The organism is Hafnia psychrotolerans (assembly GCF_014639435.1).
Taxonomy (GTDB): Bacteria; Pseudomonadota; Gammaproteobacteria; order Enterobacterales; family Enterobacteriaceae; genus Ewingella; species Ewingella psychrotolerans.
Window position 1 is genome coordinate 38,777 of sequence record NZ_BMFZ01000007.1, and the last position, 57,671, is coordinate 96,447.

A 57,671-nucleotide genomic window follows, 5' to 3' on the forward strand; every position below is an offset into this window, starting at 1 on the left:
TGTGGTTTATAACCCATCAGACTGGTAAAAATTAGCCACGGTTCCCGTGCATTCTTACGATACATCTTGTCCGTTCTAGGGTAACGCTGGTTGCCTTTTCTGCCCGTCGCTCGCTTATGCACTGTATAAAAATGCCCCAGACAATCCCGACTAGCGTTACGTGCCAGCCGGCCAAAGCCCAGATAGGTTGGCTTCGTTGTTGAAGCAATATCCCGTGCCATTTGCCACTCTTCACCACCGGTTATCTGAAAATACAGGCTTCCCCTTACGCGTCCGACAAAATGCCAGCCCAGAGAACGAATATGATGGAACCAGCTGCTGCGAAATCCGCCATCTGTCACGATGATGACCTGTTTATCTTTGCCGATAGCGGCAGCCATCTGATCAAGAAAGTCGTTCTGAACGGTGGAGTTGTTCTGAAAGCGGGAGGAAATAACTTTACTCACCAGCGGGATGGCTCTGCCATCACATAGCAGGCTTGCCCGCAGCACACTGAGTTCCGCTGACGGATAACCACTCCAGTCAACTGCAATGACACAAAACGGAAGACTGTGAGTCAGGCGGGAAACCAGTTGCTGATAAATGGCAGGAATATCCTTAAACATCAAATCGTTGTTGAGATGCCTGTCGACACGCTTGATTTTGTGTTTAACGCGCGCTGTTCCGGGCAGAAATCTGCCGATACTGGTGAGGGAAAGAGAAGCGCCGCGAGTCAATGCAACGGTCATATCTAGCAGAGCGTTTTTGCGATACTGATGTATCGAGCGGAGGGACTGACTAAAGAATCTGTGGCAAACTTGAGAAGCAGGCATAGAGGGGAGACCTTACTTTTTGGTGGAACACTAAGTAGATCACAACCTTCTATGCCTGTCTTTATTTATGGGGAGCCCTCAGGCCGGAAGGCCCTTTTCTCGTACAGCATATCGATTTACTGCAATTGAGCGGCGATTAGCGGCCAACGAATATCGAAATCCTGAGTTGGGCGGTATTTAAATTCCGAACGTACAAAACGCGATAACATTCCTTCGCAGTAAGCCAATAACTGGCTTGCCAGCAAGCTTTCATCTGAGCTGTAGCCACTACCTTCGCGCATTTTCTTCTCGCGTAGCACTTGTTTCAACTGCACCTCAATGCGTTCAAACAACTGATTGATGCGCCCCTGTAAGCGATCCTGCTCAAACATTAAAGCATGTCCGGTCATGATGCGTGTCAGGCCAGGATTGCGTTCCGCAAAGCCCAGAATGAGCAGCAGGATCAAACGAAGTCTGTTTAGTGTATCCTTCTCATCCTGCAAAATTAGGTTAATTCGAGTGATTAAACTGTCTTCGATAAATTCAATCAGGCTATCGAACATCCGCGTTTTACTGGGAAAATGACGGTAAAGTGCAGCTTCAGATACCCCAACATTAGCGGCAAGCTTTGCCGTAGTGATCCTCTGGCTGCCATCGCTGGACTGGAGCATTTGCGCTAGCGCTTGCAAAATCTCCTCACGCCGGTTCCTTTTGGTAGTTTCTTTTTCTGCCATGTCTGAATAGACCCTTGCTAAAAACGGCTTAAAACATAAGAGACCACACGCTTGCCGCATGAATCATAGAGATCCTGCGGCTTATTGGTTCAATACCTTCCAATTATTTGGGGTATTACAATGTGGTCTGGTCGTGATAAGGATCTGTTCAATATCGCGGGCAACGCGGTGCCTGAACAGGTTCTTATTGGCGTCCTGAATGGCCAAAGCCACCTTCGCCACGTTCGCTGCTTTCGAAGTCTTCGACCAGATTGAATTCGGCCTGAACGACTGGCACAAAAACCATCTGAGCAATGCGCTCACCCGGTTCAATGATGAAAGTTGTTTTGCTACGGTTCCAGACGGAAATCATCAGTTGGCCCTGATAATCCGAGTCAATCAGACCCACCAGATTACCTAACACTACACCATGTTTATGACCAAGACCCGAACGAGGCAAAATAACTGCTGCCAGATTAGCATCACCGATATGAATAGCCAGACCCGTTGGTAATAGGTTGGTTTCACCAGGTTTTAATTCAACGGCCGCATCAAGACAGGCACGTAAATCAAGCCCCGCAGAACCCGGTGTGGCATAAGCCGGTAATGGGAAAGTTGAACCGATACGCGGATCGAGAATTTTAATGTCTATTTTTTTCATCATAACGGCTGACAATCTCATCGAGTAAACGTTGGCCAAGGAGAGTTTTATCACTCAGGGGTAAAACGGTCTCTCCTTCCTGCCAAAAAAGTTGCAAAGCATTGGTATCACTGTTGAAACCATGCCCCGCAATGGAAACGTCGTTGGCGCAAATTAGGTCCAGATTTTTACGAACCCGTTTTTGCCGTGCATATTCTTCCACATTCTGGGTTTCTGCGGCAAACCCTACAACATAAGGACGGTGGCTTTTCATTGCACCAACGCCGGCAACAATATCGGGGTTTTTCACCAATTTTAGTGTGATCTCATCGCCTTGTTTTTTGATTTTTTCATCTGCGATGACCTCAGCACGATAATCAGCAACCGCCGCGCAGGAGATGAAAATGTGCTGAGACATGATGCTGGATTGCACCTCGCGTTGCATGTCGAGTGCGCTCTCCACATCTACCCGAGTGACGTTGGCTGGCGTCGGTTGTGTTACCGGTCCTGCAATTAACGTGACGTGAGCGCCCCTGGCTGCGGCCGCTTTGGCGATAGAAAATCCCATTTTTCCTGAACTGTGGTTTGTGATGAACCTTACTGGATCCAGTGCTTCGCGGGTTGGGCCTGCGGTGATCATGATATTCAGGTGGGTCAGATCTTTGCACGCGGAAAAATGTTCATTCGCCATTTCGACAATCACTAAAGGGTCAAGCATGCGGCCCGGTCCGATATCGCCACAGGCTTGGCTGCCGCTATCCGGTCCCCATAGTAACGTGCCGCGTTGGGCCAGGCGGTGCAGGTTCTCCTGCGTAGCAGCAGTCCGGTACATTTGTTGGTTCATGGCGGGAACGGCGGCTATGGGCGCGGCCGTCGCCAGACAGACAGTTGTCAGCAGATCGTTGGCCATACCCGCGGCTAGGCGGGCAAGTAAATCCGCTGTTGCTGGCGCAATCAGGACCAGATCGGCCCATTTACCTAACTCAATGTGTCCCATGGCCGCTTCGGCCGCAGGGTCAAGCAGGTCATCGGACACTGGATACCCGGACACTGCCTGCAAGCTGAGCGGCGTGATAAACGATTTAGCTGCAGCCGTCATGACCACGCGCACGTCAGCGCCTCTGTCGCGCAAGCGGCGTACCAACTCAGGTGCTTTATAAGCAGCGATACCGCCGCTAACACCGAGCACAATATGTTTGCCGGAGATCCCCGTCATCATGATTGTCCGATTCCAAGCAGAAAGAAGCGACATTTTAGCATAACGCCGATTGATGACAGCATCTGGTGCCGCTTGATGGTGGATAATTAATTATTTGCGCGATGCCTCGCAAGGTAGAAAAAACGATAAATGTAGATGTAGCAGGGTGTGGCAGTATGTTGTCGCAACAAGGAGAGCGCGTGAAAAAGAATAAGGATATCTGGCAAGGAGAACTTGCTCCAAGAGAGAAATTACTGAAATTGGGTGCCGGAGCATTATCAGACACTGAGTTACTCGCTATTTTCTTACGCACGGGAGGGGTAGGTGTCAATGTGATGAAACTGGCTAAAAGCATGATCGAGCACTTTGGCTCACTGCACCATCTCATGTTGGCGGAGTTCAAAGAGGTGAATGCCATTAAAGGTCTTGGCCTGGCGAAGTATGTGCAGTTATCTGCTGTGTCAGAACTATCACGGCGGTGTCATGCCAGCCATATTTCCAGTGAAAGTGCGCTGTTAAATCCGCTAATCCTCCAACAATACCTGCAAAATATTCTCGCTTACCGTGAAAGAGAGGTGTTTTTGGTACTTTTTCTCGACAATCAACATCGCGCTATTCGCCATGAGGAGATGTTTACTGGTACCATTAGCAGCGTAGAAATTCATCCTCGCGAAATTGTTCGCGAGGCGCTGAAGGTTAATGCGGCAGCTATCATTCTGGCGCATAATCACCCGTCCGGTGTTGCTGAACCCAGCGCAATGGACATTCGGGTGACCGAACAGATAATAAAAGCCTGTCAACTGTTGGGTATTCGTGTACTTGACCATTTGGTCATAGGTCACGGAGAAACGGTCTCTTTTGCCGAGCGCGGTTGGATTTAGACTTCTTTTTTAAAGATCCTTAAGGATCTTTAGTTGTTCGGGACTTGAGCACTTACGCTACAGAGCGTATACTACGCCACCTTTGAGAATCTTGGGTTTGGCGTTAAGAGCCTATCTCAGCAGGTTTCATACCTGATGATTTGGTTTTTTACCTGACGACAGTGAGTCGGTTCTCAGTGGAGTTTGCTGAGATGGGCTCTAAAAGCCTGACGAGGCGGCCATACCCTATACGAAGCTCGAGCTGATTTGATTTTTGGAGATATAGACATGTCCCGAGTCTGCCAAGTTACTGGCAAGCGCCCGGTGAGCGGTAACAACCGTTCCCACGCAATGAACGCGACCAAACGCCGTTTTCTGCCAAACCTGCACTCACACCGTTTTTGGGTTGAGGCTGAGAAGCGCTTTGTAACTCTGCGCGTATCTGCTAAAGGTATGCGTGTTATTGATAAGAAGGGTATTGAGACGGTCTTGGCCGATCTGCGTACCCGCGGTGAGAAGTATTAAGGAACTGAATCATGGCTAAAGGTGTTCGCGAGAAGATCAAGCTGGTTTCTTCTGCTGGTACTGGTCACTTCTATACCACTACGAAGAACAAGCGCACTAAGCCGGAAAAATTGGAACTGAAGAAATTCGATCCAGTTGTCCGTCAACATGTGATCTACAAAGAAGCTAAAATTAAATAATTTTAGTGGATTAATAAAACCCGGCTTCGGCCGGGTTTTTTATTGCCTGATTTCTGAGTATCCGTATTCTTAAGTATTGTTACGGCTACGCTGTGTGCTTTTCATGATTTTCTGTAGGAGAAACTATGCCCGAATTGCCTGAGGTAGAAACCAGCCGAAGAGGTATCGAGCCTTACCTGGCCGGACATACTATTGTTCATGCCATCGTGCGTAATTCCCGCCTGCGCTGGCCGGTTTCACAAGAAATCCTTGCCCTGAGTGATCAGTTGGTGATCAGCGTTCAGCGTCGGGCGAAGTATCTGCTGGTGGAGTTAAACACTGGGTGGATAATTATTCATCTCGGGATGTCAGGCAGTTTACGGATGTTGCGAGAAGAGACCGAAGCTGGAAAACATGATCACGTCGATTTAGTCATGGAAAGCGGCTATGTGCTGCGTTATACCGATCCACGTCGGTTTGGTGCGTGGTTGTGGTGTGAGGATTTAGCGACAAGTAGTGTGCTGGCACATCTTGGCCCAGAACCGTTGAGTGAGGACTTTTCTGCCGATTATTTGTTTGAGAAATCACGCAACAAGAAATCACCGGTCAAACCCTGGTTGATGGACAACAAAATCGTGGTAGGGGTGGGAAATATCTATGCCAGTGAATCACTGTTTGTTGCCGGGATATCCCCCTCAAGACCCATCAACCAACTGACACACGACGACGTTGCACTGCTGGTCGCGACCATCAAAGCCGTACTCTTGCGCTCTATCGAGCAGGGAGGCACCACGCTGCGTGATTTCCTTCAGTCTGATGGTAAACCAGGTTACTTTGCGCAAGAGTTACAGGTTTATGGCCGAGCCGGGGAGCCTTGTCGGGTCTGCGGAACGCCGATCCTGAGTCAAAAACAGGCCCAGCGAACCACTTTCTTCTGCCCTAAGTGCCAGAGATGAGTGCGCGCAACGTTAGCCTTCGGTTATTTTTTTAAGTAATGCCTGAGTGATATTGTCTGGAAGGAAGGGTTTGATATCACCGCCGTGACGAGCCACTTCTTTCACCAGTGACGAAGAGATAAAGGACCACTCTTTTGACGGCATCATGAATACGCTTTCCAGTGTCGGCATCAAATGTCGGTTCATATTAGCCAGTTGCATCTCATATTCGAAATCTGATACTGCCCGCAATCCCCTCACCAATACTGTCGCATTATTGTTTTTAGCAAAGGTGGCCATGAGATCACTAAAGCCAATGACTTCAACGTTGTGAAGATGCGAGATGGCGACGGTGGCAAGTGCAACGCGTTCGTCTAGTGTGAACAGAGGTTTTTTACTTGGGCTGGCGGCTACAGCCAGAATCACGTGATCAAACATCAGCGCTGCGCGGGCGACTAAATCTACATGACCATTAGTCATGGGGTCGAAGGTGCCGGGATAAATCGCTTTAGTGCTCATGTTAGCTCACTTCTGCAGTTGATGACTCAGCGCCCACAGGGCGGCATATTTGTTAAAGGTATATTGCGCGTTGACCCCAGCCAGAATCAAACCTTGTTTCCCGTCCAGAAAACCTGTCCGTAGTATCCACGTTTTGAAAAAAGCACCCAGGGTATGGCTGATGATGGAGAAGAAGCTGCAATAGCGGCCTTGTTGATGGCGCTGCTTTGCCCAGGCTTCGGCGTAACTAAGTTGTTTACGCTGGAAATCAAAGAAGTTACGACAAGTAAGATGCAACAGGTCGCCTTTAAGTGGCACGATATCAGCGTTGCCAATAGCCAATGATTCATGGACCAGATCGTCGTTATAGCGGAAATGCTTCGCGCAGTATAAACGGTTTACACGATCAGGATACCAGCCACTGTGGCGCATAAACCGCCCAAGAAACAGATTAAGTCTGCCCAAGCTATATACTTGGTTTTTATCTACATTTTGCAATACTGATTCGATGGATTGGCGAAGTTCAGGTGAGACGCGCTCATCAGCATCGATCATCAAAATAACATCACCCGTCGCATAGCGCTGAGCCAGTTGGCGCTGTTTACCAAAACCTTGCCAGTCGGTATTTTGATAGAATTTCGCACCGAACTGCCGCGTGATCTCTTCTGTTGCATCGGTGCTGCCTGAATCAAGTACGATAATCTCATCTGCCCAAGAGACCGAACTCAGACAGTCGGTCAGTAGCTCTGCTTCATTCCGGACGATAAGCACGACTGAAAGGCATTTTTTATCCGTCATCACTGGCTCCGTTGCGGCAAGTAAGGTTCCAGCAAATGCAGGAGGCGCTGCAACGCCCCTTGATTCTGACGAAGAACTTCAACGGCATGGCGGCCATAATAGAGTCGGTAATCTTCGTCAGTCAGCAAGGTGGAAATTTCTTTCACTAGCGACGCGGTATCAGTGACAGTGATCAGGCCATCGGCCTGCGCAAGTTTGGCGCAAATATCTTTAAAGTTAATGGTATGGGGGCCCATCAGCACGGGAATAGCATGGGCAGCGGCCTCAAGCGGATTATGTCCCCCGCGTTCAACCAAGCTTCCGCCAACAAATGCCAGGTCGGCAATGCCATACAGCAGCATTAACTCGCCCATAGTGTCGCCGATAACAACCTGCGTCGAAGCCGAAGGGATTTCACTCGTGCTGCGTTGAATGAAGGTGAGACCGGCTTTTTGCGTTAACTCACGTGCAACAGAAAAGCGTTCCGGGTGACGCGGCACCAGAATCAGCAATAAATTAGGGTGGGTCCTCAGCAACATTTTATGAGCTTCGAGAAGCAATGTCTCTTCACCATCGTGCGTGCTGGTTGCAATCCATACCTGGCGTCGCGACGCCCACTGGCTGCGAAGGGCAATGGCTTTTGCCGCCAGCTCAGGCGTGACTGAGATATCAAATTTCAGACTACCGGTGACCGCCAGTTGGTTGCGTTTAAGACCGAGCGCAATGAAACGGGCGCCATCTTCTTCATTCTGAGCGGCGATCAACGTGATGCGTTGTAAAATTTTACGAATGAACTCACCAAGCTTTTTATACCCTTTGGCCGAGCGTTCAGACAGGCGCGCATTGGCGATCACTAAAGGAATTTTACGGTTATGTAACGCGATGATCAGATTAGGCCACAGCTCGGTTTCCATAATGATAACCAGCTTAGGGTTAACTTCATCGAGAAATCGGTTGACCGAACCGACCAGGTCATAAGGGAGATAGACATGGTGTACGTCTTTGCCGAAAGCTGACTGAACGCGTTCAGAACCCGTGGGGGTCATGGTTGTTACGGTGATGGGTAAATAAGGGTAGCGATGGCGAAGTGCACGAACCAGAGGAATTGCTGCCAATGTTTCGCCAACTGAAACGGAGTGCAGCATGATTCCGCCTGGAACGACCTTGCCTTTACAGAAGCCATAGCGCTCTGCCCAGCGTTTACGATAGGCTGGTGACTTTCGGCTACGCAAAAGTAAACGGATCCAGATGAGAGGCTGGATAAGGTAAACTAATACCTGATATAAACGCAGTAACATGCTTTAAAATTCATTTATATGGGGTATCAGGAATAGTATCATAGCTAAGGGTGAAAGGCGCTAACCTTGCGCGATTTCGACGTTCGATAAGGGCATAATGATGATATCGTCAACGGGAATAGAATGAAAAACATACTGATTATTCGGCGGGATAATATTGGTGATTTAGTTTGTACTACGCCATTGATTGAAGGTGTGAAAAAAGCCTATCCGATGGCAAATGTTTATCTGCTTATTAATTCAGTGAGTCAGGATGTCATTAAGAATAACCCTTATATTTATCGAACGTATGTCTATAGGAAAGCTAAGCATCGCGCGAAAAATCAAACAGCACTGGGTGTCTATCTTGAGCGTGCCGCCATATTCCTCAAACTACGGTCTATTCACTTTGACGCGGTAATTTTGGCGAACCCAACGCCTTGTAAATACAGTTTGAGAATGGCTAAAATGGCCGGAGTTAAAAATATCATCGGCGCTGCTTCAGGTATTAAAGGGATCACGTCTGCTTATACTGAGGCCGATTTCTCCGGTAAGCATCAGGTCGAAAAAACCTTTAGTTACTTGAAATCAATTAGTCACGAGAATATATCCATTCCTGACGTTAACGTTTTCCCTACCAATGAAGAAATTCTGACCGCAAAACATAAGCGTGAAAAGTTATTAACTAATTGTGATTATATCTTTGGGGTGCACATTAGTAGTCGCAGCCCTAAAAGACGTTGGTCAGTAGAGAATTACGCCGAAATTATTCGCAGAATGACCGCTGAAAACCGTTGCGGAGTTTTGATTTTTTGGTCACCTCAAGGAACTCTATCACCTGATGATATTGGTGATCTGGCGCGTGCTCAACAGTTAAAAGCGTTATGTGAAAGTGATCGTGTCGCTTTATATCCTACGGGATCTGTTCGTGAGCTTATCGGTGGTTTTGAACAATGCAGCACCATACTTTGTAGTGATGGCGGGCAAATGCATCTGGCTTCGGCATTACATAAAAAATTGGTGGTATTTTTCGGTGATACCGACAAAGAGGCTTGGCATCCGTGGTCAGGGGAATACCGGATATTGCAGACCCCAACAGGGGAATGTATGGACATTACTATTGATGAAGCCTGGCAGTCCTTATCAGAAATAAAATAAATAAAAGGCGGATTAACCGCCCTTTTTATTATTTTTTCGCAAGATCTTTATACCTATTACAAATATAATCAATGCCATATATCTCCAGTAAACTCTGGTCAATATCTGGTGGGTTATTATATATTTCGACAATCTTTTGACCGAGGGATTGTGTATCGACGTCAGCAAGCCCTCTATGCATTCCGGTGTTCTTCAGTATTTCAACGGGCCCACCAGGGCAAGCGGTGCTTACCACTGGAGTCCCACAAATTAATGCCTCTACAAGCACATTACCGAAACCCTCACTGTCTGAACTTAGAATTAACTGCCTGGCATGTTTAATGTAAGGGAATGGGTTTTCTTTAAACCCTGCAAAGATCACGCGGTCGGCAATATTTAATTTTTCAGCTAAATTTTTTATTTTATTAACATAAATATCACTTCCTGTACCGATTAACACGAGCGGTACTTGTAGCTTTGTTTTTGCATAGGCTTCAAGTAGGCGATCATGTCTTTTTTGCACATGGAAACGACCTACATGAAGTAGGTATTCCTGACCAGCCATATCACAAGGTTGCTCAGCCATGGCTTTTATTTCAGCAATATTGAAAGGATTATTGATAACTTGAACATTACGTGGATTTGCCAATATGTTTTCTTGTAAATCTACGCCTACCGCCTCAGAAACAGCGACCACATTTTTCTGTTCATAGACGCTGGCCATTTTTCGCCGCTTATTCCAGCGGTTTAGCCCTTTACGATGACCTAAATAGGTTGTTGAAAGAATTCCGTGGATACAGAACCACAGGCGGTCCGAGGAATAAAGACTACTTTTCATAACAATACGATCAGTCTTATGCAGATTAGATAAGATCATATCAAAGCGGCCGCGTTCGTTCTCAATTTCTAATACCGCTTTGTCCAGTTGTTTTCCTCTACGCGAAAGTTCGGTGAGTTTGCGCCACGGGGTTCGTGAATGATCAACAACAACTTTATAGTTCAGTTTCTCAGGTATCGGGTAGTGACAGACATCGCGAAGTGAAATAAGCGTGATATCAACGCCTGATTTTTGCATACCCTGACATAGGGTGAGTACAACTTTTTCAGCCCCACCGCCAGGTAAACCATCAATAATAATTAAAATCCGCATAGTCAATCCAATATTCTTTTATAGAGGTCAATAAGCTGTTCTGAAAGACGCGCTGGTGTTTCTTTCATAATTCTTGTCCTCGCAGCAAGTGACATGCCTGAATCAAATAATGACGTTGGTAGGGCACGAATTGATTCCGCCAATGTTTTTACATCAAGGGCATCGCAGACGAAGCCATTTTCGCCTTGCACAATAAACTCGGAACCGCCGCAAGTTGTACTGGTAATCACCGGTAAACCACAGGACATCGCTTCTAAAATAACGTTTGGGAACGGGTCGTAAAGTGTCGGCAACAGTAAAGCATCGGCAGCCTGATAAAATGGCAGTGTGTGCTTTTGTACGCCGGCGAAGCGCACTCTGTCCACGCAGCCCAATGTATTCGCCAGGGCGCGATAGCGTTTTTCATCTTTGTCCTGGCCTACAACCAATAGCATACTTTCGGTCAATGCCGTCGCGCGGATAGCCGCTTCCAATCCTTTGCGTTCAAAACCTGAGCCTACAAAGATCATGCAGTGTGCAGTCTGTGGAATATGAAACTGCTGGCGAAGTTGATGACGAAGACTCTCGGCGGCGGGTAAGAATTTCTGGTTGTCGATAGCATTATAGATAACGGAGATTTTTTCTTCGGCCAGGCCAAAGTCTGCCATGATCTGTTTTTTAACCATCTGCGCATTACAAATGACAGCTTTAAGCTCAGGGGCTGCGTACATCTCCTGCTCTGCTCGCATGACATAACGATGGAAGCGATCGGCCATCAATAATTGACGGCGCCATTGTGGTAGTAAACGGCTTCGTTGCAATAGCCAATGGCGATGAACACCATCACCGGCGCGATAGATATCACATCCGGCAATGCGCTCATGGCTCTGTACAATATCGTATTTTTCTCTCTGCCATATCTGACGCGCTGCGTTTGCAAAACCCCGCTCACGACTTACTCGTCCCCATTTTATGGGATCACAGAGATGAATGTGCCAATTGGGATTGGTCTCACCTAGCCATTCGCGGGTAATGACATTTAAATCCAGATCCTCACCCTCTAATGCTTCCAGCGCACGAGCGACAAACCGTTCAGCGCCACCATCTGGGCGGTACTTTTGGCGGACTAACGCCAGTCTAAAATGCTTCATGGCAGTAATTTTCTCGCTGCATCGATAACGGGTTGAACAGGAATCGCATCCAGGTAGCGTTCAGCGGTGTGAGTGTTGATAGCGTCAGGGTCAGGTAATTTACAATAATTGCCGGCCCAGATAACCTGTCCAACGGCCTGCCACGGTGACCAAAAGATCAGCTTCGAAGGACCAAATAGCGCAACCAGCGGTGTTTTCAATGCCGCAGCCATATGCATAGGTACTGAATCAACACCGATAAATAAGGCGGCTCTATCAATCAACGAGGCTAATTGTCGCAGCGTTAACTGTCCGGCTAAAGAATGGACATGTTCCTGGGGACACAGGGCAAGTATTCGAGCGATCATCTTCAACTCGCTTTCAGCCGGACCACTGGTGAGGATGACGCAGACGCCCTCGGCCTGCAAAGCCGTAATGACCTTAGCCATTTTTTCATCAGTCCAGCATTTAAATAACCACCGGGAGGTAGGCTGAACGACAACGAAATTACCGTTGATGTTACGATCGCTAAGGAGTTGCTCTACCTTCGACTGGTCCTCCAGAGAATAGCTCATTGTCACCTGACTAACCTGCGGGGTGAGATGCAGAGGGGTGAGAATGGAGAGATTCTGTTCTACAGTATGCAGTTCGTTGTGACAGGTAACATCGACTAAATGGGTATGGCAGTTTTGCCACAGCCTATTTTTACGTTTGGGGAAATCAAAACCAATTCTGACGGGGGCTCCAGTCAGTTTTGCCACCAGAGCACTTCGCCATTGATCGGCAAGATTGATCACCAGGTCATACTTGCGCGCCATAAGGCGTCTGATCAGGATTGTTTCATGACGTATGTGGGTAACTTTCCCCTGCTTTTTCCAGGTGCGATCAATGGTAAAAACAGTGGTTAGCAAAGGGTTGCTTGCCAACATTTCCCACGTTTCAAGATACATCAACATATCTAATTCTGCGTCGGGATAGTGTTGTTTCAACGTACTGATGACCGGTGTTGTCAGCAACATGTCACCATGATGTCGCAGCTTAATGATGAGAATACGCCGGGGTGGCGCGATGGTTTTAAGGGTTGTGGCGTTTGTCATCATTCATCACTATCTGAGAAATCAAACCCTGATTCTAAAGGAGCGTAAGGGATGTGGCTATACTTCGACGCCTTTCTTGCCTTGTGCGGTGAAATACCAAAGAATAGACACCAAACGGTGTAACACGTTGTCCAATCCGTTTCCTGCCTTCATCCGGGTGATGAGCATTTGTACTATGTAAATCGGTAACTGGCAGTTGAATCTAATGAGTCTCAATCAGGCAAGCTTTATGACAAAACCCGCATTTATCATCACTATTGATACCGAAGGTGACAATCTTTGGCAGAATCACCAGCAGATCCTGACAGAAAACACGCGTTTTCTGCCACGTTTTCAGACGCTTTGTGAGAAGTATTGCTTCAAGCCGGTTTACCTGACTAATTATGAAATGGCGACGGATGCAGAATACGTTGAATTTGCTCGTGATGTGATAGCTCGTGGTGCTGGAGAGGTAGGAATGCACCTGCATGCCTGGAATAGTCCACCCATTTTGCCTTTGACCGATGACGACTGGCGGCACAAACCCTATCTGATCGAGTTTCCTGCCGATCAAATTCGAGCCAAGGTCGATCACATGACAAAGCTGCTGGAAGATGCCTTCCAGACTAAGATTCTTAGCCACAGAGCTGGGCGCTGGGCGTTTAACGAATTTTATGCCTCGTTATTATTGGAATATGGCTATCAGGTGGATTGCTCTGTCACACCTCGTGTTAACTGGCAATATTCCCCTGGTGATCCGCAGGGCCGTGGGGGCACCGACTATCGCCATTTCCCATCGCAAGCGTATTTCATCGATCCGACGAATATTGCCAACGCGGGCCATTCACCACTGCTGGAAGTGCCAATGAGTATCCAGTATAAACATTCAGGGCTGATGAATGTGCTTAAGCAAGGTTATGACAACCTGCGTGGTAAAAAGCGTTCACCGTCAGTGCATTGGTTGCGACCATCCGGCAACAATCTGGAAAAAATGAAGCTTGTGGCTGAACGTTCTTTGGCGCAAGGGAATGATTATATAGAATTTATGCTGCACTCTTCCGAGTTCATGCCTGGCGGAAGCCCGACATTTAAAACCGAGGAAGATATTGAAGGATTGTATCGGGACTTGGAACGCCTATTTAAATGGCTGAGTGAGCAAACTGTCGGTATGACACTGGCTGAATATTATCAGAAGAAAGTGGAACAACATGTCTAAAAAGTGGAAAGTAAAGTTATCCAATTGGTTCCTGCGCCGTTATGTGGCCAGACAGGGTAGATTGCTGGATAGATCGACGCTTAATAGCCAGACCCATTTTGAGAGTATCGTGATTTACTCGACGACGGCATTAGGTGACTTCATGTTTAACACACCTGCAATCCGGTCAATAAGACAGCGATATCCTGACGCATATATCACTCTGGTTGCGCACAGGAAAAATCAAGAATTGGTCGGTAATGGTACCTATTATGACCGCGTAGTTTATTGGGATAATAAAGTTAAATCGCTACCTGCGCTGATTAAATCTCTGAAAAAACACCAACCTGATCTTGCATTAATACTGCATTCACATCTACCCTACGATGTCATAAGTGCTGTAATGTCCGGTGTTAAATATATCATTAGAGATAATTACATGAATGGTATTAGCGGGCTGGAAGAGTGGCTTTCTAATTATGTATTTAACTACTACGGACACTTTGTCGAGCGAAAACTGGAGTTGGTCAGTATTTTAGGTTGCGACACTAATAATGTTGCTATGGAAATCCCCTCACCTTATGAGCCTGGTAAAAAAGACTCTGACCATATCGTCATTGGCATGCAAATAGGTGCTTCAACCGAGTCCCGCTGTTGGCCCGTTGCTCATTTTTCTAAATTGGCCGATATATTATCAGATAATCATCCCAATGTTAGAATCATATTAATTGGCGGGGGAACAGATACGGCCCGCGGCAATGAAATGCTTGCACAAATTTCTGATAAAACAAGAGCAATCATTGATAACAAGATTGGAAAAACCGATTTGCAGCAACTGATTACTGCCATAGATGGTTTTGATGTATTGGTCACCGGTGACACAGGGCCATTACATCTTGCCGTTGCGGTTAAAACAAAAACCATCAGTCTTTTCGTCACTGCGGATTCACGATCTACTGGTCCTATCCAAGACACTGAATTACATCGCATTATTCAAGTTTCTCGAATGGGGTATACTCTTCCTATGGAAGCGATTAGCCCTATGGGCGTCATTCAACCGGAGCGTATTTATTCTGAATTGGTTGCCCATCTAGGTCTGTCCAGGAACTGAGATATTTCTATTAGTAGTGAATTATCGTATTTTTAAAATCGAGTTTATTTTTGAGATGTAAGTATCTACAAGTGGGTACTTCATCTGAAAATATTTTCTTCGAGAGAGGGATGTATTTTTACATAAGCTTGCAGCTAATTTAAAAAGTTTTACCGTTGCAGGAGGGTAATAATAATAGCCATAAATTTTCTTGGTCATTTTCTTAACTTCAATAAAGCAATTTTCTATCATGGGTGAAACTAATTTAGCTATTTCAGCATCATTTTCATGTGTTTTAATGAAATAGAGCATTTTATACATGGCAAAAAGGATATCTTCGATATCTTTATTTTTAATGTTTCTCGTTATACCGGACTCATTAATTCGATAGAAATAGAGTTGCTCATCAATATGGGCGATTTTTTTCGTTTTGAAATATTGAAATGGCGTGAAAATTACGTCTTCGTATCTGCGTCCCTTCACGAACGTATCACCTTTTAATAACTCACGTCTAAATATTCGGCTCCATAAATGCCAGTTAGAGCGTTCAAAAATAGGTTTTAGACAATCAATCTCTGAACTTTTGAAATCATAAGGCGTGCAGCTGATATTCTCGCTGACTTCATCAGTTGGAGGAAACTCGCTAAACTCACGGAAATTAAAGTCAATGATATCAAACTCACCCTTGCGCAGAGAAGGTGCCAGGGTTGAGTAGTAGACAGGACTAAGAATATCATCACCGTCTAAAAAGGTTACATAGATACCGGTCGCTTTTTGCAAGCCAACGTTACGCGTTTCGGCGATACCTTGGTTAACCTGGCTGAAGAAAGAAACGCGTTCGAAATGCTGCTGGCCAAGAAAATTTTCGACCAGCATGTTCGAATTATCATCAGAACCGTCATCGATGATGATCACTTCCACTTCATCATTGATTTGTTCAAATAATGATTGTAAAGCTTCAATAATGAATTTTTCATTATTATGGAATGGAACAATGATCGACAGCAGTGGCTGTTTAGTCTTTTTTATCATACTCATACTGGCTGCCCGCAATCTTACCCTGCGTGGAGACATTTTTACCGATCAAAATGCTGAAAATAACAGCAAGCCCGAATATCCCGGTAGCTTCAGAGCTGAAGAACAGCACATCGCTTAAACCATAGACGATTATAGTCACAGTTATTGCCAGCAGTGCAGTATTTTTTTGCGTTTTTACGGCGAGTAAAAGTAGAGATAAATACAAAGCTAATAGCAGTATTCCCCCCCAAACGCCACGTAGCGAATAGGTATCAACTAACTCATTATGCATATGTACGTTAGCATAAGTCAGTACTCCAGAAAGTAGGGGATACTCAGTCACTATCGCGGTGAGTTCAGCTCCTCGCTGTTCTGCGGATTGACCAAAAATATGTTGATTACCGGTCATTATCCCGGCTTTAAACATCGAGATCCGCGAACCAACAGAGTTTTCCCTTTGAGGCTGTATCTGAGACAGTGTATTCATATCCATTTTGAATGATTCAATACGCTGTTCAATGATATTTTTCAGGAAAAATACGCTAAGTAAAATTAAGACTACTATTGAGAGACAAGAAATATATTTTTGTTTTTTTGTTATATTTTTATCAGCAAGAAACATAATGATGCTAATAACAGGGAATGCAAGGATGGCGGCGCGTGTCTGCGTATAGATTAGCGCAATATAGCTTATCGAAAAGCCTAATATGAACAGGATTATGCGATATTTCTTATTGATATGAAGCAGTGTATAAAGCATTAGCACATCAATAGCGGAAATAATGTATGCAGCCACGGTGGCGCGGTCAAAGTTCAACTCGCTACGGATATCACCTTGCTTAATACTATGATATATAACATATAAATTAACAATCACACCGAGCAGTAATAAAGCCGGTTTAACGAGGCGACTGAAATCAACACGCTCATTAAGTGCAATTAATAGCACGAAACCTGTAGCAATAAGCAATTTACCCGTAACCATAAAAGCACGGTATAGATTGATGTACTCTCCAGGCTGCTTGTAAGCCGCGACCCAAAGAACGCTACCCAGTCCAACGGCAACAAAAAGAAGTGGCGACCAAAGCAAATCCACTCTTCGGGTGTAGTATTTAAAATTAAATATTAATGCAATAAAAGCCAGATAACTGCTAACTAAGAAAACATTGCGGCCCTGACTCCAATTGAAGGAGATAGTAAAAAAACTGATTAAGCACCCGAAATAGATAAGATAGCTAAATACCGGATGGGGCGTTTCTCTTCTAAACATCAATATTCATTCCAGTTAGTTTATTAGGATGCTATATAGCGGGTTAATATTACTTCAAACTGTGCTTTAAACGAGGCGTAATCGAGCGCGTCAGTGGTTAACTTTTGGGCGCTCTCACGCATGCGCTGATAATTATCGTTCTGCATCAGTTGCTCTACCGCGTTTGCGCAATCTATATGGCAAAGCAATTTTGGTTTAACAAGCTTGTCCTGAATAGGGTCATACACATCATAAGGAAAATCGACGTGCACGCCAGTCAGTCTCTCATGTTCCTCTATACTTATTTTTGGTGTTAAGCCTATTCCGCATTCATTATTTTTTACTGCCTCTGGCTGCCCATCAACGAGAGGAAAAATCACGGGTACGCCGTAATAGAGTGATTCGGCACAGGACAAGCCGAAAGGTTCAGTCACTGGCGTGCTCATGTATATATCAGTTCGGTTGAAGAAATCGGCGACATTCTCCTGGAAACCTGTGAATGTCACATGATCAGTCAGCTGTAATTTCTTCGTCAGAGTCTCAAAATACGGTCGGTCGGGACCTTTGCCCGCGATTTCCAACTGGACTTTATGTCCGCGTCTAATCAGTTCCTGCATCATAAGCAGTGAAACGCTAATGCCCTTTAGAGTGACTAACCTTGATGCTGTGCCGATCCTGAGTGTTTCAGGTAGTACTTTCGGTCCAAGGTGAATCCCTGAGGGTGTCAGAATACGATTTGGTAATACTTCGACCAATAAAGGCAGATTGAAGCGAAGTTCCATCACCCTTTTTGAAGCCCATGAAGCCGATATCACGCCATCGAGCATGGAGAAAAAAACCAATGTTTTGCGGTTTTTCGGATAACGCCACGAACACCCGTGGTCATAATAGACCAATTTCCCGCGCGCAGGTTTTGCGGACAAAACGGGCACTAAATCCCAAACAATAATAACGTCTGCGTTGGCTTTTTCGATTTTGCGTTTCAACACAAATTTGCGCAAGAACTGAGGGTAGCGTGTTGGAAAAGCATTTAATATTCGGTTTGCGTAAGTGATTTTTTTACCAGCGAGCTTCTTCTCAATCTCACTGCCGACCTGACTATTAATGCACAGAATCTCATTGAAATTGTCGGTGTCATTATTAACATATTGCAGAAAAAGGCGTTCAACACCGCCCATTTTTTCTAAGTTGATAATATGCAGCTTTTTCATCGAAGTACCCCTTCCATTGCTGCGATGACTGAATCAGGGGAAATGCTGGCCATATTTTTATCATCAGCAGTTAATGATATTTGATTTTTCCCATAACCCCCAATCAAACCCGGGTCGGTGGGGCCGTAGAGTGTGACATTGGGACGGTCGAGGGCTGCCGTGAGATGACTCAGACCGGTATCAACGGAGATAACCGCTTTTGCGCCAGCCAAGATCTCAGCTACCTGCTGCAGGCTGAGTTTCGGCAACACGTCAACATGGTCAAAACCTTCGGCAAGCCTCAGTGCTCGCTGGTATTCATGTTCCGCGCCCCACGGTAATTTAATGATGATATCCCGATTGGCGAGCAATCCAATCAACTCGCGCCAGTGACTTTCTGGCCAGTGCTTGTTGGCGCGGGTTGTGGCATGCAGAAACACCAGATAACGGTTAGCATCAGCGGGCAGGTGAGACAGAAAGCGTGAGGCGATAGCGTAATCGCCCTGTGTTGCGGGTTTTTCGTAGCCAAGACTTTTAGCGAAAAGTTCGCGGGTACGTTCAACCGCATGCTGCATTTTGTCGATGTCATGGCGCTGATTAAAGAACCAGCTGGCGAAAGGCTCCCGCGCGCTTTTTGCATCTTGACCGTGCTTTTTGCCTTTGGCAACGCGGGTGATCAGCGCAGCACTTTTAATCAAGCCTTGTGCATCAATGACTGCGTCATAGGTGCGTAACTGTAATTCTCTTTTAAAATCACAGCGTTGTTGGCGAGTTTCAGAACCAAACCAATTTTTGCGCCAGCGGCGGATAGCTACCGGGATTACGTTGTCTACTGCCGGATGCCAACTGGGGATCTGTGCGAAATTTTCTTCCACCACCCAGTCAAACGAAATACCCGGGATGGCATTCATTGCATCGGTTAAAGCTGGAAGCGTATGCAGAACATCGCCCATTGACGATGTTTTAACGATCAATACCCGCATTACTGCTCCTTTCCTGCAGCCAAAAGTTGTAACAGTTCCTGATAAACCACTTCGGGTTGAATATCGATCAGACTTTGATGGTAGCCCTGTTCGGCATCGCCTTTGCGCACCTTATGATAGCCGCTGATGAGACGAATGACTTTGGCATGCTGGCTCAGTGGCGGTGTAAAGTCAGGGCTGCTTGGCCCGTAAAGCGCCACCAATGGCTTGTTCAATGCGGCCGCAACGTGCATTAAACCTGAATCATTACTGACCACGGCCTGACAAGCGGCAATCAGCACAACAGCCTGATCCAACGAGGTTTTACCGGCCAGATTCATACAAAATCCCTGGGCCTGCTCTGTCAAGGCCAAACGGATATCTTCACCAGCAGGGTGATCTTTTGCCGAGCCGAAAAGCACTATCTGATAACCCGCAGCGATAAGTTGCTTTGCCAGCGTGGCGTAGTGATAGTGTGGCCAGCGCTTGGCCGGGCCGAACTCAGCCCCGGGGCAGAATCCAATCAGCGGACGGTCAATGGAGAGCGCAAAAGATTCCCGCGCTGTTATGGCTTCTGCATTGGTGACCTGCAACTGTGGCCAAAGTAACGGCTGAGGTAAGTCGGCGGCGGATTTTATCTGCTGTGCTGCATAGCCCAACGCCGCATAGCGCTGAACCATCAGTGGGAACGCCTGCTTATCCAATACGCGCAAATCGTTAAGCAAGCCGTAACGCATTTCGCCGCGCCAACCCGTACGCTGAGGAATCTGAGCAAAGAAAGGTACCAGCGCCGACTTGAAAGAGTTCGGCAACACGAAGGCGCGCTGATAATGCTTGTCACGTAATGCAATGCCCAAACGGCGTCGTGCGCCAAGTTCTAGCGCACCATGGCCCAAAGGCATCGGCAACGCATGGCTGACTTCCGGCATTCTTTCAAGCAATGGCCGGCACCACGCCGGCGCCATGACATCAATCTCTGCCGCTGGCTCAATGGCCTTAATGGTCCGATACAGACTTTGCGACATCATCATATCGCCCACCCAAGAAGGGCCAATGACCAGCATTTTCATTCCGTACTCATCCTTCAGCTAACGCTTCAACTTTACTCAACGCGAATTTCATACCGTGCGGTTAAGCCACGCCATGTATTCAGCCACGCCTTCAGCCACGGTTTTGAAAGGTTTGTCATAACCCGCTGCGCGCAGGGCTGTCATGTCAGCCTGCGTAAATGACTGGTAACGGCCTTTCAATTTCTCAGGGAATGGAATGGTTTCGATATGACCTGTTTTGTGATGTTCGATCACGGCTTCAGCGACAGCCTGGAAGGATTCTGAACGGCCCGTCCCACAGTTGAAGATCCCTGACACACCGTTTTGCCAGAACCAAAGGTTTACCGCTGCTACGTCACCGACGTAGATAAAGTCTCTCTTGAAACCTTCACTTCCTGCGAACAGTTTTGGATTCTCGCCAGCATTAATCTGGTTGTTCAGATGGAATGCAACACTCGCCATGCTCCCTTTATGGCCTTCACGTGGACCATACACGTTGAAGTAACGGAAACCACAAATTTGCGACTGTGCCTGCGGCAGAATTTCACGCACGTACTGGTCAAAGAGGAATTTGGAGTAGCCATAAACGTTTAGCGGTTGTTCATATTTACGATCTTCGACAAAGCTGATGCTTTGGCTGCCGTAGGTCGCCGCTGAAGAGGCATAAAGGAAGGGGATCTCACGATCAAGACAGAAATGTAGGATGTCTTTCGAGTACTGATAGTTGTTGTCCATCATGTACTTGCCATCCCATTCAGTCGTGGATGAACAGGCACCTTCATGGAAGATAGCGTCGATTTCGCCAAGGTCATCGCCTGCTACAATGCTGGCAATAAAATCTTCTTTGTCGCAGTAATCGGCAATATCCAGATCGACCAGATTGACAAACTTGGTGCCGTCTTTCAGGTTATCAACCACTAAAATATCGCGGTATCCCATATTATTAAGCGATTTAATAATATTGCTGCCGATAAAACCGGCGCCACCAGTGACGATTATCATGGGACTCACCTTTAATCATTTAGAAAGCCACGCACCATGCGTGGCTTATACAGTTGGCAATATCATAACACTTCATAATGCGCGCCACAGTGGGAAGCTATCCGATAAGTCGCATTCTTGTGTATCAAGACCTAAGGCGTGAACTATGCTACAAAACGGAGATATTTTGACAGCTTCACTCGTTATTCATTATGCAGGTTAGTAATGTGTCCAATGAATGAGTCATTTTCAGGAGATAACGTTATGTCCGCTTCGTTTTATCGCCAGTTGGAAGAAGATCTCGATCAGGCACGTGCTGATGGTCTGTTTAAAGAAGAGCGAATCCTGACTTCCGCTCAGCAGGCTAAAATCACTGTGGCAGGAGGCAAACCGGTCATCAATTTTTGCGCTAACAATTACCTCGGTTTAGCCAACCATCCGGAACTGATCGACGCAGCTAAAGCTGGGCTGGACAGCCACGGTTTCGGTATGGCTTCGGTGCGTTTTATCTGCGGTACCCAGGATACACACAAAGAGCTGGAAAGCCGTCTGGCAGATTTCCTGTGCATGGATGATGCAATCCTTTATTCCTCCTGTTTTGACGCTAACGGTGGGCTGTTTGAGACGTTACTCGGTGCCGAAGATGCCATTATTTCTGATGCGCTCAATCATGCATCGATTATCGATGGTGTCCGTCTGTGTAAAGCCAAACGCTATCGTTACGCTAATAACAACATGGCTGAACTCGAAGCCTGTTTAGAAAAGGCCAAAGCCGAAGGCGCTCGACATATTCTTGTGGCCACCGATGGCGTATTTTCAATGGATGGTGTGATCGCCAATCTGGGTGGCATTTGCGATCTGGCAGAACGTTTCGACGCGCTGGTAATGGTAGATGATTCCCACGCCGTCGGTTTTGTTGGTGAGCACGGTCGCGGAACGCACGAATATTGCGACGTGATCGGGCGGGTAGATATCATCACTGGCACACTCGGTAAAGCGCTGGGTGGTGCATCCGGTGGCTATACTGCCGCGCGTAAAGAAGTCATTGATTGGCTGCGGCAGCGCTCCCGACCTTATTTGTTCTCCAACTCCCTCGCACCGTCTATTGTTGCCGCCTCACTGAAAGTCCTGTCGATGCTGGAAGAGGGCAGCGAATTGCGTCAGCGTCTGATGAATAACGCGAAGTTGTTCCGTGAAAAAATGACTGTCGCTGGCTTTACTTTGGCAGGTGCCGATCACGCGATTATTCCGGTGATGCTGGGCGAGGCCAAACTGGCACAGGAGTTTGCTTCGGCGCTTCAGCATGAAGGTATTTACGTCACCGGTTTCTTCTTCCCCGTGGTGCCAAAAGGTCAGGCGCGCATCCGCACCCAAATGTCTGCCGCGCACAGCGTCGAACAAATTGAACAAGCGGTGGATGCCTTCACTCGTATCGGTAAAAAGCTTGGCGTCATCGCCTGAGGAAGCCGTATGAAAGCGTTAGCAAAGTTAAAGCGTGAAGAAGGTATCTGGATGACCGATGCGCCAGTACCGGAGCTTGGCCATAATGATCTGCTGATTAAAATCCGTAAAACCGCCATTTGTGGCACCGACGTACATATCTATAACTGGGATGAATGGTCGCAAAAAACCATTCCGGTTCCGATGGTGGTTGGGCATGAATATGTCGGTGAAGTCGTCGGAATTGGCCTGGAAGTTAAAGGCTTTACCCTGAGGGATCGCGTTTCCGGTGAAGGGCATATTACCTGTGGGCACTGCCGCAACTGCCGTGGCGGGCGCACGCATCTGTGCCGTAATACTCAGGGCGTCGGGGTTAATCGCCCAGGTGCTTTTGCCGAATATCTGGTACTGCCAGCCTTTAACGCTTTCAAAATCCCAGACAATATTTCCGACGATCTGGCGGCGATTTTCGACCCGCTGGGCAATGCAGTGCATACCGCGCTCTCCTTTGATTTAGTCGGTGAAGATGTGCTGGTATGCGGCGCCGGGCCGATTGGTATTATGGCGGCCGCGATTTGCAAACACGTCGGTGCACGGCATGTGGTTATTACTGACATGAATGAGTACCGGCTGGATCTGGCGCGCAAAATGGGTGTCACCCGCGCGGTTAATGTGAAGAACGAAAGCCTGGACGAAGTGATGGCGGAACTGGAAATGACCGAAGGATTTGATGTGGGGCTGGAAATGTCCGGCGCACCGCCTGCTTTCCGTTCCATGCTCAATGCCATGAACCACGGCGGCCGAATTGCGCTGCTGGGTATTCCGCCGTCTGATATGTCAATCGACTGGAATCAAGTAATCTTCAAGGGGCTGTTTATCAAAGGGATTTATGGTCGTGAGATGTTTGAAACCTGGTACAAAATGGCGGCGCTGATCCAATCCGGTTTGGATCTCACACCGCTTATCACTCACCACTTCCCGATCGACGATTTCCAGAAAGGCTTTGACGCGATGCGTTCCGGGCAGTCAGGTAAAGTGATCCTCGACTGGTCGTAACGCTTTTTTCCGCCCTATATTCGCTTAGGGCTTTTTCGCAAACCAGGTGTTCCAGGTGCGTTCGACGAAGCTAACCGCAGGCAATTGTGTGATGCTTTCACCCAGGATTTTAAACATCACGCCTGCGTAAACCGGTGGGACAGGTTGTTTTACTGAGCACAGGCGTACGCCTTTAAACGCCGTTTTCACCGGGATGGTTTTGGTGGGCGCTTTACCTGCAGGTGCGCTGCGCGTAGGTTCATTTAGCAGGTCGCTGGGGCGAACCAGTACGATGTCAGATGGTAGGTTGGGCAGCATCTGTTGCAAGACCCGCACTGTAGTGGGATGTGGATGGCCGATAGCGATGGCATAGCCATTACGGCGTGCCAGTTGAATAGCCCGCTCGAACTGATGGCGGATCTCCGCTTCATTCTGCACATCGTCTAAAAAGACGTTGCGTTTAATGACCCGAACTCGTGTTCCTGCCGCCGCCTGCACTGACTTGGTATTGCCAATTGTCATGCTGTCGAGGAAAAATAGATTGTGGGCGTTCATCGCCTGCATCACATTTTCCATACCCGGGAGACTGGACGTCATGGCGCTGCCCATATGATTGTTGATGCCCACGGCGTAAGGCACGCTAGCGATAGCCTTATCGACAATACGTTTGACTTCTTCGCGGCTCATCGACGGCGTTAACGTATCTTTTTCCAGTGGCTGTTTACTCAGCGGCGCCATTGGCAGGTGGATCAGAATTTCACGGCCTTGCTGATGGGCTTTTTCCATCATTACACGCGTATCCGGGGCATTAGGGAAAATCGCAATGGAGACAGCCTTGGGCATCTGCAAAACCTGATTTTCGTTATGCTGCCGATAACCAAAATCATCAATAAGAATGGCTAACTTGGCGGCCTGCACCTGGCAAGCAAACAGAGCGGTGCTACAGAGTGCGGCTAAAACGGACTTTTTATATCTCAACGCTATCTTCCCAACCACGGCTGTGGGTTAACGGCCTGGCCCTGACGACGAATTTCGAAATACAGCGATGGCTGACCTTGACCGCCGCTGGTACCCACTAATGCAATGGCTTGACCCGATTTGACCTGGTCACCCACATTCACGAGTGCGCTTTGGTTGTAACCATAAAGGCTCATATCACCTTTGCCGTGCTCAATGACCACTACCAGACCATAGCCTTGCAACCAGTCGGCCAGTAGAACGCGGCCATCGGCAATGGCTTTAACCTCGCTGCCTTCACGGGCAGAAATCACGATGCCTTTCCAGCGTAGCTCACCCTGCAACTCTTCCCCAAAGCGGTGCAGAACGGCACCTCGGACTGGCCATATGTCCTGACCCGTCGGCCGACCAAGTCCTCCGGTGCGTGATACCAGCGCCTGTTCGCCTTGCGTCGGTTTATAGGTTGAGCCCTTCTTCTTCGCCTGCTGTTCTTTAGCGCGAATGGCTGCGGCTTCTTTGGCCTCTTTCTCTGCTCGGGCGCGGGCTGCACGCTCGGCTGCGGCAATTTTGTCACGCAGACGTGTTTCGTTGGCGCGCAGCTCCACCAGTTTTTGTTCATCTTTTTGCAATGAACTTTCCAGTGCGATCAGGGTGTTTTTTCTGGCTACACGGGCCTGTTCCAGTTTCTGCTGTTGGCTTTGTTGTTCACTGAGCACACGTTTCTGCTGAGTTTGTTTTGACTGTAGTGTTACCCGCTGAGAGGCAAGATCTGACCGTGTTTGCTTAAGGTCTTCGATAGATTTCTGGCGCGCTTCGTTGAAATAACCGAAATAGGCCAGGATCCGCTCGCTGCGCTCGCTCTCTTCACCACTGAGGAGTAATTGCAAACCATTGTGCTGACCAATGCGAAAGGCGGCATCCAGTTGCTTCGCCAGAATGGCTTCCTGATTTTTTTGTTGTTTTTGTAGTTTGTCTATCGAGGCGTTCAAACCGGAAATATCTTTACTGAGTAAGGATAAGGTTGACTGGGTATCGCGTAATCCGCGGCTGGCCGAGGCAATAATTTTTTCCTGGGCTTGAAGCTGGTCTTGCAATGAACTGCGTTGCTGTTTCTGCTGCTTAACGCTCTTTTCTTTTTCGGCAATACTTTGCTGGAGTGTTTTCAGCTGATCTTTACTGTCATCAGCATGGGCAGCAAAGGGAGGAACGAGCAACGAAACGCAGAACAAAAGCGTAGATGCCGGGATCCCCTTGTCTTTGACAAAAAGGCGGTTTTTCATTGCGCTGAACTTGATGAATTTGCTCAAACTTTTTCCTGCTCGCCGACCGTGGATGATAGACAATCTGGCTACCCTTCGGGTTATCGTACCATTAATCAATCAGCTGATGCACAAACAAAAAAGGCGTCTCAGCCTCAACTGATACGCCTTTAAAAGATAAATTATCGTGTTTTTATTCAACGATAAATAACGGCCTTCCGCTCATTTCCTGCGGGATTTCCATACCCATCAACGACAACATGGTCGGTGCAATATCAGAAAGCTTGCCGCCTTCTACCGCCAGAGCATGACCACCGATGTAAATCAGCGGTACTGGCAGACTGGTGTGCGCGGTGTGTGCCTGACCGGTGACCGGATCACTCATTTGTTCAGCATTACCGTGATCGGCTGTGATAAGCAGTTGGCCGCCCACTTGTTTTACTGCATCAACAACCTGAGCGATACAGGCATCCAGCGTCTCAACCGCTTTAACCGCCGCGTCGTAAATACCGGTATGACCGACCATATCGCCATTCGGGTAGTTACAAATGATGGTGTCATATTTTCCGCTGGCGATGGCACCAAGCAGTTTGTCGGTCAATTCTGCGGAGCTCATTTCTGGCTGCAGATCATAGGTCGCGACGTTCGGTGATTTAATCAGAATGCGGTCTTCGCCAGTGAACGGTTGTTCCATACCCCCGTTAAAGAAGAAGGTAACATGGGCATATTTCTCGGTTTCAGAAATACGCAGTTGGGTTTTGTCGTGTGCCATTAGCCACTCGCCCAACGTGTTTTTCAGCGACGCCGGTGGGTAAGCACAGGCAGCATCGATGTCGGCAGCATATTCGGTCAGCATCACGAAATCGCCGAAATTAATCACTTTTTCACGGGTAAAACCTTCGAAATCCGGGCTAATGAAGGCACGAGTGATTTCACGAGCGCGGTCAGCGCGGAAGTTCATGAAGATCATCGCATCGCCATCATTGAGTGCGGCATCCGCTTCGCCTGCTTTGCGCACAACGGTTGGTTTGACAAATTCATCATTCTCATCACGCGCATAGGCAGCCTGTAAACCGGCTACGGCGTTGTCTGCAGTGAAGGCACCTTTAGACTGCGTCATCAGGTCGTAGGCCAACTGTACGCGATCCCAGCGGTTGTCACGGTCCATGGCGTAGTAACGGCCAATGATTGACGCAATACGGCCAGTACCGATTTGCGTGAATTTTTCACTGAAGCGTTTTAAGGCCGCTTCAGCACTGCGCGGTGGTGTGTCGCGGCCATCAAGGAATGCGTGCAAATAAATCGCTTTTGCACCCCGGCGATGTGCCATGTCGACCATTGCCATGATGTGATCTTCGTGGCTATGAACACCGCCAGCAGAGAGCAGCCCCATAATATGTACCGCTTTGTCGGCATTGACGGCGCTGTCCACGGCGGCTGCCAGCACGGCATTCTCGAAGAAGTCACCCTCTTTGATTTCTTTATCGAGGCGAGTCAGATCCTGATAAACGATACGGCCTGCGCCCAGATTGACGTGACCGACTTCTGAGTTTCCCATCTGACCGTCCGGTAAGCCAACATCCAAACCTGAAGCGGCGATTAGAGTATGTGGGTAAGTTTCCCACAGGTTGTCCATCACCGGGGTTTTTGCATTTAGAATGGCGTTATCCTGTTGCTCTTCGCGATGGCCGTAGCCGTCCAGAATGACCAGTACCATGGGTTTTTTGTTGCTCGACATGTCTAATGACCTCGTTGAAAAGTAAATGCGAAATAGGCTCGCTGGTTACCGGGATTCGCCTCCGGGAGAGGGTGCCAGCGCGGCTATTTCCACTTTTGACGTGGGATTTTACCTTAGTGGGCAAAGACAAATAGCCATGAGAGATCAAAGATGACGCAATGTTTGGATTAACTTTCAGCATAAATGCGTGTTAGTTTTTCGGGGTATGCCGCAGTTTGTGGCATTAGGCGGTGCTTACTGGCTGTATTTGCCGCAGCGCGCAGGTATACTCTCAAGCCTTGAATTTTCCCCCAACAGACGGGAGTTGCTACACCCCATGCAAGATATTATGCCGTTCATTAGTGCACATCCGGTTCTCAGCCTCGCGTGGGTTGCATTACTGATTGCAGTGATTGTGACCACTTTTAAGACGCGTTTTTCTAAAGTAAAAGAGATCTCCCGTGGTGAAGCGACCCGCCTGATCAACAAAGAAGACGCTGTAGTGGTTGACGTGCGTGCACGTGATGAATTCCGTAAAGGTCATATCTCCACATCGTTAAACGTGTTGAGTACTGATATCAAGAACAACAACTTAGGCGAACTCACTAAGCATAAAGCTCAGCCGGTGATCGTCGTTTGTGCCAATGGCACTTCTTCGCGCTCTGCGGGGGAAGGCTTGATCGGTGCTGGCTTCGAGCGTGTCTATACTCTGAAAGATGGAATCTCAGGCTGGAGTGGTGAAAACCTGCCTTTAGCGCGCGGTAAATAATTGCCGGGCATGATAAGCAACACCAAAATCGACGTTATTAGAGGCGGCATCCGTGGCTAAAATTGAAATCTACACCAAAGCAACTTGTCCTTATTGCCATCGTGCGAAAGCTTTGCTCAATAGCAAAGGCGCAACATTTGATGAGATTGCCATTGATGGTGATGCGGATAAACGTGAAAAAATGATCGTACGTAGCGGCCGTTCTACCGTACCTCAGATTTTTATCGGCGGGCAGCACATTGGTGGCTGCGACGATTTACATGCACTTGATGCGCAAGGCGGGCTGGATCCGTTGCTGTAAGCGACATTCTGCTGCTGTGCATTTTCATTAAGTGTTTAAAAGGACTGTTAACTTAAGGGTACTACTCACATGTCAGAACAAAACAACACCGAGATGGTTTTCCAGATCCAGCGTATCTATACCAAAGATATTTCCTTCGAAGCGCCAAATGCGCCTCAGGTTTTCCAGCAAGACTGGCAACCAGAAGTTAAACTTGATCTTGATACAGCGTCCAGCAAATTGGCTGATGACGTCTATGAAGTCGTATTGCGCGTTACCGTAACTTCTTCACTGGGCGATGAGACTGCGTTCCTGTGTGAAGTTCAGCAAGGCGGGATTTTCTCCATCTCTGGTATTGACGGGAATCAACTGGCGCATTGTTTGGGGGCGTACTGTCCAAACATTCTGTTCCCTTATGCTCGTGAGTGCATTACCAGCCTGGTATCCCGCGGTACTTTCCCGCAGCTCAATCTGGCACCCGTTAACTTTGATTCGCTGTTCATGAATTATCTGCAACAGCAGGTTGATGCCGAAGGTGCAGAACCACATCAGGATGCCTGATGAAAACCGTCAATGCTTCAATGACTGTGATCGGTGCCGGTTCTTACGGCACCGCTTTAGCAATAACCCTTGCCAGAAATGGCCATAACGTCGTGCTCTGGGGTCATAACGCTGAAAACATCAGTACGTTACAGGCCGCTCGCTGCAATCAGGCATTTTTGCCCGACGTTCCCTTCCCCGACAGCCTATTGCTTGAAACAGATCTTTCTGTTGCTTTGGCCGCCAGCCGGAATGTACTGGTAGTGGTACCCAGCCACGTCTTTGGCGATGTATTGCGACAGATTAAACCCCATCTGCGTGCGGATGCCCGCATTGTATGGGCTACCAAAGGCCTGGAAGCTGAAACTGGCCGTCTGTTGCAGGATGTCGCCCGTGAAGCGCTGGGCGAAAGTATTCCTCTTGCGGTGGTTTCCGGCCCTACTTTTGCCAAAGAACTGGCTGCAGGTATGCCAACGGCCATTGCTCTGGCTTCAACCGATACTGAATTTGCCGAAGATCTGCAGCAACTGCTGCACTGCGGTAAAAGCTTCCGGGTATACAGCAATCCCGATTTCATCGGCGTGCAGCTGGGTGGCGCGGTGAAAAACGTTATCGCTATTGGTGCAGGTATGTCTGATGGGATAGGTTTTGGGGCCAATGCCCGCACTGCCTTGATCACTCGCGGTCTGGCTGAAATGAGCCGACTGGGTTCCGCGCTGGGTGCCGATCCTTCCACTTTTATGGGCATGGCGGGGCTGGGTGATTTGGTGTTAACCTGCACTGATAACCAATCTCGTAATCGTCGGTTTGGTATTATGCTCGGTCAGGGGATGGACGTGCAGGGCGCGCAGGATAAGATTGGTCAGGTGGTCGAAGGCTACCGTAATACCAAAGAAGTTCGGGCATTGGCGCAGCGCTATCAGGTTGAAATGCCAATTTCTGAGCAGATCTATCAAGTCCTGTATTGTCAGAAGGATGCCCGCGAAGCGGCGATCAGTTTACTGGCCCGTACCAGTAAAGACGAAAAAAGCAGTCACTGAGCTTGTGCTGAGTTATAGCCGCTCTATTGGCAGCCCGATAGAGCGGCTTTTTATTACCCAATCGCTTCATACTTTATTTGCTTGTAAGGAATAGTGATGTCGTTAGAAGAGCTAGAACTGGTCTGGAAAAACATTAAATCAGAGGCGAGAGCGCTGGCTGAGTGTGAACCTATGCTGGCGAGCTTTTTTCATGCGACATTGCTCAAGCATGAAAACCTCGACAGTGCACTAAGCTATATTCTGGCAAATAAGCTCGGTAGCCCGATTATGCCTGCCATTGCCATCCGTGAAGTGGTCGAAGAAGCCTACCGCAACGATGCACAGATGACGCTTTCTGCCGCTCGTGACATTTTGGCCGTGCATCAGCGAGATGCTGCGGTGGATAAATACTCCACACCTTTACTGTATCTGAAAGGCTTTCACGCCTTGCAGGCTTACCGTATCGGTAACTGGCTGTGGAAACAGGATCGTCAGGCACTGGCGATCTACTTCCAGAATCAGATCTCTGTGACATTTGGCGTTGATATTCATCCTGCTGCGCGTATTGGTTGTGGCATCATGCTTGATCACGCAACGGGGATTGTGATTGGCGAAACGGCAGTCGTTGAAAACGACGTGTCCATTTTGCAGTCTGTCACGCTGGGGGGTACTGGAAAAACCTGCGGAGATCGCCATCCAAAAATTCGTGAAGGCGTAATGATTGGTGCGGGCGCGAAAATTCTTGGCAACATTGAAGTGGGCGTAGGGGCAAAAATTGGTGCCGGTTCAGTTGTGCTCCAATCCGTTCCGGCGCATACCACCGCGGCGGGTGTTCCGGCACGTATCGTCGGCCGGCCGGAAAGTGAAAGGCCTTCCATGGATATGGATCAGCACTTCAACGGTATCGCAGAGGGTTTTGAATTCGGCGATGGGATTTGAGACTGACAGTGGCATGTATCTACATGCCATTTCTTAATTAATATTTGGCGCAACAGAGCGGTTTACGCTGTGATCACCGCGCCTGGATAACCCAATTGCCGCCAGGCTTCGTATACCACCACGGAAACCGCGTTGGACAAATTCATGCTGCGGCTTTCGGGTTGCATCGGAATACGAATTTTTTGCTCGGCGGGCAGATTGTCCAGAATGTTCGCCGGTAATCCGCGAGTCTCCGGGCCAAATAACAAAAAATCCCCTTGCTGATAACTGACTGCGCTGTGCGCTGGTGTGCCTTTAGTGGTCACGGCAAAGATGCGCTGCGGATTTTCACTGGCAAGAAAAGCATCGTAGTTAGCGTGATGCCTGATACTCGCGAATTCATGGTAATCCAGGCCAGCACGACGCAGCTTTTTGTCGTCCCAACCAAAACCGAGCGGTTTGATCAGATGTAGCTGGAAGCCGGTATTGGCACACAGGCGAATAATGTTGCCCGTGTTTGGTGGGATTTCCGGTTCAAAAAGTACGATATTAAGCATGCGCCCCCCTTTAAGAGGGACGCAGGATAGCAGAATCTCAGCGCTGATGCAGCGGTAGCCACATGATAAGCCGCAGACCACCCAACGGGCTGTCTTCTGCTTTCACCCAACCACGATGCTGCTGAACAGCAGTATCGACAATCGCCAGCCCGAGCCCAGTGCCGCCAGACTCGCGATCGCGTGCTTCGTCAGTCCGGTAGAAAGGACGGAAAATCTGTTCCCGGTCGGTTTCACTGACGCCGGGACCATCGTCATCCACCGTGATAGTGATACCTTCGTTGTCACAATCAAAGTTCAGCGCAATGTGTGTGTTGGAGTAACGCAGAGCATTACGTACGATATTTTCCAGTGCGCTGTCGAGTGCTGCCGGGTTGCCGAACAGTTTCCATGGACCTGGTGGCGTCGGAACTTCCAGCGTTTTCCCCATCTGTTCGGCTTCGAACTGCGCATTGTCGATAACATCTTCCCACAGCTCATTGGCCTTCAGTATTTCACGCGCTAACTCGTTTTTATGCTGGCTACGAGACAGGACCAGGAGGTCATTGATCATGCTGTCGAGGCGCTGCGCTTCCATCTCAATGCGTTGCAACTCCTTGCCTTCACCATGACGGCGCCGCATCAGCGCGGTGGCTAATTGCAGGCGTGTCAGTGGCGTTCTTAACTCGTGTGAGATGTCTGATATCAGGCGCTGTTGCGCGTTTACCATGCGTTCCAGTGCGCTGACCATCTGGTTAAAACTCGCCCCGGTCGCGAGGAATTCCTGCGGCCCAGCTTCCAATTCTGGATGCTGTTTAAGATTGCCGCGCGCAACGTCATCCGCGGCGTTTTTCAACTTACGGGCTGGTTTCGCCAGGCTCCATGCGAGCCAAAGCAGCAGCGGTGAGCTGATTAACATGGTGACAATAAGCAGCAGTAATGGACGGTCAAACATCAGATTAATGAAGTCTGATTGTGGACTGCTGGCTGGCCTTAATAAATAAAGCTGATAGTTATCTTCGCCGTCACGTACAGAAAAAGGACCGACCATCTCGACGCGGCCATATTTTTTCTTTTTGGGATGATCTGAATTGTCCGACTGACCAATAAAGTTACGGACAATCTGCATTTCATTACGCTGCGCACCAATCACCCGGCCTTCGCTGGTGACCAATAGCAGACGCTGGCCAGGCGGCGCCCATTTATCAATGGCACGAAATAACCTGCGCCACCACATCAGATCGTTGGCCGGATCGCCTGCCAGTTCCGCTTCTACATGCTGCTCTATCATCAGACCTTGCCGCTGTTCGTTGTCGAGCAGCGGAGTTAACTGGCGTGTATCAAGTTTTGGCACCATTAAGACCAGCATTAGTACCAAGGCAACGGTAAACCAGAAAATGGCAAAGATGCGGGCCGTCAGGCTGTTGATCATGTAATGGATACCATCAGATACCCACGACCTCGAAGGGTTTTAAACCATGGGTGCCCATCCAACCGATCGGGAAGCTTTCGGCGAAGATTTGAAATATGCATATCAATGGCGCGGTCAAATGGCGTCAGGCGTTTCCCCAGGACTTCTTGGCTGAGGTGTTCACGCGATACTACCTGCCCTAAATGTTTCGCCAGTAGATATAATAAGGTAAATTCTGTCCCGGTTAGATCCAAGGCAGCGCCACCAAAACTGGCCTCCTGGCGGCCTGGATTGAGTTGTAATCCGTCCACTTCCAGCGTAGGGGAACCGTTACTTTCGCCTACCTGTTGTTGCTCGGTCCAGTTTGAGCGGCGCAGCATAGCGCGTATGCGTGCGACAAGTTCACGATCGTTAAAGGGTTTGGCGAGATAGTCATCTGCACCCAGTTCGAGACCCAACACGCGATCCAGCTCGCTTCCGCGCGCTGTCAGCATAATCACCGGCGTCTGATGACGTTGGCGTAATTCTTTAAGGGTTTCAATGCCATTTTTCTTCGGCATCATGACATCGAGGAGCAATAAATCGATGCTATTATCCAGCTTTTCCAATGCCTGCTCACCATCGTAAGCAACCACTACATTGAAGCCTTCCATTTCGAGCAATTCTTTCAAAAGTGAAGTCAGTTCACGGTCGTCATCAACCAACAGAATTTTATTCATTGTATTTACCTCTAGACGCAAAATACGTTATCAATTGCCGCTATTCCATGACTTTACGTACTTTTACAAGCACTGACGCTTGTTTGCAGCGGCAGGTTTAGACTGCTTTTCAATGATTCGCGATAAGCGATAAAGATTATAGGAGTTAGTGATGTCTAAGGTAGCTGCATTAGTTACGGCCTCGATGCTGACACTGAGTTCAGGTGTTGTTTTAGCGGATACAGCTAACGTCATGCCTGTGGCCCCTTCAGCTCACGACACCAACATGCTGAACAAGCCTCAGGAACGCAACACTATGTTCGATGGCGTGAATCTCACTGAGCAACAACGTCAGCAGATGCGTGACCTTATGCATCAGGCCCGCAAACACTTACCTCATATCAACGTCGATCAGTTGGAAACCATGCATAAACTGGTCACCGCTGAGAATTTTGATCAGAAAGCTGTTAGGGCACAAGCCGAAGTGATGGCGCAGGAGCAGGTAGATCGCCAGGTTGAAATGGCCCGCATCCGTAACCAAATGTTCAATCTTCTCAGCCCTGAACAGAAAGAAACATTAAACCAGAAACATCAGCAACGCATGCAAGAAATGCAGCAACAGATGGCTGGTTTACAACCTACTTCTGCCCAGAAGCCAAGCAGTATGATGACCCAGTAATACCCCTATCTTTTCATGTCATAGTCACCATCCCTGTCTTCCCCACCTTAAGGTGGGGCTTTTTTTGCCTAATCAATAAGCCAAGACAGGTGTGGTAACGCAGGAGTTACTGCTTCTTTTAATGTCGTTCAATTTAATGACACTTATCTTTTATTATCAGCCAGATGAATTCATCAACAATGATACTCTTAGGATAGACGTTTCTGCGGACGCCGTTTTTAGCTTTCCTGCTTCTTTTAGCTTTCACGATTGCTCACTACAGTTAAAACCGGTTTTGATGCGGACGGTATCGCCGCCAACGGTCAGAAAACCCGTGAACGTACCAGGGAAATATGTTGTAAAAACAGTGCGAATCAGTAAATTGCCCAAAGGTTGTCAACGCAAGCACATTCTTGCTGACTTGAATCAATTCAGCTGTGGTGTTTTGTTATACTATTAGCATCAAACGTTATTAGCCAATGAGTCGTATGATTTTGGGTATTGATATCCGGCCAATAGGCATGCTCAAGAATTTTTAAGAAATTGCATCTACAAGTTCAGAGGTGGTCATGATTAAAAAAATCGGTGTACTGACAAGTGGCGGCGATGCGCCAGGCATGAATGCCGCCATTCGTGGTGTTGTACGCGCAGCTTTATCAGCGGAATTGGAAGTTTTCGGTATTGAAGATGGCTACCTTGGCTTGTATGAAAACCGCATGAAGAAATTGGATCGCTACAGCGTCTCGGACATGATTAACCGTGGCGGTACTTTCCTGGGTTCTGCGCGTTTTCCTGAGTTTCGTGATCCGGAAAAACGTAGAGTCGCGCTGCAGAATATGAAGGATCGTGGTATTGATGGCTTGGTGGTTATTGGTGGTGACGGCTCTTATGCTGGTGCCGATCTGCTGACCAAAGAAGGTGGCATTCACTGTATCGGTTTACCGGGTACTATCGATAACGATGTCGCAGGAACCGACTACACGATTGGTTTTTTCACCGCATTGGGCACTGTAGTTGAAGCTATTGACCGCTTACGTGATACTTCCTCTTCACACCAGCGTATATCTATCGTTGAAGTGATGGGCCGTTATTGCGGTGATTTAACCTTGGCTGCTGCCATTGCTGGTGGTTGCGAGTTTATCGCTATTCCTGAAGTTGAATTCAAACGTGATGATCTGGTTGCTGAAATAAAGGCCGGCATTGCGAAAGGTAAAAAGCACGCCATCGTAGCCATCACTGAAAAGCTGGATGATATCGATGAGCTTGCCAAATACATTGAGAAAGAAACATGCCGCGAAACGCGTGGTACTGTTTTGGGCCACATACAGCGTGGCGGTGCACCCGTTGCCTATGACCGTATTTTAGCTTCCCGCATGGGGGCTTATGCTGTTGACCTGCTTTTGCAGGAAGATCGTGATTATTCCCAAGGTGGCTTCTGCGTGGGTGTAAAAAACGAAAAAATGGTACATGAATTAATCTCTATTTGTATTTCGCCAGAGAATAAGAAAAGTAAATTTAAAGAAGATTGGTATGACACGGCAAAAAAACTGTTCTAAAACAGTTTTTCGCTTGAGTACGATAGCCTCCGTAGTGGAGGCTTTTTTATGAGCATTATTCCTTTATTTCCGAATGGAATAGCAAAACACCTTTTAATCTTTAATTGTTCACTTTTTCTCTGGCAGGCTCTATCAATCTAATTCGACCCATCAAAGTGGTTGAATCTATTTCTGGGAGAAAGTGCGATGAGTAAATGGGGGATAGGTCTGGCGTTACTGCTGGTGGCAACAGGAGCCATTGCCAAAGATATTCAAATACTGAACGTGTCATATGATCCGACGCGTGAGCTTTATGAACAATACAACAAAGCCTTCAGTAAGTACTGGCAGGCTAAAACCGGCGATACCGTTACTGTCCGTCAATCTCATGGCGGTTCAGGCAAGCAGGCAACGTCTGTCATTAACGGCATTGAAGCCGATGTAGTGACGCTGGCACTGGCCTATGATATTGATGCTATTGCCCAGCGTGGCCGCATTGATAAACAGTGGATCAAACGCCTTCCCGATAACTCTGCGCCCTACACCTCCACCATCGTTTTCCTGGTGAGGAAAGGCAACCCTAAACAAATTCACGACTGGAATGATCTGGTCAAACCGGGCATCTCTGTCATTACACCTAACCCTAAAACCTCTGGTGGGGCTCGCTGGAACTACCTGGCCGCCTGGGGCTACGCGTTGCATCACAACAATAATGACAAAGCGAAAGCGCAGGCGTTTGTTAAAGCCTTATATAAATACGTAGAAGTGCTGGATTCCGGTGCTCGTGGCGCAACCAACACTTTTGTTGAACGTGGCATTGGTGACGTGCTGATTGCCTGGGAAAATGAAGCATTACTGGCCACTAAAGAGGTGGGCAAAGATAAATTCGAGGTGATCACACCGAGTGAGTCTATCCTGGCTGAGCCTACGGTTTCGGTGGTTGATAGAGTTGTCGATAAACGCGGTACCCGTGAAGTCGCTAACGCCTATCTGAAGTATCTTTATTCACCTGAAGGCCAGACGATTGCGGCAGAGAATTACTATCGTCCGCGTGATGCTGCCGTAGAGAAAAAATTCGATGCTGAGTTCCCGAAACTGAAGCTGTTCACTATCGCGCAAGTTGCCGGTTCCTGGACTGAAGCGCAGAAAGAACACTTTGCGACCGGCGGTATCTTTGACCAAATCAGTAAGCGTTAATCACCTCTGTCATTCTTGACACTGCATCTGTGTTGGTGGTGCTCTCTTACCCGAATCACTTATTTAGGCCATGAATTTAGGCAATAAAAAACCCGACATTTTCTATGACAGAAAGTCGGGTTTTTTATTGGAGCGCTAAAGCAAAACTTATGCTTTTTTCGCTTCAGCTGCGGCTTTAACGATCGCCGCGAAAGCGTCAGCTTTCAGGGATGCACCGCCAACCAGCGCGCCATCGATATCAGGCTGAGCAAACAGTTCGGCTGCATTTTTATCGTTCACAGAACCACCGTATTGAATAATCACTTGTTGAGCGATTTCAGCATCTTTCTTAGCAATATGATCACGAATGAATTTGTGAACTGCCTGTGCCTGAGCTGGAGTCGCAGACTTGCCGGTACCGATAGCCCAAACTGGCTCGTATGCGACGACTACGCCTTTGAATGCTTCAGCACCCAGGGTATTCAACACGGCATCGAGTTGTTTCGCACAAACGGCTTCCGTTTTGCCAGCTTCGTTTTCTGCATCAGTTTCACCGATGCACAGAACCGGGATCAGACCTGCTGTTTTCAGTACGCCGAATTTCTTCGCAATAAACTCATCACTCTCTTTATGATAAGTGCGGCGTTCTGAGTGACCGATGATGATGTATTTCGCACCGATATCTTTGAGCATATCGGCAGAAATTTCACCGGTGAAAGCACCGGACAGGTTGGTATCAACATTTTGTGCACCTAAGGCAATACGGCTGCCTGCCAGCGCATGTTTAGCCTGCGAAAGATAAACTTCTGGTGGTGCGATAGCAACGCCACAACCTTCAACGGTGCTTAGCTCGGTGCGCAATGCAGCGATCAGTTCGTTAACCATATGGGTACTACCGTTCAGCTTCCAGTTACCCATCACTAATGGATGTCGCATGTTTTTTCCTCCAAAAGGGGACGCGAGTGTCGATTAAAATTTCTGCCAAACAAGCAGATTACCTGCCCAACAGTATAGAGATGATTGGTGCTAAAGGCTTTGCTTTTTGTCATTAAATGCCATCATGCGGGCCTCAGGAAAGCGCTAATTTTACCGGTTCGACCGCAAAGGTCAGCCCTTTCTCGCCGTTATCGGAAATGACATAACGGATAGCTCCCAGCGGTTGCTGATAAAACTGCTGACCCTTGCCTTTTTCAATTAGTGCATTCACTTTCGCCACGCTTTGTTCCACCGATAATGTGCCTTCGAACTGTCGCATCAAATTGGCCATATAACTGATCGCCAAAGTGCGGGCCGCTTTTTCTTCCGCTCCCTGAATAGGCAAATAGGTGATTTGCAGCGTTTTGATTTTGCCTGTGCCTTTCTCCAGCGCGGTCGAGGCGTAGAGATTCTCGTTAATCTTGCTGGCTGCCCGGGTCAACATCTCATTGGGGGATTTATCACTAATGGCGCGAAATTCGCCGATCTGCTGGGTCGGATTATCTGCGTTGTACTTCTCGCGAAAATTCACCAGTGTCATTTCAAACGTAGGGGCACCGACGAGTAAATAAGGTGCTTTCGGCATCTCTTCCACTGTCCGGTGATCAACCGGTGCTTCGGCGCGGGCCATGCTCAGACCAGAAAGTAGAAGCAGCGCGGGTAGGGCCAGACGTATAAGGAATTTTGCAGTCATAACGTTGTTCTTGTGTTGATACGATAGTCGATTAAAGCGGGGAACAGGGGGCAATGTCAAAAGGAGTACATAAATGTTGCCTTCTCGCCATCGGCCTGAGTTACACTTTGTTGCAGCTTTTTCGCCACCCAATATGATATGCCTTTTGATGGAATCAACCCCCGATGACACTTCAACACGCCTTGTTTTCGTTTAATGGCCGCATGTGCCGCCGTGATTTTTGGATCTGGATGGCCAGCTGGTTGGTGTTGATGGTGGGTGCATTTGTCTTTGCCGATCGTCAATGGATTGAGATCAAATCGGCGTCATTCGCCGTGGTGGTTTTACTCTGGCCGACGGCAGCGGTGATGGTAAAGCGCCTACATGACCGCAATAGATCTGCCTTGTGGGCACTCTTTTTTATTCTGGCTTGGATGCTGTCCGCTGGTCATTGGGACATGATTCCGGCGTTATGGCAATGGGTGGTAGGGCGGCTGATACCCGTTATTCTGTTCGTTATGCTGCTTATCGATTGCGGTGTATTTGCCGGTACGCCGGGCACAAATCGTTTTGGCCCGGAACCGGAAAACGTCAGACTGAAATAATTCCTTCGCAGGCTGTTACCAGTAATGTTCGCTGGTCATATGGCCCGGTTTGCGTTTGAGGTGTTTACGCATACCCCGGCTGTCTTTGAGGATTTGCTGGGTATCACGCACCATCTGCGGGTTACCGCAGAGCATAACATGGCTATTTTCAGCCTCCATTTTCAGCCCGATGGCGGCTTCGAGCGAACCGTCTTCAATCAATGCCGGGACGCGGCCGGTCAGCGAGCCCGGTGTATTTTCACGGCTCACGACGGTCTGGATATGGAGTTTTCCGTTATAACGCTGCTGGAGTTGCTGCATCAGTGGCAGGTAGCTGAGATCTTGCGAGAAGCGTGCGGCATGAATCAGAGCGATGTTTTGAAATCTCTCCAGCCCAATTCCTTCCTGCAAAATCGATAAGTAAGGGCCAATTGCTGTACCGGTCGCCAACATCCATAAGGTGTCACACTCCGGCACTTCGTCGATGACGAAAAAACCCGCAGCTTCTTTGGTGACCTGAATTTCGCTGCCAACTTGTAACTCATGCAGGTGTGGGCTGAGTTTACCTTCTGGTACGGTCACCAGATAGAACTCCAGGTTGCTGTCGCTGGGTGCATTGACGTAGGAGTAGGCCCGCTGCACCCGTTCTCCCTCAATCTCCATCGACAGTTTGGCGAACTGTCCCGCGCTGAATGTATCGACCGGGGCGTTTACCGTGATGCTGAACAAGCTGTCAGTCCAGTGTTCAATTTTGGTCACTTTACCGTTAACCCAATCCGCCATAAAAATTGCTCCCGTTGCAGGTCTATACCGGGAGCAGAAAGCTGCAACCCGATTTACTCCGCTGATTTTATTTCATATTCTGCGAATCGATTATCGATTAAATGTTATCAGCCAGTTCCCCGGCGGTTAGCCCGTCTCGCATTCGTACGTTTATCTTTACGAAGATGGCACTAAAGCCCACCAGTTATATAAAGACTGTTTTCCGCCAAAGTCTCGCTTATTCACACAAGTTTGTTAATTTATGCGCCCGTGGCTTCACCACGCGAATGCCAGCTAATCATACTGATTTTCGGTGGTTTGATTAATTAATAAACTGAAAAATGAAAAAACTAGAAAATATTCACCTGCTTGTGATGTTGATTTTACTGGTGGCCGTTGGGCAAATGGCCCAAACCATCTATGTACCGAATATTGTGGATATGGCGCAGAGTTTGTCGGTTAAACCGGGTGCAGTACAACGGGTTATGGCGGCTTATTTGATAGCTTACGGTTCATCACAGCTGATTTATGGTCCATGGTCAGACAAAGTGGGGCGCAAACCGGTGATCCTCACGGGGATGATAATTTTTCTGCTGGGCGCGGCGGCGGCCATGATGGCGCACAGCCTGACGCTGCTGATCATTGCCAGCGCGGTACAGGGTATGGGTACCGGGGTCGCTGGCGTGATGGCCCGTACCATGCCGCGGGATCTATACAGTGGCGGTGCCTTACGTCAGGCTAACAGTTTGCTGAATATGGGTATTTTAGTCAGCCCGCTGATTGCTCCTCTCATTGGTGGTGTGCTTTCCGCCTGGCTGGGCTGGCGTGCCAGCTTCGGTTTCTTGTTGTTACTCTGCGCAGGTGTGGCATTTTCGATGTACCGCTGGTTGCCGGAAACCCGTCCGGTGAGTCATGAGTCTCGCGGGACGCTGAGCAGCCTGCGTTTGTTGCTTACAGACGGTAACTTTAGCCGCTATCTCGTGATGCTGGTCGGTGCCCTTGCCGGTGTGGCTGTGTTCGAGGCAAGCTGTGGTGTACTGATGGGCGGTGTGCTGGGACTGAATGCTATGACGGTCAGTATTCTGTTTATTTTGCCTATTCCTGCCGCTTTCTTTGGTGCCTGGCATGCTGGCCGTTCGGAAAAAAATTTTCAGCAATTAATGTGGCACTCGGTTTTTAGCTGTCTGTTGGCGGGGGTACTGATGTGGATCCCTGGCTGGCTGGGTATGATGAACATCTGGACGCTCATCGTTCCTGCCTCTTTATTCTTTTTTGGCGCGGGGATGTTATTCCCATTGGCGACGACTGGCGCCATGGAGCCTTTCCCTTATCTGGCGGGAGCGGCAGGTGCGCTGGTGGGCGGGATGCAGAACGTCGGTTCGGGCATGGTGGCCTGGATGTCAGCACTATTACCGCAAACCGGTCAGTTCAGCCTGGGCCTGCTGATGTTTGTCATGGCAATGCTGATATTACTTTGCTGGTGGCCGATGGCGAATCGCCAGCAGGAGCAGGGACATACGATTTAGCCGTGCTTTTATCGTTTCGAATAAATCCAATCTGAAGCCGAGCCTCTGTGGCTCCACTTCAGATTGACCAAGAATGCCTTTGTTTTTTCGCTTCCAGAATTAACCGAGAGGTCAGGTCGGGGTTATTTTCAGCACCGATAAATCTTCTGACTTACTCGCACCATTACAGAGCATAAGCCCTATTTAAGTGCTCCTGTGCACCGTAAAACAGCGAAATCTGTAACCCTTGCACAATCCATTTCGATTGCATCTCCAGCATTTTCTTCTGCTTTTAACCCTGTTATGACAAATAAGCGTTTATATATTCATCATTTTGCAATTAATTTTCGTAGGTTTAAAAATGGCTAAATGGCTGGAAATGTGCTGTAACAAAGATGAATGTGTCGACTTAATCTCTATAAACTGAATATTTATACTGTAAATGTTAACAAAGGGTTTTTTTATGTTTGTTTGCTGTTACTCACAGTCTTTGTAAATGCCTATTGGTTATATTGACGTCATCCTTCAGAGTTGCCAAATTGATAGCCCGAAGTCAGACCAGAAGATTTTTCCGGTGATTATCTGTAACGGTAAATTTACGGAATTCATCTGAAGAAAGCGCTTCCGAGGCGTTTCATCCTTTTCTGAGAAAACTTTCCGCAGCGAATTGGGCAACACAGCTACCCGTCAATAAAAAATAAAGGGTAGCGTGAGCTGCAAACTCAACACACACATCCACATCACCATTAACAAATGGAGCAAAAGCGATGACAATCTCCTTGAGAAAAACAGGGATACTGAAATTTGGTATTGGCCTGATTGCGCTGACCGTGGCGGCCAGTGTTCAGGCAAAAACGTTAGTTTACTGTTCTGAAGGTTCTCCTGAAGGCTTTAACCCGCAGTTATTCACTTCGGGTACCACTTACGACGCCAGCTCCGTGCCAATTTATAACCGTCTGGTCGAATTCAAAATCGGCACCACTGAGTTACAGCCGGGCCTGGCCGAGAAGTGGGATGTCTCCGCTGACGGCAAAACCTACACCTTCCATCTGCGCAAAGGCGTGAAATGGCAGGATAGCAAAGACTTCAAACCGACCCGTGATTTCAACGCAGATGACGTGGTTTACTCCTTTGAGCGCCAGTTAGATAAAAACAATCCTTACCACGGTGTGTCTGGTGGCAGCTACGAATACTTCGACGGCATGGGCATGGGCGATTTGATCAGTAAGATCGTTAAAGTCGATGACCACACCGTCCAGTTCGTCCTGAACCGCCCTGAAGCCCCATTCCTTGCCGACCTTGGTATGGACTTTGCTTCAATCCTCTCGGGTGAGTACGCGGCCAACATGCTGAAAGCGGGCACGCCGGAGAAAGTGGATTTAAACCCAATCGGTACGGGTCCATTCCAGCTAGTGCAGTACCAGAAAGACTCGCGCATTCTGTACAAAGCATTCCCTGGCTACTGGGGCACCAAGCCTAAAATCGATCGCTTAGCCTTCTCTATCACGCCTGACGCTTCTATCCGTTATGCGAAACTACAGAAAAATGAGTGCCAGGTAATGCCTTACCCGAACCCGGCCGACATTGCAGCAATGAAGAAAGACAAAACCATCAATCTGATGCAACAGCCAGGTCTGAACGTGGGTTATCTGTCCTTCAACGTTGAGAAAAAACCGCTGGATGAAGTGAAAGTGCGTCAGGCGCTGACCATGGCTGTGAACAAGCAGGCCATCATCGAAGCGGTTTATCAGGGCGCGGGCCAGGCGGCTAAAAACCTGATCCCACCGACCATGTGGGGCTATAACAAAGACGTGGTGGATTACCCGTATGATCCAGCTAAAGCCAAAGAGTTGCTGAAAGAAGCTGGCCATGCCGATGGTTTCACTATCGATCTATGGGCAATGCCCGTTCAGCGTCCGTACAACCCGAACGCGCGTCGTATGGCTGAGATGATCCAGTCCGACTGGGCAAAAATCGGCGTTAAAGCCAATATCGTGACCTATGAGTGGGGCGAGTACCTGAAACGTGCTAAAGCCGGTGAACATCAGTCTGTGATGATGGGTTGGACTGGGGACAATGGGGACCCGGACAACTTCTTCGCCACTCTGTTCAGCTGCGCGGCGGCGAAAGATGGCTCTAACTATTCACGCTGGTGCTACAAGCCGTTTGAAGATCTGATTCAGCCAGCCCGTGCCGAATCCGATCACGCCAAACGTGTTGCGCTGTACCAACAGGCTCAGGTAGTGATGCATGATCAGGTACCTGCGCTGATCATCGCTCACTCCACCGTGTATGAGCCAGTGCGTAAAGAAGTTAAGGGTTATGTCGTTGATCCACTAGGTAAACATCACTTCGAAAACGTCTCTATGGAGTGACAGCTTGCTGAATGACCCAGGCATTGCGTTGTGGGGGATTCGCAATCTTCGCTTACCTAATGGTATGTCTCGATTGCTTTGCTCCTCCGCTTTGTTCGCGGGTCATTGAGTACAGTCTTAGATTCCTTCGTTTAGAAAGCAATGTGAGTTAACAATAAGCCCGGCGAGCTACGGTTTTCCGGGCATTTTATACAGAGAGTACGGGATATGTTTCAGTTCATACTCCGACGTTTGGGGTTAGTGATCCCAACGTTTATCGGCATAACTTTGCTGACTTTTGCCTTCGTGCATATGATCCCAGGTGACCCGGTGACCATCATGGCCGGAGAACGCGGTGTTTCTGCTGAGCGCCATGCTCAGTTGATGGCAGAAATGGGGCTGGACAAGCCTCTCTATCAACAATACTTCCACTATGTGAACGGCGTGCTGCACGGCGATTTAGGTGTGTCGTTAAAAAGCCGTATTCCGGTCTGGCAAGAGTTTGTGCCGCGCTTTAAAGCAACGCTGGAATTGGGTATCTGCGCCATGATTTTCGCGGTGATCGTCGGTATTCCTGTGGGGGTGCTGGCTGCGGTTAAACGCGGATCCATCTTTGACCACACGGCGGTGGGCATCTCGCTGACTGGCTATTCGATGCCGATATTCTGGTGGGGCATCATGCTGGTTATGTTGGTCTCGGTGCAGCTTAATCTCACGCCCGTATCGGGGCGAATAAGCGATACCGTATTCCTTGATACCAGTAAGCCGTTGACCGGTTTTATGCTGTTCGACTCGCTGATTTGGGGCGAGCCGGGTGACTTCAAAGATGCTGTAATGCATATGATTTTACCAGCCCTGGTACTCGGCACTATCCCTCTGGCGGTTATCGTGCGAATGACCCGCTCCTCCATGCTGGAAGTGCTGGGTGAAGACTACATCCGTACCGCGCGTGCCAAGGGTCTCAGCCGTATGCGAGTGATTGTTGTTCACGCACTGCGTAACGCGCTGCTGCCAGTCGTGACGATTATTGGCTTGCAGGTGGGTACGCTGCTGGGCGGCGCCATCCTGACGGAGACTATATTCTCCTGGCCGGGACTCGGTCGCTGGCTTATCGACGCACTACAACGTCGCGACTATCCGGTCGTACAGGGCGGTGTATTGTTGGTCGCTATTATGATTATCGTGGTTAACCTGCTGGTAGACGTGCTCTACGGCGTGGTCAACCCGCGTATTCGTCACAGGAAATAAGGGGCGCACATGTCACAAGTTACAGAGCCCGTTGCTAATGAAATAGCGACGGCTGCGCCAACGCCGATGCCGCCACTGCGCGAATTCTGGCACTACTTTAAGCGCAACAAAGGGGCTGTTACCGGTCTGGTTTACATCATCATCATGCTGGTGCTCGCGATTGGCGCCAACGTGATTGCGCCGCACGCCCCGGCTGAACAGTTCCGCGACGCGCTGCTGCGTCCGCCGGTCTGGATGCAGGGCGGCAGTTGGAAATTCCTGTTAGGCACTGATGACGTCGGACGCGATATGCTTAGCCGACTCATGTACGGTGCACGCCTCTCCTTACTGGTCGGCTGTCTGGTGGTGGTGCTGTCGCTGATCCTCGGCGTGGTCTTCGGTCTGTTTGCTGGCTACTACGGTGGCGTGATTGATGCCGCGATCATGCGCATCGTGGACATCATGCTGGCATTGCCAAGCCTGCTACTGGCGCTGGTGCTGGTGGCGATTTTCGGTCCGTCGATAGTCAATGCCTCGCTGGCCCTGACCTTCGTTGCCCTACCACACTACATACGCTTAACGCGTGCGGCGGTACTGGTGGAAGTGAACCGCGACTATGTCACGGCATCGCGCGTCGCAGGTGCAGGCGCAGCACGTCAAATGTTCGTCAATATTTTACCTAACTGCTTAGCGCCGCTGATCGTGCAGGCGTCACTCGGTTTTTCCAACGCCATTCTGGATATGGCGGCTCTCGGCTTCCTCGGTATGGGCGCACAGCCGCCTACGCCTGAGTGGGGCACTATGCTGTCCGACGTATTGCAATTTGCTCAGAGTGCGTGGTGGGTCGTGACCTTCCCGGGTGTGATCATTTTGCTGACGGTACTGGCATTTAACCTGATGGGTGACGGTCTGCGCGACGCCCTTGACCCTAAACTCAAGCAGTAAGGGACGAGAGATGGAAACCACATTAATTAAAGATGTACCGGTCGGCAAAACACTGCTGACCGTCGATAAGCTTTCCGTGCATTTCGGCGATGAAGGCACACCGTTCCGCGCCGTTGACCGTATCAGTTACAGCGTGAAGCAGGGTGAAGTGGTCGGTATCGTCGGTGAGTCTGGCTCGGGTAAATCAGTCAGTTCGCTGGCGCTGATGGGGCTTATCGACTTCCCCGGCAAAGTGATGGCCGAGACACTGGAGTTTGGTGGCCGCGACTTGCAACAGATGAGCGAAAAAGAGCGTCGTCAGATTGTTGGTGCCGAAGTGGCGATGATTTTCCAGGACCCGATGACTAGCCTGAATCCTTGCTATACCCTTGGTTTCCAGATCATGGAAGCCATCAAGGTGCATCAAGGTGGCAACAAAAAGACCCGTCGTCAGCGCACCATTGATTTACTCAATCTGGTGGGTATTCCTGACCCGGCATCACGACTGGATGTTTATCCGCACCAGCTTTCCGGCGGAATGAGCCAGCGTGTGATGATCGCCATGGCGATCGCCTGCCGGCCAAAACTGCTGATTGCCGATGAGCCGACGACCGCGCTCGACGTGACCATTCAGGCGCAGATCATTGAGCTGCTCCTGGAGTTACAGCAGAAAGAGAACATGGCGCTGATGCTGATCACGCATGATCTGGCGCTCGTTGCTGAAGCGGCGCAGCACATCATCGTAATGTACGCCGGTCAGGTGGTGGAGTCGGCTAAAGCCACGGAGATTTTCCGTGCGCCGCGCCATCCTTACACCCAGGCGATGCTGCGCTCCTTACCGGAATTCGCCACTGACAAGGCCCGTTTAGAGTCATTGCCGGGCGTAGTGCCGGGTAAATATGACCGTCCGAACGGTTGTCTGCTGAATCCGCGTTGCCCGTATGCCACGGATCTTTGCCGTAAAGAAGAGCCGGCGCTGCATAACCTTGCCAACGGGCGTCAGTCGAAGTGCCATTATCCGCTGGATGATGCCGGGAGACCTACCTATGAGTCATGAAAACGCCATCCAGTCAGCGCCTCTGTTGCAGGCGATTGACCTGAAAAAACATTATCCGGTGAAGACGGGGTTGTTTGCCCCTGAACGCACCGTGAAAGCCCTCGACGGTGTCTCTTTTGATCTTGAGCGCGGTAAAACGTTGGCCGTGGTTGGCGAGTCTGGCTGTGGGAAATCGACCCTCGGTCGCCTGCTGACCATGATTGAAATTCCGACGGGTGGTGAGCTCTATTACCGCGGGCAGGATCTGCTCAAGCCTGACGCCACGGCGGAAAAGTTGCGTCGTCAGAAAATCCAGATCGTGTTTCAGAATCCATATGGATCGCTGAATCCGCGTAAGAAAGTCGGCCAGATCCTCGAAGAACCGTTGCTGATCAACACCAAGCTGACCAGTAAAGAGCGCAGGGACAAAGCGCTGGAGATGATGGCGAAAGTGGGTCTGAAAACCGAGCACTACGAGCGCTATCCGCATATGTTTTCCGGTGGTCAGCGCCAGCGTATTGCGATTGCCCGTGGGCTGATGCTTGATCCGGATGTCGTTATTGCTGATGAACCCGTATCGGCGCTCGACGTTTCCGTGCGCGCGCAGGTGCTAAACCTGATGATGGACTTGCAGCAGGATTTAGGGCTGTCGTACGTCTTCATCTCCCACGACTTGTCCGTGGTTGAACACATTGCTGACGAAGTGATGGTGATGTATCTGGGACGCTGCGTGGAGAAGGGGCCGAAAGACGCCATCTTCAGCAATCCGCGTCATCCGTACACACAGGCGCTGTTGTCCGCGACACCGCGTCTGAACCCGGACGAACGCCGTGAGCGCATCAAACTGACCGGCGAGCTGCCAAGCCCGCTGAATCCGCCAGCCGGTTGCGCGTTCAACGCCCGCTGCCGCCGTGCGTTCGGCACCTGCAAACAGTTCCAGCCGCAACTGAAACAGTACGGCGATCAGCTCGTCGCCTGCTTCGCTGTCGATCAGGATGAAACCGGCACGACGCAGACTGTGGCGTAATACCGGCTAAACCGCTGAAATTAAAAAACCCGCGAAAGCGGGTTTTTTGTGCCGTATAACCTAGCCAGAAGCAAACCTGATAAGCCGGGTATAATCGCCGCGGTCAGCTTCTCTCAAGGCTACGATGTATTCAGCACGATGTTCGTCGGGTGAAACGAGTTCGCCCCCTGAACTTCCCCATGAAAAGTATCCGATACCGAGGGCGCGACGCAGCATGTCGCAAAAAATCCGGGAATGCCTTCCATTTCCATTAGGAAAAGGGTGGATCCATACGATGTCTCTGTGAAGTCTCAGACAGATTTCATCGGGTGGGTAAGTGTCGTTTTCAACCCAGTACGCTGCATTATCCAGAGTGTCTCTGACGCGCATTGAGATCATATAAGGTGGTGTATTCCCAATGTTTACCTCTCTGCGTCTAAGTTGCCCTGCCCATTCCCATGTTTTATCGAACATGTTTCGGTGTAGCTGAAGACAGAAATCCACCGTTAAGATCTGTTGGCAACTCAGCTTCTGGCGGCTGAGGCGTGCTAATGCATTCTGAATGTTTGTTTTTTCAAATTGATTCAGATCTTCCCGGGTAACAATATAGTCGGGAATTAAACCGGCCAGATCGTCAGGGCTAAGTTCCGTCGCCCCTTCGGGTAGGCCATCATTGATGGTTTCGCTCATTATTCATCCCAGAAATCCCGAGGCCATTTTTGTAAGAGCTCGCTTTTAAGCTTGTCTTGTGTCGATTTTTGGAAAGCTGTTGATGTGGGTTGCTGTTCCAGCGACATATGAATTTCAGTGTACTGATTCAGGAATTTAGCTTTTTTTTCTGCCTGGTGTTCCCTCAGTTCTTCGAGTGTTTGTCCTTGTTTTGGCTGTAAAAAATAAACCAATTCGCAATTCAGACCTTCCGCGACTTTCTCTAGGGTGTTGAGTGTCACTGTACCGTTGATTTCTCCTTTTTCGATCAACGAAATACGCGACTGACTTAGCCCGCACCTCTCACCTAAAGCGCGTGTACTCATTCCCAATGTGGATCTCAGCAACTGTAACCAGCCCTTTTTGGGGCGTTTTACATTGCGCTCTAATTTCATACTTTTTAGAAGGTTATCCACTTGTTTGATTTTTAACTCTTTATCCCACATTAAGAAACCTTTTGATTGTATATTTACAATGAAATTATTATTAATCAATATTAAATATACAATCAATTAAGATAAAATCAATTGCATATATGCAATAAAATTAAACAAAAGGGCCCGTCAGCATTCACTGACGGGCCCTTTTTCATTCAAAACGCGCTTACCCCTGCTTCGCCGCCCACCAGGCCAGCAGTTGCAGACACGAGGAGTAGTAGTCATCTTTCGGGGCCAGATTCGGGCTGATGGCGCCAGCGTTGGCCATGGTGAAATCGCGCACGGCTAATAATCCCGGCGACATATTGTAGCCCGCTTTGGTGCCGGTCATGACGTCTATCCAGGCCGGTGTCGCGGTGCGTGGCGACTTCTGCCACCACAAAATAAACGGAGCCAGCTGCGGACTGCCGGGATGCGCCCAGCCAAGGTACAGCGGGATACGGATGGCGTCGTAGCTGAAACGCGTTGGCCAGCGGCTGGCGGGTTTCATGCTACCGTCAGCCTGCATGTCTACCCAGTCAGTGGGTAGCCGGAACTCGCCAAACGCCATTTTGCTGAGCATCGCGGTGCCGCTTTCATCCAGATCTTTCCACACTTTCAGGTGGCTGTGCGCATAAAACGCTTTCCACGCCGGGAAGATGAAGTAAGAGGCGTTAACCGTGACGTTGCTGGTCTGATTAAACCCGGTTACGCCCGGTAGCATCACTTTATAACCTGCGTAATCAATCACATTGTATTTAATCAGCGCCGACTGCAATTTCTCGGACGCTTTGGTGTAGCGCGCGTCATGCCATTGATCGCCTGCCAGCAGTAGCGCCCACGCTATAAGCTGGTCGCCGTCAGAGGCGTTATTTTTATCGGCGACGTGAACGCTGTTATTCGGGTCGTAACGCCATGAATAGAGGCCGATGTCCTTGCGGTACAGCGTGGTGTTCGCCCATTGCCACAGCTTATCGAAAGTGGCCTGATCGTCATTAAAGACCGCCAGCAGCATGCTGAAACCCTGGCCTTCGGTATGACTGACGTTTTTATTGGCGGTATCAATGATCCGGCCATCAGGCATCAGAAAGCGGCTTTTGTAGGCTGACCAGCCTTGATCCTGCGCCATTACTGCGGTTGTGAAAAACGAGAAAACCAGACCGAACCACAGCACCAGGCCATAGCGTCGAAATGCCAACATAAAAATTCCTTACAAACCATTTTGATAGCGGAAGACGAATGCGCCTTCCGGTGTGCTTTCCTGCCAGCGCAGGGGAACATAAGGCTGCCCGCCTTGTGCCTGCAACCATTGGGCATACAGCCCTTCAAATAGCGAAATGAGCGCGATGCGCCACAGTTCGTCGTCTTCACCCTGCGGCGAAACCGGCCAGGCGATATGCACCAGCGCGAGCTGCTGCTGGGTGGCTTCAATTTTCACCACGCCCCAGTCGAAACGGCTGAGAATGTGGTTGATGTTATCTTCCAGTTCGCCGAGCGTGGCGGAGGCCGGCAGTGCATGCTGACGTGCCAGGTTACCGCCCATCAGCGTGAGAAAACGGCGGCCATCCTCGTCGTCGGCGGAGGCCAGAATACCTGAAAATAGCACCTGCACCAGACTTTGCCAGCCCGGTGTAGTGTGACGCTGGCGGTAATATTCCTGCGCGACCTGCGTATAGTTCTGTTCTTGCATGGTTTTATTCCACCGGGTTTAATTTTGGCCCATCAGATAGCGGAAGTAGACCTGCGCTTTGCTTTCGTTGTAATCACCGAAAGTATCGTAGCCAACCTGACCGCCAATCTGCATGTTCTTGTTCAGATGATAATTGCCGCCGACGCCCGCATTCCAGCCAATCCCGCTCTGAGTTTTGCCTGAGTAATAGGCTTCAGTGCCGTAGCCCTCTGACACCAAATCTTCCAGTTGTTTCTGCAGGTCAGGATTGTTCGGGTAGTAGGCGCTCTTATCCTGAGAATAGGACTGATAACCGACGGAGCCCGACAGTTTCAGATCCCAGTCGTCATACTTCTGGGTGTATTCCACCGGGAAGGAGACGCTGACGTAGTTCTGCGGGCTGAAGTAACCGCCCTGTCCGTAGCTGTAGTAGCTGAGGTTTTTGTCGAAATTCATATAACCGATGTTAACCCCGGTCTTCAGCTCGCGGTCATCATAACGGTAGGGACGAATGTACAGCCCTGCGTTGGCGTTGACCGATTTATTACTCGCGACATTAGTACCGAGATAGCTGTAGTAACCGCCACCGACGTAGAAGCCTGCGTCACCGTCGTCGTAGGAAAGGTTAACGCTGCCGCCGTTTTTAGTGACCTGGCCCCACTCTTTACCACCGTAATTATCTTTGGTGCCGACGTAAGAAAGAATACTGTCGGTGATCGCACGACGCTCTGCGGTCATGGTGAGCGTGGTGAAGTCGGTCAGTTTCGGTGCCCATTGCGCGCCACCGACCAGTGAATTCAGATCCTGGCCTAGCGGTGTACTGCCGACATCGACCTTGTAGTTGTCGCCGGTCAGTGCTGCGTTCAGCTCAACACCTGTAGCACTTTGGTTACCGGCTTCTGGCGCAGTATAGGTTGTCGGATCGGTACCGGTGATGGTGTTGTAGGCTATGCACTGCGCAGAGGCCGCATTGGTCGAGCTACAGTTTGCACTGTAATTGGTAGAAGCCGCAGCCTGGAGTTTGGCGAAAGTACTGTAATCGGCAATGTTCAGACCCGCGGCCGAGGCGGCTGCCGCGACATCTTTCTGTGCGGACTGAGCCTGTGCCAGCGCACCCTGACCAAAACGCGCATTTCCCGTACCAGACGGGCTGCCTGCACTGAGGGAAACCGGCGTGACGCCGATGCTCAGGCGCGACGTATCAAACGGCACGAAGGCGAAAGTCATTGGCGCTTTGGCTTCAGTCAGTTGACTGAGACCGCTTTCACCGTCACGCCCACGAATAGACATCTCACCCTGCGCCCAGGTCGCCGTTTTGTCCTGTAACGTTGTGAGCATATCGTCGATCTGCTTTTCGGTCGCATTTTGCTGTACTACGGCGGTTGGCGTTGCCCCCGGCAGCGGTGCGGTGCGGGTAGCTGAAACCTGGTCCGACTGCTGCCACGGCATAACGGTGCCATACACAGACTGCGTGGTGCTGCGGGTGCTCTGTGTAGAGCGATTGATGAACGGGTTGTCGGTCAGCTGTAGTCCGGCGATCTGCGTCGAACCGTCTACGCCTTCCAGACCGATCATCTTGCCTTTCGCGGAACGCAACAGCGCCAGCGCCTGCTGATGATCGCCTTGTGCTTCGGCAACGCGTGCTGCCAGTAACAACCGGTCCGGCGTGCGCGGGCCATTCAGGCCCTTCATCAGTTCTTGCGCCCGCTGAGTATCGCCTTCACCCAGCGCGACATTGATAGCGCCTACGCGGGCATCCTGCGTCGGCGTATCATTGGTCATCAGGTAGTTATAAACCTGACCGGCCTGTTTATTGAGTTTGCCGGACTGATAGAGACGTGCCATCGCCAACATCAGATCGCGGTTTTGTGGGTCAGCTTGCAACGCGACCACCAGCTTGTCATAGGCGGCAGCGTACTGGCCCTGTTCACGCAGTTGATCAGCCTGATTGATCACAAATCCGTTACGCATATTCGCCATTTCGGTCGGCGTGGTGCTGGACTGAATTTGCGGATTTTGTAGGAACGTCTGCGCTTCATTGCTTAGCCCGGCCTGATTGAGCACAGCGACCTGATCGGCGTAATCCCCGGCGTTGCCTTTCACACCATCGCGCATGTTCTGGCGTACCAATTGCACAGCCAGCGGCATCTGTCCGGTCGCGGCAAGATTTTTCGCCAGCGCACCGACGTCAGCCGGTGCAGAAGGTGGATTCTGCGCAAGAGCGCGTAAGGTATTGGCGGCAGCGGCGCTGTTGCCCTGTTGCAGATAGTTTTCGGCATCGGCCATTTGCGCATTGAAGTTAGCGCGCTGCGCCAGTTCACGCATACCCTGATTCTGACTGCCGCGCGGAATGCGCGCGAGCAGGGCGCCAGCGGTGGACCAGTTTTTGGTTTCCGACGCAAACAAAGCGGCGGCGTAGAGATCGGCAGAGGATGCGCCCGGACGCGCGGACGGTGCCATGATCGACTGTGCTTGCGCAGTTTGCCCCTGCGATTGCAGGATGCGCGCCATGTCCAGTTTCACCCAGACGTTGGACGGCTGACGTTCCAGCGCTTGCTGGAGTAAATTCAGCGCGCGCTGCGGATCGTTGTTCGCCACGGCCTGCGCGGCCTGACGGCGTAACGGTTCGATGACGTCGGCCACTTTTGGCGGATTCATTTTGGTCTGAATCTCGGCCGGCAGCGTTTTTAAGACCTGATCGGCTTGGGCCGTTTTGTTCTGCTGACGTAGCACGTAGAACAACCCGGCGCGGGCATCGGCGTTATCGCCCAGCGCGCTGTATTGTTGTTCAGCACCGGCCAGATCGCCTTTACGGCGCAGAATATCGGCGCGCAGCAATCCGGCAGACTGACCTTTCTCACCGCCGACTTGGGTTAGCGGTGTGACCGCAGCCAGCGCGGCATCGTAACGGCCTGAGCCGGCGGCCTCTTTGGCTTTCGCCAACTGGGCATAGAACGCAGCATCCTGCGCCTGATTGCTCAGCTGTACGCTGTTCGGTCCGCCTTGTGCGGCGGCTTTGCTGAGGTATTGTGAGGCAGCTTCAAAATTGCCGCTGCGCTGTGCGATGTAACCCAAACCGGCCAGCGCGTCGGCGTCATTGGGATCACCTGCCAGCACGCTTTCAAACTTAGCTTTGGCGTCGGTGACGTTACCGCTGTTGAGTGCGGTAAAGCCTTGACCTTTCGCTGCGCCACCGATGTTTTTCTGGAAGTAGGCCATCACAGCGGTGTCATTGGGATGGCGTGCCTGATAGCCCTGATACAAATCGCGATCGCTTTCCTGCGGTGCCATCCATAACAATGCCTGACGTAGCGAACGGTCAGCGTCGCTGTTGCTGCCGGCCAGGCTACTCAGTAGTTTGATGCCGTCACGGCGGGAAGATTCCTGATAGGTCAGCACTTTACCCAGCGCCAGACGTGCCTGCGTATCGTCCGGACGGGAAGCCACGCGCTGTTGCAAACCCGCAATCGCCTGCGGCTGAAGCGATTTGTCGCCCGCCATGGTCAGGTAATATTCGGTCGCCAGACTGTCGAGCGGCTGGTTGCCATTAAAAATAGTGCGGTAGGCCGAAAGCGAACCGCTGACGTTACCCTGCGCGGCCATCTGGCGGGCAGAGGCCAGTTGTGCCGGGGGAATCGACTGCATCGCTTTGGCGCTGTTTAGCGATGCTAAGCGTGGATCGTCCGGCGACGCGGAAGACAGCTTTTCGCGCCACTGGTTGGCTGCAGTTTTGTCGCCGCTCTGCAACGAATACAATGACATCAGATACAGCGCCTGCGCGTTGTTCGGCTCGACCAGCAGCACTTTCTGCAAGGCATCTTTCGCCAGATCGTCATGGGCGCGTTCGTGCCAGTAAGCCGCTTGATCGAACAAGGCTTTCATCGCCGGATTTGTCGTATCCGCGGCAAACGTTGAGGCGCTAAAACTCACCACTCCCGCGATCCCTACCAGATAAATAGCCTGAATCACCGCCAGGGACAGTTTATGTTTTTTCATTTTCCAGCTCCGGTAATCGCCAGGTTATAGCCGGGAGTAAAAGTAACCTTCATTGTTGTTCTTCTTAATATGAGGTTTTTCATTTGTGATCCAGGCGGTTGGCCGCATGGCGACGCAGGACGACAAACAGGCTCAAACCTACCACCAGTGAAACCAGCGTGGCGATGAGCGACAGGATCACGATGTGCGTGCTGGCATACCAGAGCACCATCATGTACCACGGCATTTGCCCGGTCGGGAATTGCTGGCCGACGGAAAAACTACGGATACCGTTTTCATCGGTGATGATCGCCAGATCCCCGCGCACGTTGGCGTTGATTTGTGGCAATTTCAAATCGCTGTGAATTTTCAGTAACTGCTGATCGTCGGTACCCGTTGCCACTACGACCACGTGATCGTTGGACCAGCGTGAGCGGTAGCTGACAAACCCGCGCCATGCACCGGTTGACGACAGATAGCGGTCGGCATCCACTGGCTGGCGGTACCAATCACCGGTCAGCCAGGCCACGATACGCTGCACTTCAGTCGGCGCTTTCACGCCCAGCGAATTGGCGTTCAGGCTAAACGGAGAACCCGCCAGCAACTGCTGGTTGAAGGACGAATCGCCCAGCGTAGTAACGGCCAGAATATCGCGGTCAAACAGTGGATTTTCCTGTTCATCGCCTTTCAGGCCAAAGGCAACCTGCACGTGATTGACCGGCACGCCGGTGGCTTTACCTGCGCGCGCGGCAAGGTTCAGCAACGCGTGAATTTCATCGACCGATGGTTCAGGCGGCAGCAACATCAGTGTGTCGGAGAAGTCAGCCAGTTTGGAATACGGATATGAAGCACCGACGAAATAAGACAAGTTCGGCAACTGCGCGAAATGGTAACTTCCGCTCAGGTCGATGAAGGATTTCGGATCGATACGGCTTTTGATGTTATCGCTGGTCAGAATGTTGCACGGCGCATCTTTTTTCGGCTTGATGTCGAAATAGAACTGCAACTGGTTATCGCCATAAATCAGATATGGCGCCAACTGCATGGTGTAGCGTTCCTGACGGCTGTCACCGCCAAGGCGACGCCAGATGTTTTCTACCAGGCCGACTTTGTTGACCGTCAGGCTGCGCAGGAAGTTGCTGTTGATCGAAACATTCAGGTGAGAGTTGTCTTCATCAATCCAGTTTTCGGTCGGGAAGCGGTAATCAATGCGCACCGGAATGTTGTGACCATCCCACATGAACAAGTCCGGCGCGGCGCGAAACGCTACCTGAATGCCGTCGTGATAAATTCCGTTGGAAATCAGTGAATTTGGATTTTTTCCCGCCAGTTCACCCAATGTTACCGGGCGTGAAGTATCGATCCAGCGCGGCGCATCGTAGGGTTTGCTCGACGGAATGGTTTGCTGCGCAACATCCAGATGATCGGTATTGTTCGGCATTCCGCCGCTGATCAGCCGGTAAGCCGCCTGACGCAGCTGATTGTCATCGTTGCCCAGCACCAGCAGCAGTTTGTAGACCGGATTAATCGGGTTATCGATGATTTGAATCGATGCGCCGTTGCTGGCAGGCAGCGTCAGAGAACCGATTTTATCGCCCGGCTTGCCGAACAGAATACCGTTCTGATCAGGCAACTCATTCAGGATGACCGGGAAATCCACATCGCGATAATCGGACAACATGCCGAGATAAGAAGACACCATCGCCGCAGCGCTGATATCTCCCGGTTTCATGCTGGCCGAGAAGCCCATAGTAATTTTCGACTCCTGCATTTGTAGGCCGTCGAAGAACGGACGCGGGAAATTGCCCAGGTTGCGCCCGATGTTCAGTTGCTGACCTTCCAGACCAATGCTGGTGGTGGGTAAAACCGTGACCCAATATTTGTCCGACTGACCTTTCTCGCAGGTCATGGTGTTGCTGTCATGCACGCGAAAACTCAGGTTGTTGCTCGAGACGACCATCGCTGACGGGATATCCAGTTCATAGACATCGCCACCGTTGCTGGTCTGGTTCAGCGGCAGGTTGCCTAGCGGTTGGCCGTTGAGCATCAGCTCCAGCGTAGTATCGCGGGCGATGAGCGCCGGAGAAATTTTCAGTGCCAGAGAAAGATGGGCGTTAGTCACCACTTCATCGGCGGGCAGAGTGAAAAGAATGCCCGATTGCAACTGGCCGCCGCTAAGGGTCAGGCCGTTGGGCTGGCCCATTTCGGCAACGGTAATACTGCTGGTGACGGGCTGAACCAGCGGGATCACCGGCGCAGGTACGGCAGCGGGATCGACAACCGGCGCAGTAGGGTTGGTCGTCGGTGCCGCATTCGCGGAATTGCTGTTATTCAC

The 57,671-nt window shown here is 49.8% G+C and carries 55 protein-coding genes (1 of these 55 cut by a window edge); 24 read left to right on the forward strand and 31 right to left on the reverse strand.

Annotated elements, in window-relative coordinates; genetic code table 11:
- From IEV89_RS13455 to coaBC, 4 genes are all read right to left on the reverse strand, one after another.
- Positions 1-812, reverse strand: an 812-nt coding sequence (locus IEV89_RS13455) for an IS4 family transposase (RefSeq protein WP_188474042.1), incomplete at its 3' end; no start/stop codon positions are given.
- 116 nt (positions 813-928) lie between these two features.
- Complete coding sequence (slmA, locus tag IEV89_RS13460) at positions 929-1,525, reverse strand: nucleoid occlusion factor SlmA (RefSeq protein WP_188474043.1); 597 nt, start codon at positions 1,523-1,525, stop codon at positions 929-931.
- Between the two features lie 184 nt (positions 1,526-1,709).
- Positions 1,710-2,168 carry a dUTP diphosphatase gene (gene dut, locus IEV89_RS13465; protein WP_188474044.1) on the reverse strand — a complete coding sequence of 153 codons (459 nt, stop codon included), beginning with the start codon at positions 2,166-2,168 and terminating at the stop codon, positions 1,710-1,712.
- Positions 2,146-3,363 carry a bifunctional phosphopantothenoylcysteine decarboxylase/phosphopantothenate--cysteine ligase CoaBC gene (gene coaBC / locus IEV89_RS13470; RefSeq protein WP_188474045.1) on the reverse strand — a complete coding sequence of 406 codons (1,218 nt, stop codon included), beginning with the start codon at positions 3,361-3,363 and terminating at the stop codon, positions 2,146-2,148. Before coaBC ends, dut begins: the two co-directional genes overlap by 23 nt.
- Positions 3,364-3,518: 155 nt before the next feature.
- On the opposite strand from coaBC, the gene radC reads away from it, so the two are divergent.
- From radC to mutM, 4 genes are all read left to right on the forward strand, one after another.
- A complete protein-coding gene (radC, locus tag IEV89_RS13475) occupies positions 3,519-4,223 on the forward strand; it encodes a RadC family protein (protein ID WP_188474046.1) in 705 nt (234 codons plus the stop codon).
- Between the two features lie 267 nt (positions 4,224-4,490).
- Positions 4,491-4,727, forward strand: coding sequence for a 50S ribosomal protein L28 (rpmB, locus tag IEV89_RS13480; RefSeq protein WP_004953342.1), 237 nt, complete (start codon positions 4,491-4,493; stop codon positions 4,725-4,727).
- Between the two features lie 11 nt (positions 4,728-4,738).
- Positions 4,739-4,906 (forward strand): 50S ribosomal protein L33, encoded by a 168-nt coding sequence (gene rpmG, locus IEV89_RS13485; RefSeq protein ID WP_004392084.1) that lies wholly within the window; start codon positions 4,739-4,741, stop codon positions 4,904-4,906.
- 125 nt (positions 4,907-5,031) lie between these two features.
- Positions 5,032-5,841 (forward strand): bifunctional DNA-formamidopyrimidine glycosylase/DNA-(apurinic or apyrimidinic site) lyase, encoded by an 810-nt coding sequence (gene mutM / locus IEV89_RS13490; protein ID WP_188474047.1) that lies wholly within the window; start codon positions 5,032-5,034, stop codon positions 5,839-5,841.
- A gap of 12 nt (positions 5,842-5,853) precedes the next feature.
- Here the strand turns inward: mutM and coaD are convergent, their stop codons facing one another.
- Genes coaD through waaA form a run of 3 tightly spaced genes read right to left on the reverse strand, consistent with a single transcriptional unit; the run spans position 5,854 to position 8,393 of the window.
- Complete coding sequence (gene coaD / locus IEV89_RS13495; RefSeq protein WP_188474048.1) at positions 5,854-6,339, reverse strand: pantetheine-phosphate adenylyltransferase; 486 nt, start codon at positions 6,337-6,339, stop codon at positions 5,854-5,856.
- A 6-nt stretch (positions 6,340-6,345) separates the two neighbouring features.
- Positions 6,346-7,116: a glycosyltransferase family 2 protein gene (locus IEV89_RS13500; RefSeq protein WP_188474049.1), complete on the reverse strand. Its 771-nt coding sequence runs from the start codon at positions 7,114-7,116 to the stop codon at positions 6,346-6,348.
- A complete protein-coding gene (gene waaA / locus IEV89_RS13505) occupies positions 7,116-8,393 on the reverse strand; it encodes a lipid IV(A) 3-deoxy-D-manno-octulosonic acid transferase (protein ID WP_188474050.1) in 1,278 nt (425 codons plus the stop codon). Before waaA ends, IEV89_RS13500 begins: the two co-directional genes overlap by 1 nt.
- A 123-nt stretch (positions 8,394-8,516) precedes the next feature.
- Between waaA and IEV89_RS13510 the strand changes: the two genes are divergently transcribed.
- Positions 8,517-9,530 (forward strand): glycosyltransferase family 9 protein, encoded by a 1,014-nt coding sequence (locus tag IEV89_RS13510; protein WP_188474051.1) that lies wholly within the window; start codon positions 8,517-8,519, stop codon positions 9,528-9,530.
- 28 nt (positions 9,531-9,558) lie between these two features.
- Here the strand turns inward: IEV89_RS13510 and IEV89_RS13515 are convergent, their stop codons facing one another.
- Genes IEV89_RS13515 through rfaQ form a run of 3 tightly spaced genes read right to left on the reverse strand, consistent with a single transcriptional unit; the run spans position 9,559 to position 12,868 of the window.
- Entirely contained in the window at positions 9,559-10,659 is a 1,101-nt protein-coding gene (locus IEV89_RS13515) for a glycosyltransferase (protein WP_188474052.1), read from the reverse strand.
- Positions 10,660-10,661: 2 nt separating this feature from the next.
- Positions 10,662-11,789 (reverse strand): glycosyltransferase family 4 protein, encoded by a 1,128-nt coding sequence (locus tag IEV89_RS13520; RefSeq protein ID WP_188474053.1) that lies wholly within the window; start codon positions 11,787-11,789, stop codon positions 10,662-10,664.
- A complete protein-coding gene (rfaQ, locus tag IEV89_RS13525; RefSeq protein WP_229746479.1) occupies positions 11,786-12,868 on the reverse strand; it encodes a putative lipopolysaccharide heptosyltransferase III in 1,083 nt (360 codons plus the stop codon). Before rfaQ ends, IEV89_RS13520 begins: the two co-directional genes overlap by 4 nt.
- 226 nt (positions 12,869-13,094) lie before the next feature.
- Between rfaQ and IEV89_RS13530 the strand changes: the two genes are divergently transcribed.
- Both IEV89_RS13530 and IEV89_RS13535 read left to right on the forward strand, forming a co-directional pair.
- The gene (locus IEV89_RS13530) at positions 13,095-14,060 is read left to right on the forward strand and encodes a polysaccharide deacetylase family protein (RefSeq protein WP_188474054.1); all 966 of its coding nucleotides are present in this window, start codon (positions 13,095-13,097) and stop codon (positions 14,058-14,060) included.
- Positions 14,053-15,150, forward strand: coding sequence for a glycosyltransferase family 9 protein (locus IEV89_RS13535; protein WP_188474055.1), 1,098 nt, complete (start codon positions 14,053-14,055; stop codon positions 15,148-15,150). Before IEV89_RS13530 ends, IEV89_RS13535 begins: the two co-directional genes overlap by 8 nt.
- A 21-nt stretch (positions 15,151-15,171) precedes the next feature.
- Here IEV89_RS13535 and IEV89_RS13540 read toward each other — a convergent pair whose 3' ends face one another.
- From IEV89_RS13540 to rfaD, 6 genes are read right to left on the reverse strand one after another with little or no spacing between them, the layout of a single operon-like run.
- Positions 15,172-16,167 carry a glycosyltransferase gene (locus tag IEV89_RS13540; RefSeq protein ID WP_229746480.1) on the reverse strand — a complete coding sequence of 332 codons (996 nt, stop codon included), beginning with the start codon at positions 16,165-16,167 and terminating at the stop codon, positions 15,172-15,174.
- The gene (locus tag IEV89_RS13545) at positions 16,145-17,416 is read right to left on the reverse strand and encodes an O-antigen ligase family protein (protein WP_229746481.1); all 1,272 of its coding nucleotides are present in this window, start codon (positions 17,414-17,416) and stop codon (positions 16,145-16,147) included. Before IEV89_RS13545 ends, IEV89_RS13540 begins: the two co-directional genes overlap by 23 nt.
- 23 nt (positions 17,417-17,439) lie before the next feature.
- Entirely contained in the window at positions 17,440-18,606 is a 1,167-nt protein-coding gene (locus IEV89_RS13550; RefSeq protein ID WP_188474057.1) for a glycosyltransferase, read from the reverse strand.
- Positions 18,603-19,568 (reverse strand): lipopolysaccharide heptosyltransferase RfaC, encoded by a 966-nt coding sequence (gene rfaC, locus IEV89_RS13555; RefSeq protein ID WP_188474058.1) that lies wholly within the window; start codon positions 19,566-19,568, stop codon positions 18,603-18,605. Before rfaC ends, IEV89_RS13550 begins: the two co-directional genes overlap by 4 nt.
- Positions 19,568-20,617 carry an ADP-heptose--LPS heptosyltransferase RfaF gene (gene rfaF / locus IEV89_RS13560; protein WP_188474059.1) on the reverse strand — a complete coding sequence of 350 codons (1,050 nt, stop codon included), beginning with the start codon at positions 20,615-20,617 and terminating at the stop codon, positions 19,568-19,570. Before rfaF ends, rfaC begins: the two co-directional genes overlap by 1 nt.
- Positions 20,618-20,665: 48 nt before the next feature.
- Positions 20,666-21,598, reverse strand: coding sequence for an ADP-glyceromanno-heptose 6-epimerase (gene rfaD, locus IEV89_RS13565; RefSeq protein WP_188474060.1), 933 nt, complete (start codon positions 21,596-21,598; stop codon positions 20,666-20,668).
- Positions 21,599-21,841: 243 nt separating this feature from the next.
- Between rfaD and IEV89_RS13570 the strand changes: the two genes are divergently transcribed.
- Both IEV89_RS13570 and tdh read left to right on the forward strand, forming a co-directional pair.
- A complete protein-coding gene (locus tag IEV89_RS13570) occupies positions 21,842-23,038 on the forward strand; it encodes a glycine C-acetyltransferase (RefSeq protein ID WP_188474061.1) in 1,197 nt (398 codons plus the stop codon).
- Between the two features lie 9 nt (positions 23,039-23,047).
- The gene (gene tdh / locus IEV89_RS13575; protein ID WP_188474062.1) at positions 23,048-24,073 is read left to right on the forward strand and encodes an L-threonine 3-dehydrogenase; all 1,026 of its coding nucleotides are present in this window, start codon (positions 23,048-23,050) and stop codon (positions 24,071-24,073) included.
- Between the two features lie 24 nt (positions 24,074-24,097).
- Here tdh and IEV89_RS13580 read toward each other — a convergent pair whose 3' ends face one another.
- The 3 genes from IEV89_RS13580 to gpmM all read right to left on the reverse strand — a co-directional run bounded on the left by IEV89_RS13580 (position 24,098) and on the right by gpmM (position 28,006).
- Positions 24,098-25,030 carry a divergent polysaccharide deacetylase family protein gene (locus tag IEV89_RS13580; protein ID WP_188474063.1) on the reverse strand — a complete coding sequence of 311 codons (933 nt, stop codon included), beginning with the start codon at positions 25,028-25,030 and terminating at the stop codon, positions 24,098-24,100.
- 2 nt (positions 25,031-25,032) lie between these two features.
- Positions 25,033-26,289, reverse strand: coding sequence for a murein hydrolase activator EnvC (gene envC / locus IEV89_RS13585; protein ID WP_188474250.1), 1,257 nt, complete (start codon positions 26,287-26,289; stop codon positions 25,033-25,035).
- Between the two features lie 172 nt (positions 26,290-26,461).
- Entirely contained in the window at positions 26,462-28,006 is a 1,545-nt protein-coding gene (gene gpmM / locus IEV89_RS13590; RefSeq protein WP_188474064.1) for a 2,3-bisphosphoglycerate-independent phosphoglycerate mutase, read from the reverse strand.
- 316 nt (positions 28,007-28,322) lie between these two features.
- On the opposite strand from gpmM, the gene IEV89_RS13595 reads away from it, so the two are divergent.
- From IEV89_RS13595 to cysE, 5 genes are all read left to right on the forward strand, one after another.
- The gene (locus IEV89_RS13595; protein WP_188474065.1) at positions 28,323-28,754 is read left to right on the forward strand and encodes a rhodanese-like domain-containing protein; all 432 of its coding nucleotides are present in this window, start codon (positions 28,323-28,325) and stop codon (positions 28,752-28,754) included.
- 52 nt (positions 28,755-28,806) lie between these two features.
- Entirely contained in the window at positions 28,807-29,055 is a 249-nt protein-coding gene (gene grxC, locus IEV89_RS13600) for a glutaredoxin 3 (RefSeq protein ID WP_188474066.1), read from the forward strand.
- Between the two features lie 69 nt (positions 29,056-29,124).
- The gene (gene secB, locus IEV89_RS13605) at positions 29,125-29,595 is read left to right on the forward strand and encodes a protein-export chaperone SecB (RefSeq protein ID WP_188474067.1); all 471 of its coding nucleotides are present in this window, start codon (positions 29,125-29,127) and stop codon (positions 29,593-29,595) included.
- Positions 29,595-30,614 (forward strand): NAD(P)H-dependent glycerol-3-phosphate dehydrogenase, encoded by a 1,020-nt coding sequence (gpsA, locus tag IEV89_RS13610; protein ID WP_188474068.1) that lies wholly within the window; start codon positions 29,595-29,597, stop codon positions 30,612-30,614. The genes secB and gpsA overlap by 1 nt, the downstream gene beginning before the upstream one ends.
- 96 nt (positions 30,615-30,710) lie before the next feature.
- Entirely contained in the window at positions 30,711-31,532 is an 822-nt protein-coding gene (cysE, locus tag IEV89_RS13615; protein ID WP_188474069.1) for a serine O-acetyltransferase, read from the forward strand.
- Between the two features lie 62 nt (positions 31,533-31,594).
- On the opposite strand, the gene trmL is transcribed toward cysE, so the two are convergent.
- Genes trmL through cpxR form a run of 3 tightly spaced genes read right to left on the reverse strand, consistent with a single transcriptional unit; the run spans position 31,595 to position 34,174 of the window.
- Positions 31,595-32,068, reverse strand: a complete 474-nt coding sequence (gene trmL, locus IEV89_RS13620; RefSeq protein WP_188474070.1) for a tRNA (uridine(34)/cytosine(34)/5-carboxymethylaminomethyluridine(34)-2'-O)-methyltransferase TrmL — start codon at positions 32,066-32,068, stop codon at positions 31,595-31,597.
- A gap of 37 nt (positions 32,069-32,105) precedes the next feature.
- Entirely contained in the window at positions 32,106-33,476 is a 1,371-nt protein-coding gene (gene cpxA / locus IEV89_RS13625) for an envelope stress sensor histidine kinase CpxA (protein ID WP_188474071.1), read from the reverse strand.
- Entirely contained in the window at positions 33,473-34,174 is a 702-nt protein-coding gene (cpxR, locus tag IEV89_RS13630; RefSeq protein WP_188474072.1) for an envelope stress response regulator transcription factor CpxR, read from the reverse strand. The genes cpxA and cpxR overlap by 4 nt, the downstream gene beginning before the upstream one ends.
- A gap of 151 nt (positions 34,175-34,325) precedes the next feature.
- On the opposite strand from cpxR, the gene cpxP reads away from it, so the two are divergent.
- From cpxP to IEV89_RS13645, 3 genes are all read left to right on the forward strand, one after another.
- Positions 34,326-34,832, forward strand: coding sequence for a cell-envelope stress modulator CpxP (gene cpxP / locus IEV89_RS13635; protein WP_188474073.1), 507 nt, complete (start codon positions 34,326-34,328; stop codon positions 34,830-34,832).
- 548 nt (positions 34,833-35,380) lie between these two features.
- Positions 35,381-36,367: a 6-phosphofructokinase gene (pfkA, locus tag IEV89_RS13640; protein WP_188474074.1), complete on the forward strand. Its 987-nt coding sequence runs from the start codon at positions 35,381-35,383 to the stop codon at positions 36,365-36,367.
- Between the two features lie 186 nt (positions 36,368-36,553).
- Positions 36,554-37,543, forward strand: coding sequence for a sulfate ABC transporter substrate-binding protein (locus tag IEV89_RS13645; protein ID WP_188474075.1), 990 nt, complete (start codon positions 36,554-36,556; stop codon positions 37,541-37,543).
- Positions 37,544-37,690: 147 nt separating this feature from the next.
- On the opposite strand, the gene tpiA is transcribed toward IEV89_RS13645, so the two are convergent.
- Complete coding sequence (gene tpiA, locus IEV89_RS13650; RefSeq protein ID WP_188474076.1) at positions 37,691-38,458, reverse strand: triose-phosphate isomerase; 768 nt, start codon at positions 38,456-38,458, stop codon at positions 37,691-37,693.
- A 133-nt stretch (positions 38,459-38,591) separates the two neighbouring features.
- Entirely contained in the window at positions 38,592-39,191 is a 600-nt protein-coding gene (locus IEV89_RS13655) for a DUF1454 family protein (RefSeq protein ID WP_188474077.1), read from the reverse strand.
- Between the two features lie 164 nt (positions 39,192-39,355).
- Here IEV89_RS13655 and IEV89_RS13660 point away from each other — a divergent pair, with 164 nt between their 5' ends.
- On the forward strand, positions 39,356-39,775 hold the full coding sequence (locus tag IEV89_RS13660; RefSeq protein ID WP_188474078.1) for a DUF805 domain-containing protein: 420 nt from the start codon (positions 39,356-39,358) through the stop codon (positions 39,773-39,775).
- A gap of 15 nt (positions 39,776-39,790) precedes the next feature.
- On the opposite strand, the gene fpr is transcribed toward IEV89_RS13660, so the two are convergent.
- Positions 39,791-40,537: a ferredoxin--NADP(+) reductase gene (gene fpr, locus IEV89_RS13665; protein ID WP_188474079.1), complete on the reverse strand. Its 747-nt coding sequence runs from the start codon at positions 40,535-40,537 to the stop codon at positions 39,791-39,793.
- Between the two features lie 320 nt (positions 40,538-40,857).
- Between fpr and emrD the strand changes: the two genes are divergently transcribed.
- From emrD to dppF, 6 genes are all read left to right on the forward strand, one after another.
- Positions 40,858-42,042 carry a multidrug efflux MFS transporter EmrD gene (gene emrD / locus IEV89_RS13670; RefSeq protein ID WP_188474080.1) on the forward strand — a complete coding sequence of 395 codons (1,185 nt, stop codon included), beginning with the start codon at positions 40,858-40,860 and terminating at the stop codon, positions 42,040-42,042.
- A 746-nt stretch (positions 42,043-42,788) separates the two neighbouring features.
- On the forward strand, positions 42,789-44,396 hold the full coding sequence (gene dppA, locus IEV89_RS13675) for a dipeptide ABC transporter periplasmic-binding protein DppA (RefSeq protein ID WP_188474081.1): 1,608 nt from the start codon (positions 42,789-42,791) through the stop codon (positions 44,394-44,396).
- Between the two features lie 207 nt (positions 44,397-44,603).
- Positions 44,604-45,623 (forward strand): dipeptide ABC transporter permease DppB, encoded by a 1,020-nt coding sequence (dppB, locus tag IEV89_RS13680; protein ID WP_188474082.1) that lies wholly within the window; start codon positions 44,604-44,606, stop codon positions 45,621-45,623.
- Between the two features lie 9 nt (positions 45,624-45,632).
- The gene (gene dppC, locus IEV89_RS13685; protein ID WP_188474083.1) at positions 45,633-46,547 is read left to right on the forward strand and encodes a dipeptide ABC transporter permease DppC; all 915 of its coding nucleotides are present in this window, start codon (positions 45,633-45,635) and stop codon (positions 46,545-46,547) included.
- Between the two features lie 10 nt (positions 46,548-46,557).
- Complete coding sequence (gene dppD, locus IEV89_RS13690) at positions 46,558-47,583, forward strand: dipeptide ABC transporter ATP-binding protein (protein ID WP_188474084.1); 1,026 nt, start codon at positions 46,558-46,560, stop codon at positions 47,581-47,583.
- Positions 47,573-48,589 carry a dipeptide ABC transporter ATP-binding subunit DppF gene (gene dppF, locus IEV89_RS13695; protein WP_188474085.1) on the forward strand — a complete coding sequence of 339 codons (1,017 nt, stop codon included), beginning with the start codon at positions 47,573-47,575 and terminating at the stop codon, positions 48,587-48,589. Before dppD ends, dppF begins: the two co-directional genes overlap by 11 nt.
- A 60-nt stretch (positions 48,590-48,649) precedes the next feature.
- Here dppF and IEV89_RS13700 read toward each other — a convergent pair whose 3' ends face one another.
- From IEV89_RS13700 to bcsB, 6 genes are all read right to left on the reverse strand, one after another.
- A complete protein-coding gene (locus IEV89_RS13700) occupies positions 48,650-49,258 on the reverse strand; it encodes a mobile mystery protein B (protein WP_188474086.1) in 609 nt (202 codons plus the stop codon).
- Positions 49,258-49,722, reverse strand: coding sequence for a mobile mystery protein A (locus tag IEV89_RS13705; RefSeq protein ID WP_188474087.1), 465 nt, complete (start codon positions 49,720-49,722; stop codon positions 49,258-49,260). Before IEV89_RS13705 ends, IEV89_RS13700 begins: the two co-directional genes overlap by 1 nt.
- 157 nt (positions 49,723-49,879) lie before the next feature.
- Positions 49,880-50,893, reverse strand: a complete 1,014-nt coding sequence (locus tag IEV89_RS13710) for a family 8 glycosyl hydrolase (protein ID WP_188474088.1) — start codon at positions 50,891-50,893, stop codon at positions 49,880-49,882.
- A gap of 9 nt (positions 50,894-50,902) precedes the next feature.
- Entirely contained in the window at positions 50,903-51,382 is a 480-nt protein-coding gene (gene bcsD / locus IEV89_RS13715; RefSeq protein WP_188474089.1) for a cellulose biosynthesis protein BcsD, read from the reverse strand.
- 18 nt (positions 51,383-51,400) lie between these two features.
- Positions 51,401-55,357, reverse strand: a complete 3,957-nt coding sequence (locus tag IEV89_RS13720) for a cellulose biosynthesis protein BcsC (RefSeq protein WP_188474090.1) — start codon at positions 55,355-55,357, stop codon at positions 51,401-51,403.
- Positions 55,358-55,436: 79 nt separating this feature from the next.
- Positions 55,437-57,671, reverse strand: partial view of a cellulose biosynthesis cyclic di-GMP-binding regulatory protein BcsB gene (gene bcsB, locus IEV89_RS13725; RefSeq protein WP_188474091.1) — the 3' portion only. 291 nt of this gene lie beyond the right edge of the window; 2,235 of the gene's 2,526 nt are visible here — the last part of the coding sequence; its start codon lies off the right edge, out of view — the gene reads right to left on this strand; it ends in the stop codon at positions 55,437-55,439.

Bases quoted from the DNA above. Each gene is read 5' to 3' on its own strand.
- IEV89_RS13540 (WP_229746480.1), bottom strand. From the start codon at position 16,167: ATGAGTATGATAAAAAAGACTAAACAGCCACTGCTGTCGATCATTGTT.
- IEV89_RS13660 (WP_188474078.1), top strand. From the start codon at position 39,356: ATGACACTTCAACACGCCTTGTTTTCGTTTAATGGCCGCATGTGCCGC.
- slmA (WP_188474043.1), bottom strand. From the start codon at position 1,525: ATGGCAGAAAAAGAAACTACCAAAAGGAACCGGCGTGAGGAGATTTTG.
- bcsD (WP_188474089.1), bottom strand. From the start codon at position 51,382: ATGCAAGAACAGAACTATACGCAGGTCGCGCAGGAATATTACCGCCAG.
- rfaC (WP_188474058.1), bottom strand. From the start codon at position 19,568: ATGCGGGTATTGATCGTTAAAACATCGTCAATGGGCGATGTTCTGCAT.
- IEV89_RS13515 (WP_188474052.1), bottom strand. From the start codon at position 10,659: ATGCGGATTTTAATTATTATTGATGGTTTACCTGGCGGTGGGGCTGAA.
- dppC (WP_188474083.1), top strand. From the start codon at position 45,633: ATGTCACAAGTTACAGAGCCCGTTGCTAATGAAATAGCGACGGCTGCG.
- dut (WP_188474044.1), bottom strand. From the start codon at position 2,168: ATGATGAAAAAAATAGACATTAAAATTCTCGATCCGCGTATCGGTTCA.
- rpmB (WP_004953342.1), top strand. From the start codon at position 4,491: ATGTCCCGAGTCTGCCAAGTTACTGGCAAGCGCCCGGTGAGCGGTAAC.
- radC (WP_188474046.1), top strand. From the start codon at position 3,519: ATGTTGTCGCAACAAGGAGAGCGCGTGAAAAAGAATAAGGATATCTGG.
- cpxR (WP_188474072.1), bottom strand. From the start codon at position 34,174: ATGAATAAAATTCTGTTGGTTGATGACGACCGTGAACTGACTTCACTT.
- IEV89_RS13520 (WP_188474053.1), bottom strand. From the start codon at position 11,789: ATGAAGCATTTTAGACTGGCGTTAGTCCGCCAAAAGTACCGCCCAGAT.
- waaA (WP_188474050.1), bottom strand. From the start codon at position 8,393: ATGTTACTGCGTTTATATCAGGTATTAGTTTACCTTATCCAGCCTCTC.
- secB (WP_188474067.1), top strand. From the start codon at position 29,125: ATGTCAGAACAAAACAACACCGAGATGGTTTTCCAGATCCAGCGTATC.
- cysE (WP_188474069.1), top strand. From the start codon at position 30,711: ATGTCGTTAGAAGAGCTAGAACTGGTCTGGAAAAACATTAAATCAGAG.
- IEV89_RS13700 (WP_188474086.1), bottom strand. From the start codon at position 49,258: ATGAGCGAAACCATCAATGATGGCCTACCCGAAGGGGCGACGGAACTT.
- IEV89_RS13655 (WP_188474077.1), bottom strand. From the start codon at position 39,191: ATGACTGCAAAATTCCTTATACGTCTGGCCCTACCCGCGCTGCTTCTA.
- coaBC (WP_188474045.1), bottom strand. From the start codon at position 3,363: ATGATGACGGGGATCTCCGGCAAACATATTGTGCTCGGTGTTAGCGGC.
- rfaD (WP_188474060.1), bottom strand. From the start codon at position 21,598: ATGATAATCGTCACTGGTGGCGCCGGTTTTATCGGCAGCAATATTATT.
- IEV89_RS13595 (WP_188474065.1), top strand. From the start codon at position 28,323: ATGCAAGATATTATGCCGTTCATTAGTGCACATCCGGTTCTCAGCCTC.
- rfaF (WP_188474059.1), bottom strand. From the start codon at position 20,617: ATGAAAATGCTGGTCATTGGCCCTTCTTGGGTGGGCGATATGATGATG.
- tdh (WP_188474062.1), top strand. From the start codon at position 23,048: ATGAAAGCGTTAGCAAAGTTAAAGCGTGAAGAAGGTATCTGGATGACC.
- dppD (WP_188474084.1), top strand. From the start codon at position 46,558: ATGGAAACCACATTAATTAAAGATGTACCGGTCGGCAAAACACTGCTG.
- tpiA (WP_188474076.1), bottom strand. From the start codon at position 38,458: ATGCGACATCCATTAGTGATGGGTAACTGGAAGCTGAACGGTAGTACC.
- coaD (WP_188474048.1), bottom strand. From the start codon at position 6,339: ATGAGCACTAAAGCGATTTATCCCGGCACCTTCGACCCCATGACTAAT.
- dppF (WP_188474085.1), top strand. From the start codon at position 47,573: ATGAGTCATGAAAACGCCATCCAGTCAGCGCCTCTGTTGCAGGCGATT.
- IEV89_RS13705 (WP_188474087.1), bottom strand. From the start codon at position 49,722: ATGTGGGATAAAGAGTTAAAAATCAAACAAGTGGATAACCTTCTAAAA.
- IEV89_RS13510 (WP_188474051.1), top strand. From the start codon at position 8,517: ATGAAAAACATACTGATTATTCGGCGGGATAATATTGGTGATTTAGTT.
- IEV89_RS13710 (WP_188474088.1), bottom strand. From the start codon at position 50,893: ATGTTGGCATTTCGACGCTATGGCCTGGTGCTGTGGTTCGGTCTGGTT.
- cpxA (WP_188474071.1), bottom strand. From the start codon at position 33,476: ATGATCAACAGCCTGACGGCCCGCATCTTTGCCATTTTCTGGTTTACC.
- IEV89_RS13550 (WP_188474057.1), bottom strand. From the start codon at position 18,606: ATGAAAAAGCTGCATATTATCAACTTAGAAAAAATGGGCGGTGTTGAA.
- dppB (WP_188474082.1), top strand. From the start codon at position 44,604: ATGTTTCAGTTCATACTCCGACGTTTGGGGTTAGTGATCCCAACGTTT.
- IEV89_RS13645 (WP_188474075.1), top strand. From the start codon at position 36,554: ATGAGTAAATGGGGGATAGGTCTGGCGTTACTGCTGGTGGCAACAGGA.
- IEV89_RS13500 (WP_188474049.1), bottom strand. From the start codon at position 7,116: ATGACGGATAAAAAATGCCTTTCAGTCGTGCTTATCGTCCGGAATGAA.
- fpr (WP_188474079.1), bottom strand. From the start codon at position 40,537: ATGGCGGATTGGGTTAACGGTAAAGTGACCAAAATTGAACACTGGACT.
- gpmM (WP_188474064.1), bottom strand. From the start codon at position 28,006: ATGTCGAGCAACAAAAAACCCATGGTACTGGTCATTCTGGACGGCTAC.
- dppA (WP_188474081.1), top strand. From the start codon at position 42,789: ATGACAATCTCCTTGAGAAAAACAGGGATACTGAAATTTGGTATTGGC.
- IEV89_RS13720 (WP_188474090.1), bottom strand. From the start codon at position 55,357: ATGAAAAAACATAAACTGTCCCTGGCGGTGATTCAGGCTATTTATCTG.
- IEV89_RS13535 (WP_188474055.1), top strand. From the start codon at position 14,053: ATGTCTAAAAAGTGGAAAGTAAAGTTATCCAATTGGTTCCTGCGCCGT.
- mutM (WP_188474047.1), top strand. From the start codon at position 5,032: ATGCCCGAATTGCCTGAGGTAGAAACCAGCCGAAGAGGTATCGAGCCT.
- IEV89_RS13530 (WP_188474054.1), top strand. From the start codon at position 13,095: ATGACAAAACCCGCATTTATCATCACTATTGATACCGAAGGTGACAAT.
- cpxP (WP_188474073.1), top strand. From the start codon at position 34,326: ATGTCTAAGGTAGCTGCATTAGTTACGGCCTCGATGCTGACACTGAGT.
- IEV89_RS13570 (WP_188474061.1), top strand. From the start codon at position 21,842: ATGTCCGCTTCGTTTTATCGCCAGTTGGAAGAAGATCTCGATCAGGCA.
- gpsA (WP_188474068.1), top strand. From the start codon at position 29,595: ATGAAAACCGTCAATGCTTCAATGACTGTGATCGGTGCCGGTTCTTAC.
- rpmG (WP_004392084.1), top strand. From the start codon at position 4,739: ATGGCTAAAGGTGTTCGCGAGAAGATCAAGCTGGTTTCTTCTGCTGGT.
- trmL (WP_188474070.1), bottom strand. From the start codon at position 32,068: ATGCTTAATATCGTACTTTTTGAACCGGAAATCCCACCAAACACGGGC.
- rfaQ (WP_229746479.1), bottom strand. From the start codon at position 12,868: ATGATGACAAACGCCACAACCCTTAAAACCATCGCGCCACCCCGGCGT.
- pfkA (WP_188474074.1), top strand. From the start codon at position 35,381: ATGATTAAAAAAATCGGTGTACTGACAAGTGGCGGCGATGCGCCAGGC.
- IEV89_RS13545 (WP_229746481.1), bottom strand. From the start codon at position 17,416: ATGTTTAGAAGAGAAACGCCCCATCCGGTATTTAGCTATCTTATCTAT.
- envC (WP_188474250.1), bottom strand. From the start codon at position 26,289: ATGAAAAACCGCCTTTTTGTCAAAGACAAGGGGATCCCGGCATCTACG.
- emrD (WP_188474080.1), top strand. From the start codon at position 40,858: ATGAAAAAACTAGAAAATATTCACCTGCTTGTGATGTTGATTTTACTG.